Raw genomic sequence first — 57,671 nt, 5'->3', positions numbered from 1 at the left:
TTCGTAATTCTTACCAAGAGCCTGTTTGATCTTAGCTAAACCGGCGTCAGTTAAAGCAACCTTGTAGCTGTTAACATTCTTAGCCGGACCATTGACAATCTTGAAGTCATCTGAATCAAGGTGAACATTGGTCAAACTTGCTAAAGCACCAGCATTATTGCCAGCAGCCTTGGCGATTGAAACTGTGACGCTGTTATCACCATTAGCTTTGTAAACAACGTTATATGGTGAACCCTTATAAGTCTCAGTTTGTATGCCGCCAACACTAACGACATTCTTTGAAGCGGTAATTGTAAAGTTAGCCGTACCTGAAATGGCATTATCAGCGAACTTCACATTGCTTTGACTATTTTGACCAGTTCCAGCTAGTGACTTAATGTAGTTTTCAACATTAGTAACACCAGTAGTAGTTAAGGTAATCGTGTAGTCATCCGCATCAGTAGCGTTGCCACTAATGGTGTAGTCGTTTTGCTTCAAAGTGTAAGTTTGACCATTTACACCTGGGAAGTTCAAGCTAACCTTGATGTCGCCGTTGTTATTTAATTGTCCGGTTGTAATTGCACTACCGTCGTAAACCTTGCTGTTAGAACCACTTAAAGTTCCAGTAGCGTCAGCTTGTGTAATCGTGTAAACGCCTAAACCAGTATTACTCAACTTGAAGTTAGGATTCTCTGCTTGCAAGTGGGCAAAAGCAGTATCCGTTAACTTCACGTAGTAAGTACCGACGTTCTTTGGATTATCAGTTAAAGGATTACCTTCTTCATCAACCCATTGGTAGCTGCCACCAGTAATGCCATCCATGTTAAGGACAACAGGTTGACCATCAACATTCGCCGTAATTTGGAACTTGCCTGAATCAATCTGGTTAGTTACTTGAGCATCGTAAACCTTACTGTAATTACCTTCAGTAACGTTAACTAATTCAGCATTGGTTTCAAGTGGCGTAATGGTGTAGTTAGCTGTCCCAGTGATTGCACCGTTAGCGAACTTCACGTTGCTTACACCGTTTTGACCTTTACCAACTGCTTGTTCAATGATCTTTTGCACAGCATCAGCTTTAATTGTGATGGTGTAAGGTTGAGTATTAGCAGCGGTTGGAGCTTGACCGTTTAGCGTGTTCCAAGTAAAGTCATCAGCCGTTAAATTAACCGTAGTTGAGTAATTGCTATTGCCATCCTTTGGATAATGCAAAGTCAAAGTGATGTTATTGTGATCATCACTGACATTCAAATCATCGACTGTGACAGCTTGACCGTTGTATGGACGAGTACCACTACCGGCAAGCGTAGCCGAAGCATCAGCTTGATTAATGGTAAAGGTACCATTGCCCGTGTTCTTCAAAATGAAGTTTGAGTTGTTTGCTTGCAATTTAGTTAAACCAGCATCAGTCAACTTGATTTGGTAAGTACCAACATCCTTTGGTGCCTGGCCGTCAACCCAAGCAAAGTCAGCTGAGGTTAAGCCGGCTGCATCAAGGTTAACGGTTTGACCATTCACGGTTATCGTGAACTTGAACTTGCTTGCATCAATTGAACTAGGAGCCGCACCATTGTACGTCATCTCGTAGTTACCAGTTTCGGCATTTGCCATGACGGAATCGTCTTCTAGCTTCTTAATGATATAAGTAGCGTCACTAGTGATCGTTGACTTGCCGTCTTGCGTCCAAACAATACTATTGTTGCCAAACTGATCCTTAATGTTGTCTTCGCCTTGGGTACTTAGGCGTACTTGGTAGGTATCAGCATTAATTGGCATTTTCTTTGTCCAAGTATTACCGCCATCGCTTGAGAATTCAACATCCCCAGCTTGAAGCTTGTAAGTACCTGATGAAGCGGTTGGACCATTTACTACGACGTGAATGCCCTTAGTTAAATCAGCGTTAGTAATTGCGCTGCCGTTGTAAGTGCTGGAGCCATTACCAGTTAATTTGGCAGTGGCAACCGCACCGTAAGTAACTTTAACTATCGTATTCTTAGTTTTATTTGTTACGGTAACTTTACCTAAATCAGCAGCAGTCCCGGCAGTCCAGGTTTGACCACCGTCAGTACTTACTTCAATGCTCCGGCTATACCCAGGAATCTCGCCACCTTGATCAGTGGCAGTCCATGAACCAGTATTCCAGTCGCCAAAATCAAAACCATTCAACACACGTTTAGCCGTTCTCGTTAAAGTTGCACTTCCTGCAGGGTAAGTTTCTGTTTCAGTTTCACCTGGTTTAGTGACTTCAATCGTGCGCTTCTTTTCTTGTTGAACTTGATCATCTCTAAGATAGAAGATTGTTTGTGAACTTGCCTTTTGACCTTCACCTTGAGCAGTAAAGGCAGTATTAAGATCACCCACTAAATTAAAGACTGCAGTATCATATCCGCCATCAATAACATTGGTCTGGTTAGTTCCATTAGGCAAATCAGTTGAATGATATTCCTTACCATCCTTTGTAATGTTTACAGGAAAAGCATTTCTAATACTACTATTGCTTGACCAGTCCCAACTTCCGACTTGATTACTATATTCTTTTGGATCATTTATAGCATATGCTGTTGTCCAATTGTCAGCATACTTAATCGTAAAGTGAGTTGGATCAGTCGAGCCATTAGTAGCAAAACTAACTAAATCTTTCTTAAGGTGAACATCAATGTGAGATGGCGCTTGTAGTTCTTCACCAGGAGTACCATCATCATTAACTGCTCTATAGTACTCAGTAATTGTTCTACTCTCTGTCTTATTTTGGACGTAGTAGATGGTATGATCTTTCTTTTGACCGTAACTCGTTGCTGTGTCGGTTAAAGCGTCTTTACCATCAAAGTTGAATTCAGCAGCATTCTGATTATCAGTCCAGTCACCAGAATCTGTAGCAGTGTAGCCATCATTGGTTGGAACAGTTACTGTGGCAGTGCCGTTATTAATGGTCCATTGACCTTGATGGAAATCAGAAATTCCATTTTTGTAATTAGCATTATTGAACTTATTATCAAATTTCCAATCAGTGTAGGTATCTTTCTTAGTTACATCATCATGGGTCTTCTCACGAGTGTACATAAAAGTAGCTGTTGCATTAGGATTTGCACTTTGCCCAGCATAGTTACCATTAGCATAAATATAATGAACAGTCGCCGTTCTTTCCTGCTGCTCTTGCGTTACCGTAGTTTTATGCTTCAAGTTAATGGTCATCGTTGCATCACATAGCTTAGACTCAACTTCTAAAGTTTTATCCCATTTACAATTTGGAATCCACCAAGTAGCATTTTCTTTACTAAAAGGATCCCAATAACTGGCAGCTAAAGTTACACCTTCTGGCACACCAGAAGCCGAAACTGACTCATAATCGTTTACATTAACACCGGCCGGAAGATGAAGTTGTGATGTCACATCATGATATCCACCATTCCAATTGTCAGCTATCTCAACTGTACCTAAATCCTTCTTTGAATCTTCATCATGGAAAGTAATATAGAAGTGCATCTTCTGGTGAATTAGCACATTAACAGTGATTGGATTCTTAGTAAATTCAGCTAAAGTATATGACGTTGGAATTGAAGTACCAGATGCTAGTTCGTAGCCGTTCGGCACCTGCATCCTGAAATTAAGGTTAGCTTGGACTCCAGGAATAAACTCTTGTGAATAAGTTGGAATATTCTCAATTGGCGCATCATTGTGATATTGATCAACGAACTGGAATTTAACCTTCTGGGCAACATTAACCGTATCTTTTAATTCGTAATAACTGCCTTGATCGTCAGTCTTAGCACCGATTGTTCCCTTTGGTACATAGACCTTAATCGTTACATTCTGCTTGCCACTAGCTAAACTGCCATCAGTATTAGTCTGTAACCCTGACAAAGAATAAGTTGGCGTGTAACTAGCATCACCCTTAGTAATCGTAGAAACTTTCCCCGATTGACCACTTGCAGTATAAGCTTGATAGTTAATTGCATTGCCGTTAGCCTTAGTTAAAATGCCGCCTTGGTTTACACCATTAGCAATACTACCGGTTTGACCATCATAACGATTACCATTAGTGAAGAAGTCCTTCACATTAGAAAGGGATGTCCTAGGAATAACATTAACGTAAACCTTAATCGTCTGGTCCAAGCCACTTTCCGTGTAATGAACCTTGATTTCACCTTCGTTGGTTTGCGTGCTATTAGGTGTAGTTACCCATTCTGGCGTATCGTGTGCTGCCCAGTCCGTTGGCAAATTAAGGACAGATGAAGCGCTAGGAATATCAGTGGTCCCCTCAAGAACAGTAATCGTCCGCAGACCATTGACCGCTACATCACACTTTGCTGGATCGGTCGTAATAGTGGCATCCTTACCTGTAATTGGATTGCCATTTTCATCAACGGTTGGGTAAGTGGCGGTAATAGTAACTGTATTGTAAGAACCAGGGACTGTCCATTTAGGCTCATTAGCAATGTACTGGAAAGTCGTCCCTTCTGGAAAAACATCTAAGTTAGTAACCAAATCTTTGGCTGTTAACTTGGTACCGTAATCAACCGTCTCATTCTTTAACTTAACTTTTGCACGCGAAACAACCGTAATGTTTTTGACAGTATAAGTACTACCAGATGGTAGCGTGATTTTAACATCACCAGTTCTGGTTTCACCGGCTTTATCTAGTACCAACTTCTTGGCCCCATCTTTACCAGCCCATTCAAACTTGGTCCCTTCAGGCCATTGCCCTTCTGGAAGCTTATTTCCATTAGCATCGGTAAATTGGTTGGGCTTGGTAACACCATAGCCACGCTGTGGATCAGCTGGATTCTTAACGAGGGTCGACAAAACTTGGTTATCAGCTTCCATAATCGGGCCGTTACTAATATCAACTACATCTGGGGTACCTTGTGCTATTGATGGCTGAAGTGGTGTAATTGTTGCACTGGCGTTAGTCCATTGAGCATGCATGCCTTCTTGATAAGTGGCTTTATTAGTATTATTTAATTTAGCATACCATTTGTTAACTTGGTCATTAAAGCCTGGTAAAGCATTTATATTCCCTACACCAGTGAAAACATTTGGCTGACCAGCTTTATTCACGCCGTTATAGCCAACCGTAAAAGTAGCCTTAAAGATTCCTTGTCCTCTATTTGCTAGTTTAATCTGCAAATTAGACAAATCAGTAGCCTTTAACTTGGTGCCATCAGGCAAAACAATATGGACTTGCCCATTCATCTCACCATCCGCAATCAATTGTTTAATTAAAACACTATTTTGTCCAAGACCATTAGTATAAGTTGTTCCTTGATTATAAATATAAATGGGGGCAACTTGAATATCCGAGATATATTTAACCTGAACATTTTGCTCTGGTGCATTTGGCAATTGAGCTAGAGTCAAAGTAAAATGATTCTCTTTCGTATTCTTCAAATCTGTTGGCGCTGTCCAATTAGATACCTTAGTGACAATGCCCAAAGCCACTGCTAGCGCATAATCTTGATAAAAATATTCCCCCATTGCTACATTAGTATTAGTACCAGTACCGAGATTAAAAGCCAATTGGGCATCATTACCAAGACTAGTAGCTAATTGGGCGTTAATGGTCGGATCACCACTAGCCATTGGAATATCATCCTTAAGCTTTAAGGTTTTAACCACATATGGCAACTTAACAATATACGGTGTCCCAATAACTTGTTGGCTGACGGTTCCTTCTCCATTCCAAAAAACACTAGTATCAGTTACTTGAACTTCAGCCCAATGAATACCAATCGTACTGGTATCAAGGGGCGCTAAAAGTTTAGCAGTTGCTGAACCCGGATCATAAAGGTCTTGGGTATTTAAGACACTCTTACTACTATCGTCCTGGTCCCAAAGTTTCCGGCCATTAGCATCGGCTGCCGTTGCTGAATCAACTCGATCACCAACGTTGTTAACATAATAGAAAGTATTCGATGTGATGGTAGCATGAGGTTCAACCATAGCGCCAACCTCAACTTCTTTACTGGTGCCGTCAGCATATTGAACCCGAACTTTTCCGCTAATCGGTTGAAGGCTATCTATATCAGCTTGCGTTGGTTTAGGAACGTCACCGACCCAAGTAATTTTGGCCCCAGCGGCTTCAAGTTCAGCCCCATTTTGCAAGAATTTGCTTGCCAGATTAGTTAAATTAGTATCTACCACAACATATGCAACATCGTCGGTCCAAGCAACTGGTGCAGCATTTTCACTACTGTCAGCATGTGGCATTACTGGAACCGGTACTTTGACTGATGAAGCAGCGCTTTGGTCATTATGATTTGCTGATTTATCCGCAGTGGTTTGCTGTGAACTCTGCTGATTAATTTGATCACTAGTTGTTGCTGGCTGTACTAAGCCACTCTTTACAGTTGACGCAGAACTAGCCGTCGTTTGACCATTATCTTGGCTTTTAGCCGTGTCAGTTATTGTTTTAGTCAAAGGCGCGGCTTTAGCAGATGAAGTTACCGCATTAGTAGCAACACTTGTTTGAGCTGTCTCTGAAGTTTGTTGAGTAGCTAATTGGCCCTTGTTTGTGCTACTACTTGCGCTGCTGTTGCTTTTTGGACTTCTACTATTAAGAGCATCCTTAACCGAAGGAGCCTCAATTTCAGTCTCTGGATCTCTGTTCGTTGAATTTGTGTCCGCACTCGCACTAACATTCATCAATGCCGTTGTTCCAAAGGCTAACAGTGCCGTTGCACACGCAGTAATCCACTGTTTCTTAGCCTTATATAACTTGTAGTTCTTTCTTTCAGGGATCATTCTTCGTTGTTGATTGTTTTTACCCAAATTTAACACCCCTCTACGCTGAGATTAAATTCTTACTATTCAGCAATTCATCTTGCCTGACTTAACCAGATAAAGTGAATTACTATCGCGAAAATCACTGATACTAATAGCCAAATATTAATTTCATACTTAGTTTACATATCAATAATTTATTGAGAATCATTCTAGTTTGCCTAGTTTTACTTATACATAATAAATTATATCATTATTTTTACAATCAAAGAAGAAACTTCAATAATAAGGTTAATAGGGTTAACTAATTCTTAATTTTAACCCGTTTATATTTTTATGAAATTATTCACTTCTCGTTCGATAGGTAGCACTAATTAAAATCACCGTTGACCTTCAATGAAAAGGTTAGCGGTGATTTTGCTCTTTTATATTTGTATTTTGGTTAACACTTATTTAAAAATATCAAGATTTAACTCTCGACTTAGAACCTCAAGTAAGGCCAAACCTGCACTACTATTACCTGCTTGATCAAGCGCTGGACTAAAGATTCCGATTCCATAACGATTTGGTGCAGCGGATACTAAGCCACCACCAACGCCACTCTTCGTCGGCACCCCGATCTTAACTGAATAAGTTCCTGATTCGTTGTAAAGTCCCGTCGTCATCATGACTGACTTCGCATAAGTTGCGGCAGCGCTGGAAACTAGCCGCTGACCACTCCACGGTGCAACACCATCGTTCGCTAACGCTGCACCAAGGTTAGCCAAGTCTTCGCAGGTCACCATCATTGAGCACTGCTTAAAGTAAGTCTTCAACGTGGCTGGTACATCACCTTGAAGAATCTCCTTAGCCTTCAAATAGTAAGCTAACGACCGGTTCATGTCGCCTGTCCGTAGTTCCGAGTGATAAATCTCCTCATTCAGGGTGATTTGATTATCATTGCAAAGTTCCCGAGTAAATGCCAACAGTTGTTCAAATGGTGACTGCTGATCCTGCTCCTTAATCAGCGAAGTCATTAAGATTGCTCCACTGTTGACGAACGGGTTTAGTGGCTTTGTTTCCTTAGTAATTTCCATATTCAAAATCGTGTCAGAAGCAAAGCCGGTCTGTCGCGTTTCCACCTTACCTGCTACGGTTGTCATCCCCAACTGCTCAATCGCATACAGGAGAGTGATTACTTTCGAGATACTTTCAATTGCGAACCGGATCTTGGTTGATCCAGCACCAGTTTGATTATTTTGCTTCAGGTCATAAAGGCTAACTCCCAGCTGGTAAGGTTCAACCTTCGCTAATGCCGGAATATAAGTTGCAACGTGGCCATTATCAATCCGACTCCAGCAGGATTGAATTGCGTCTTCTAAGTCCATTCGATCATCTCCTTGTTCATATGATACTGCAATTGATAATATTAATAAAATTATTAAGCGGTAATGAAATTTGTTTTAGAAGTTTTTCCTAGTAATTTTAATTACCTTGCAAAACTACTTTTAACAAAAAACATCTCCCACATTTCTGCAGAAGATGTCAATATTTATACGAATATTATTTGAAGTTAAATCTTAACGTTGCTTACGTTGTTTGATTAAGCCAAACATGGTAGTAAAACTTACAAGTGCCAAGCCTAGAAGAGTACCTTCATGACCACGTTGATTACCAGTTTGTGGTAATTGCTTAGTCTGAGTTTGGGATTGCTGATGAGTTTGAATCTGTTGGCTATTTCCATAATTTAACTTTCCTGACATGTCACGAGCCATAGCTGTGGCACTTTCAGCAGTTAATGATGAAATAGCATTATTGTTTTGTACTTTAACACTACTGAAATTATTATGTTGAACAGTATTTTCTACTGTCCCTTCATCGTTAGCGTTTACTACACCAGATTGTGCGGGCGCTACTGAACTTACTGGAACATCTGATGGTGCGGCTGAACTAGTTGCTGAACTTGCTGGAACTTCTGATGGTGTGGTTGCTGAGCTTGTTGCTGGGCTCGCTGGAGTACTCGATGGCGTGGTTGCCGAGCTTGTTGCTGGGCTTGCCGAAGTACTCGATGGCGTAGTTGCCGAGCTTGTTGCTGGATTTGCCGGAGTACTCGATGGCGTAGTTGCTGAACTGCCACCTTGTTGAGTAGCAGAAGAACCAGAGGTACTCTTTGCCTTCACATGAACTTTTACCGTAGTTTGGTAAGCACTGTGATCTGGGAAGTTCAATGTAACATCTTCAGTATAATCACCAGAATGCTGTATATCATTTAACACCTTGGCTGGATCGGTCCAATTTGCAGTGGTTCCTGCAGGAATTCGTGCTGATGGATCATAGGCAAAGCTCATGAAAAGAGCTAAAGCAGGAGTTTCTTCAACTGTAAGTCGGCCATTCTTAATAACTAATCTTGGTAATTCACTTGTTGTAGTAATTTCTCCAACTGTAATCGTGACATCACTAATCGTTACTTTATCGCCATACTTTCGTGCGTCAGTCCAATAAGCATCATGAGCATTTTGGTATGCCGATTGTGCCCTACTCAAATCCTGTTGTGCTTTAGTAAGTGCCGTTTGATCAGAGTTTACTTGATCAGTAGCAGCTCGTAATTGTTCTTCCAGATCAGTAAGCTTATTCTTAGCTGATGTCAGATTTTCTGTAGCTGTTCGTAATTGATCTTCCTTAATGTTTAAATTATGTTGAAGTGCTGGAATATCACTGGAACCATGTTGCAAGGCTTGGAGATTGCTTTCCAATGTATGTAATTGGTCTTGAGCAGCATTTAGTGTTGTATTTGCGGCAGCGACAGCTTGACTAGCGGTATCATTAGCTGCAGATGCAGTTGCAAGAGCTGAACTCTTTGCCTGGAGATCAGTCTTTAAGGAAGTTAACCGTGCATTAGCTTGGTTATATGCGGTTTGTGCTTCGGTAACCCGTTGCTGCTTAGTTGCTCGATCGGCAGTAATATTATTAACCGCAGTTTGAGCATTTGACTCAGCTGTCTTAGCTTCATTAAGATGGTCACTTGCTTGATTTAACTCGTTTTGAGCTGATGAAACTGCTGAATTAGCAGAAGACAAAGCATTTTGTTTCTCTACTACAGCATTACTATCCGTATTAGCAGCTGTTTGCGCTAAAGCAGCCGACTGACTAGCGGTATTAAATGCACTTTGAGCACTAGTTACAGCACTATCAGCAGTTGACTTAGCTGCATTTGCCGAGCTATCAGCAGATTGAGCATCACTTAACGCATCACTAGCCGCTTTGATTGCTGATGATTCGGCACTCGATGTATTGCTACTTTCATATGGATTATTAATTGCTTGCTCCATATGTTGTTCTGCTTGTCGATTTACAGCAGCAGCATTTAAAGGATTTTGAACGATATTGTAGGTGTTATTACCTAGATCTTGAAGTGCCTCATCAGTGGACAATCGACTAGGAGTAATTTGTAGAATGTGAATTTGGCGAGCGTTCCAATCATTAATTACTGAATTTGATGAACTGGCCCCTAAATACTCATCTTCAACTTTAACTGGATTTGATTGGCTTCCAAGAGTGATAGAGTCAATACCAGTCATTGATATAGCATGCCCCATCTCCGAGCCATTATCATCATTGAACAGCATTCCGGCTATGGTTGATACTACCTGATTTTTGACTTTCGCCATTGTTGTGTCTTTCGTATCTTCAGAACTGAGCTCAGTTCCCAAACTTTCCCCATAACAATTTGTCGGAGCATAATCATCCGGATTAGTATTCTTCTGGTTTGCGAAGCCATGATCATAAGCAGCGTTCTGTAAACCGTAAATATAGTGACCATCTTGGGCACTCTGTGATGCAACATAATTATCCGCAACCTCTTTAGCATAGCTAATCATTCCAGAGGTAACGATATTTTTACCAACTTGACCACTAATCCCCAAATCAGACTGAAGTTTATTTAAGGTGGCAGCAACAAATTCAGACAAATCAGTAACTTGTGCCTTAGTCATATTTTTAAGATCAACCTGTGCTTGCTGATCAGCACTATTTTGATCTACCCAATTATTATACATTTGAGGGTTAACATTACCACTCACATCAGCAGCACCCGAAACGGTCATTGCTGCTCTCCATGCATCAAATTCTGTCAAATTTTGTATGTCGGCTGTACCAAAGCTTACACTTCCACCTTGAGCATATTCCTCCATCTTATTACTAATCAGTCTTTTGACAGCTTTTACAAGATTTTGTGTAGTTGTTTTCTGATCATCCGTCAACTTAAATTCTGGAATGGATGTCTCGGCTTGGACTCTTCCTTGTCTTGCTTCTTCTAATGCTTGACTCTTAGTCGCTACCTCATTGTTAGCACTAGTAGCAGCGCTAGCAGCAGCTGAAGCAGTAGACTTGGCTGAATCCAGAGCAGCACTGGCTGAATTCAAGGTAACATTAGCAGAAGACAATGCTGCACTTGCTACCGAGGCGGCAGATTGAGCAGCAGATAGTGCTGAAGATGCTGAACTCTGTGCTTGCTTTTTCTCTTTCAAGGCAGCACTAGCAGCATTAAAGGTGCTTTGAGCGGCACTCAAAGCCGTTCTTGCATCTGATAATTGTGTAGCTGCCACCGAAGAATTGATATTCGATAATGCATCTTGAGCTTGCTTTAATGCTTGAGAAGCACTTGAAACAGCTGAAGACTGAGCAACTACTGCAGAAGAAGCACTGTTATAAGCACTTTGAGCATTAGATAATGCTGAGGATGCACTAGTCGCGCTTTTGCGAGCATTACTTGACGCAACGGCTGCATCACTAACAACAGTAATTTGACTATTAACCTTATTTTGTGCACTTGTAATTTGTTCGGAAATTGCAGGACCAGCTTGGGCTGTATCAAGAGCACTTTGAGCTTGACTAACGGCTGTCGAAGCATGTTCCTTTGCACTTGATGCATTTGCCACTACTGTTGATTGTGAACTAACAGCATTAGAAGCGACACTTGCAGCACTCTGAGCACTCGTTAACTTCGTTGTAGCTGAAGTAACCGCTTTTTGAGCATTGCTTACAGCTGTTGAAGCATTATCGAGGTTGACTTTAGCAGAATCCTCGTTTCCTCCTCCGCGAACGGGCGTTAGGTTAGGTTTTACTGCAGCCTTGACATTTTGAGATGTTACAAAGCCAGCAGTAGTCATTATGGTTAATGCCATCGCAGCGCGAAGCAACTCTTTATTTAACTTCCTATTTAACACAAAAAGTCCTCCCTTAAAGACAAATAATTCGATTTCATTATAGTCTTTTCAGACGATAGATGATCATTCTTTTTATTAATATTTATTACAAAACTGCTAAAGTAATTTTCCTGCAGCTATCTTTTGACCTTTGGATGTACAATGTAAAATAAACCTAAAATTATCATAAATAAGGTAGATTTCAATATGCATAATTTAATTTTTCTTTCAAACTTAGACGGCGCCGATCTGGATCCGTATGTCCGGCTTAACGAAGCGCAACTTTTGCATGCTTGTGAGCCTAATTCTGGACTATTCATCGCAGAAAGTCCCAAAGTAATTGAGCGGGCTTTGCGTGCAGGTTATCGACCGGCTTCTCTTTTAATTGAAGAGAAAGTTCTAGAACGTGACCTGGCTGATATAGATCATGAAATGACGGTTAACCAAACAACAGGCCTTGGGCAGACGCCAATTTATGTCATTAATAGTGAACTGATTCGTCAGTTACGTGGCTATAACCTTTTACGTGGTGCCCTTGCTGCAATGTACCGTGTCAAGCGTCCAGACCTCACTAGCTTCTTGGCATCAATGCCAAGTGAACACCCGCGGATTGCGATTTTAGAAAACATCGTTAACCCGACTAATATTGGGGCGATTTTTCGGTCTGCGGCGGCGTTGGGAATAGATGGCGTAATCATCACGAGTGATTCTGCTGATCCGCTTTACCGCCGCGCTTCACGTGTTTCGATGGGGACCGTTTTTCAGGTACCATGGACTTATGTTGATGCCAAGATCTGGCAATCTGAAGGGATTAATCTTCTTCACCAAACAGGTTACCAAACCGCAGCAATGGCTCTCCGCCACAACACCGTCAGCATTGACGATCCCAAGCTAGATAAAGTCGATAAATTAGCAATTATTCTTGGCTCAGAAGGACCGGGACTAAAGGAAAAGACGATCGTGGATAGTGACTTTACGATCAAAATTCCAATGGCAGCGGGCGTCGACTCACTAAACGTCGCTGCTGCCTCGGCATTGGCTTTTTGGGAATTAGGAAATCGGTTGAAGAAATAGATAGCATACCTAATATCGTACTTTTGTACTATATTAGGTAAAATTAATTATAATTAGTAAATAAAGATTAATTGGAGATGATTAATCATGATGTTAATAGATGAAGTAATGACTAATTATAATACCAACCTTTCCGATATTGCTCACAAGTCAGGAATCAGTAAGACGACGCTAAGTAATGCCTTTAAACGACCGATTAACACTTGGACTATTCGAATTTTAAATGGTGTTGCTAAGGCGATTAATGAAACTCCCGAAAAATTATTGCATCTGCTTCAAGGTGATCAATATTCATTAGTAATTAATGACCACGAACAATCCATTCAGGGAGTTAAGATTCCCGATTTACCTACCTATCGAAACGTTAAATTTACGGTAAAAAGTAATGTTATGGAGGGATGGCGGCCTTCTCGTTCCGATATTGAAGAACTAAAAGTATTTACTGAAATCAGTCATCCAGAATTAGATCAAAAATTCAAAGATATTTTCGGTGAATAGTATGAAAGATGAAGAACTAAAAAAGAGATTCCTTTATCCAAACGGAACATTGAGAAATAAACTTAATCTACAGGATGCAAATGAACTAAGTACAGTTGAATACCGGACAGTAGCTCATAATGCTATTTGGCTACTTCATCATGGTTATGTAATTAAGAATATGGATGATTTTGCCAAAATTCACCGATTCCTATTCAGTGATATCTATACCTGGGCCGGACAATTTCGCAATTACTACCTTACCAAAGGTGGTACTGATTTTATGCCACCAACGGCATTCGATACAGCAACCACTAATATTAATCAGCAACTTGAAACAATTAAAGCAACAAAGAAGCCTACCGTTGAACAATATGCCAAATTACTTGATTCACTTAACTACCTTCATCCTTTCCGTGAAGGTAACGGACGAACAACTAGATTATTTATTCAGTTACTAGCTGCTAACCACGCACAATATATTGATTACAATCGTCAAGATAGTAAAGTTATTGAAGCCTTGAATCAATCCGATCTAATCAAGCTTCAAGATTTTATCAAAATAACTAATGTTAAGAGTGTCCAAGAATCATTTATCAATGCTGCTAAATAACAACTAATTAATACTGAAAGAGGAAAGCGGTAAGAGTGTTTATTGAAAATGACGAAACATAACCCCCTAGTTAGCCAAGAATCTAACTAGGGGGTATTTTCGTTATCGTGAAAGCTGTATTTTGTAATAGGCCGATCACTTTTTAACGCTTTTCATATCGTGTATTAACAGAACTACCTACTTTTCTCACCTTTTTTTCTTCAATAAGGTGAGATAGTAATCTCCTTACATGATAAGGGGTTGTTTGTAATACTTGCTGAATCTCTTTGCGTGTTTGACTTCCATTCTTACTTAAGATATATAAAACCGATTCCTCATTAAGTCCCAAACTATCATAGAATATTTTGTCTTTTCTACAACCAGCCTTTAATGAAAGTTATTCTTTAGGTGCTCCATATATGCTAATAAGTGAGTAATGACATCCGAGCGATTATTAAAAACTCTAATAATTACTACTAGCTGATTTTTATCATCGACTTGATAAAAAATCGTGTTTTTTGGTAAATGAAGGTACTGATAGTCTACTAAAGCTGAATATAATTCAGTGGCATTTCGCCCTAAATTAGGCATTGTCCCAAGCCCTAATACTGACTTTTTCAACGAGTCCAGTTTAGCTTTTGCTTTATCATTGCCAAAGTTCTGCTGTAAATACTGCTTTAGCTGTTTTAAGTCTCGTTCGGCTTGTGGTTTAACAACTACATGATAGTTTTTCACTCTTCTAACCCCTTAAATACTTCACCCGCGTCACGATAGCCCTTTTCGGCCGCAGCCGTATTTAACTCTTGAAGAAGTTTCATTCCATTAACAAAATGATCATAGTTTTCAATATCAACAATTGCGTACTTACCATAACCATTCTTAGTCAGAAAAACTGGATTATCGGTATCAACTTCTTTTAGTAATTTATTATAATCACGTAAAGCCGATACTGGTTGGATTTGCATTTTTTGCATTGTTATCACCTCTTCAATTTATTGTACAAAATTTTACGTATAATTTACAGCACCTTTTTCTAAATGATTGTCAATTTGCATAAAAATGCCACCCACATTTCTGTGAGTGGCATCAATACCAGTTAACAGATACACACAAAAGCAGCCCGTGCCAAATTCCCGACACGAGCTGCTTATCAATATCAGCTAGTAAAGAGTCTAATTTTGATGTCTAGTTAGTCTTGCTTACGGCGCTTACCCAAACCAAGGCCCATCATTGAAGATAAAGCTACGCCGAATACTGCCCAGCGATTACCCTTATTACCAGTTTGCGGCAATTGTTGATTATGCTGTTGTTCCGACTGATTATCAAGCGGTGTCTGCTGATAGTTCTCATCGCCATTATTTGGTTGATCTGGGCTAGCCGGTTGACCTGGTTGGTTCGGCTTACCTGGTTGATCCGGTTGATCTAGGTTGGCTGGTTGACCTGGTTGGTTCGGTTTACCTGGTTGATCCGGTTGATCTGGGTTACCTGGTTGACCCGGCTGGTTCGGCTTACCTGGTTGATCCGGTTGATCTGGGTTACCTGGTTGATCCGGCTGGTTCGGCTTACCTGGTCGATCTGATTGAGGAGTTTCGTGAGTCTGCGCGTAGGTAACTGTCTGTTCCACGTTGTCCTTCTCCGCGGTCATTTTCACAGCATCAACCCGACTAATATCAGGTGTATAACCATTGATTGTCGGACTAGTAACCGCCGCAAAAGTATCATTAGCAGTCGTCCACGGGTTCCAAGCAATCTCGTTCGTTACTAAGTCCTTAATCCCGGTCCGCGTGAAGGTAATTACTGGCGCATCATAATCCGGCAGTGCTTGCCGACCGTCAGTGTAAACATAGTGAATCGTTTCATGCTTAATCACCGTATCGCTAACCGATGCGGTCGCATGCGTCAAATGAACATTATAAACTTGATCCACCGTTGAATCATGGTCATAAACTAGCTCTTGACCCTTGGTATCATCGGCGACTAACTGGTAATGCTGACCCAGGTAGCCATCAATCGAGGACTTAGTGCGGTAACCACTCTTTTGGCCCGACTTGCCCATCAATTGGTCGGTCTTCAACGTCTTACCTGTCACGTCATCAATGTAGTTGACCGTGATCTGTTGCTGGTCAGCAGTGTACGTGACCGTCCGCGCAACATCAGCATCACCATAATGCACTTCAATCTGTGGCACTACCAATACATCAGCGGTATATCCCGCTAATGTCGGTGACTGGTGGCTAGCAAACGATTGCGGTGCTACTGGCTCCCACTTAATAGTGTCGGTAACCAGATCCTTCGTGCCAGTACGCTTAAAGTCCACACTAGTAGTGTAATCTTTAGCGGCCTTAGTTCCATCCGCGTAAACATAATGGATGATCTCAGTGACCTTATCGGTATCACTTGCCGACTGAGTGGCGTGCTTGAGATGGACTTCATAGTACTGATCAACGGACTTGTCCTTATCAAACTGGAGCGCTTGACCATTAGTCTCATCACTAACTAGCGTGTAGTGCTGACCTTCGTAAGTCTGAATATCGTCCTTGGTATTGTAACCAGCATCAGCACCACTCGTACCGCTCTTTGCTACAGTCTTGAGGACTTTTCCATGATCACTGTCATCAATGAATTTAACGGTCAGCTTCTGTTGTTCTGCCTTATAAGTGACCATTTCCGTGATGGCAGCATGGTCATGGGCAATCCCTTTGTTTGCTACCGCCGTCCGATCAGGCGTATAGCCTTGAATAGCCGGCGTCGTAATCGTCTTAAAGTCTTGTGCAGGCGTCCAATCATCAGAAATCGTGTGCCCATCAATGAGATCGACCACTTTCTTTTCGTAGAACGTTAATGAATCATCATAGTTTGGCTGAGCCTGCTGCCCGTCTTCATAGACGTACTTGATCGTCCGTAGAACTTCAACCTTTTGTTGGTCCTGACGAGTGTCATGCTTCAAGTGGACTTCATAGGACTGGTCAACAGCGTCATCATCGTCAAACTTCAGCGCCTCACCATCACTGCTGTCGCTAACTAAAACGTAGTGTTGACCTTCATAAGCCTGAATATCACCCTTGGTACTATAACCGGCGTCACCATTACTAGTCCCACTCTTAGTAACAGTCTTAAGGACCTTCCCGTTATCACTGTCATCAATGAATTTAACGGTCAGCTTCTGACCGTCGGCGTGATAGGTAACCGTCTGTACGACGTCATCCTTGTCCACGGTCATCTTGACGGCGTCCACTGAATCCTTATCCGGCGTGTAACCGTCAATCTTTGGACTAGTAACCGCCGTAAAGGTATCGTTATCAGTCGTCCACGGGTTCCAAGCAATGTCGTTCGTTACCAGATCCTTCACCCCAGTCCGGTTAAAGGTGATGTCCGGTGCCTGATAATCTGGTTTGGCCTGACTCCCGTCCTCGTAAACGTAATGGATCGTTTCATGCTTAACGACTGCGTGGTCATTGACCGACTTCTTCTGGTGCTTCAGGAAAATGTAGAATGCCCGTGACGTGGGGTCCGTTAACTGGAAGGAACCGTTCGTGGCTCCCGGAGCAATCTGGTCTTCGCTCGTTGCTAACACATACCCAGCGGCATTCCAGTCCCAGAGTTGATTCTGGTAATCACTCCCGGCGAGGCCAGAAACCGTCTGCATGTGTTCCAATTGGTCAGTCCCGTCGTTGACCGTATAGTTGCCAGTCTTAGAAGACCCGTCAACGTCAACGTAGTGAATTTGAACGGTCTTCGGCTGGGTGACGTAGATCGTGACCAACTGGTCCTTGGTAGCATCATTGTCAAAGGTCAACTGTGCTAGTGAGTCACTAACCTTAAGCTGACCATCAGCCGCGGTCACAGCTTGGAAGCCCCGGTCAGCTAACTGCTTGATGATTGACTGGTAGCGGTCGCCAAGAGTCGTTGAGTCAGAGCTCATTGCCCCGTGTAGCTTGGTGGTAGCCACTTGTTCATTAGAACCACCGACACCGAGTAGCGTTTCTGGCGTTAAGGTCTTGACCACGTGACCATCCTTATCTTCGACGAGGACTCGGTAATTAAGCTTTTGCTTCCGCTTCAGGTAAACGTAATAAACCTGCGGATGAGTTTGCCCAAACATCGACCAGTCATCACTCGCCTCCAGCATATATTTAGCTAAGGTCTTTTCGCCGGTCGGGTCGTCAGCACTGGCGTACCCCGCTGGGTTCAACATTTTCCACATGTGATCACCATTCTGCGCTTGCGGATCTTCCTGCACAATGACGTACTGGTCATCGTTAGCCACGTAGTTATTAACGGCGCTAATATCATAGTGCTTCCACTGATCGGTTTGATCTTTCTGGGGATCATTCATTCCTGACGGGTCGCCATCGTGAGCAAATTGAATTGACACTCCACCAATAGCAGCGCCACTATCGTTTTGCCCTACTTGGTAGTAATGTCCTGCTCCGGTAGAACCGTGTTGTTCATTAACCAGGTTGCTAATGTCCGGATCCTGATCAGCGGCATCCTTCAGCTTGTGGGCATCATAATTCGTCCCGTGACTAAAGTGGGCATTAGCATCGTAACCGCCACCGTAAACGTACTTCCCATCATGACTCGGTTGTAGGTCTGAAACGTCCTGGTAATGAATCTCAATATTACCGTGCTGAGTAAACAGGTCCGTTGCACCCAACTTCTTAAAGTGGACGTTCAAGACTTGCGGATGCGGGTCGGGTGTTCCGATCTCGTGGGCAGTTTGGTCAAACATCATACTTGGGTCGTAGTGTTGCCCATTCGGGTTAAAAATTCTCATTGACAGCAGGACCGGGATTGCCGGCTGGTTGTCAGAGTAAGACTGAGTATTATAAACGTCCAACACATAGTGGTGAGCATCGACCTCGCGAAAATCACTGTAGGATGGCACGTACGAAGCGAAGATATCATCACCTTGGTAGCCGTCTTCAGCATTCCCAGTCATATTTGTCTTATAGCTTAATTCGGTCCCACCTTCAGTCAGAACTACCTTCGCGTGCGGTTGCTCCTTAATGAGTGCCGACAACTCCTTAGTCGTGTGCATCTGAATACTGTAGGTATTGGTGACACCCGCATCGTTCGTGAACTGGTAATCAGCACGGTCAATGACATAGCCGGGACGCATATTATTATTGAAGCTTGCACTCAGGGTTTCCGCTGTCGCATAACCATGACTAATTAACCACTGCTTAAACTTAGAATACTGTGGCGAATTAAGGTCAATAATCCCACCCATGTAAGGGTCAGTTGGTAATGGCAACTGTGCGCTACCTGTACCATCAGCCTTTGGAAAGATGATTGTCCCGGCTTTACCCGTACTTTGGTAAATGTCAGACTTGACAGCATCTGCTTGCGCTTTGGGGATGGCAATGTGTTTCAAAAATTCAGATTTTGAATTAGCCAACGGATCGTTATCCGCCGTAATCAAAAACTGCTCCTGCAACTCTTGCTTGACCGGCGTGTAGAAAACAAAGAAAATCTGCGTCGGTGTCAACGTTACTCGTCCATCACTGTCATCCGAAATATCGATGTGGTCATCATATTGGCCTTGCGGCTTGCCATCAGTATCCCTAGCGCTCATTGCGGCCGTGAGTGAATCATAACCCGGGAAGGAATGATCAAAGCGTAAATAATTCTCTTGTTGCGGAGAAACCTCGGTACTCGAATTCTCATCAATTGCGTACGGGTAAATTAACGGATCGGTCTTCAGGTTAAAGCATGGGTAGCCCTTATGAACGTCGTCATTATAAACCGGCATCCCGTCAGTATTCTGGTAGTAAACGTGCATCTGATAACCAGCCAGTTTCAGGCTGTCATCGGTATCCGCAAATTTAATCTGGTGAGAACCGTCGTCATAGGCCAAAGTGACCTTCTTGGCCATATGGGTGTTAGGGTCAACAACGACTAACTGGGCAGCGGCGCTAACGTAATAGTCATCACCTTTAATGTGGGCAACATGGTGGGTCAGGTCCAGACTAATCCCATTCACCTCGGTATACTGGTGACGTGCCTGCCAAGCGCTAAACTCACCACGAAGGGCATGGTAGTTCTTAATCGACGGTGAGGTGACAGCTGGCAATTCTTGCTGCAATTCAATACCGTCAACCTGATTCGTAAACGGGTTGAGGTAGACGATGGCTGGTGCTGACTTCGTGTAGTCAGGAGCAGCCTGCTTGTTGGAACCGTAATAGTGATACTTAATGACCTGGTCAACCGTGATCTGTTCCTGCTTGTCAGGAACTAAATTCCAAACAATGCTGTCGCCATCGAAGTAGTACTGCGACACAGTGCCCAACTGAGCGATTTTGTTGGCTAACCCATCTGGATAGTGAGCATCCGCATCGTTTCCGATTGTCGGCGCCTGCTGGTCCCAGTGATAATATTGTGGAATAATCCCCTCGGCATCCGTTGGAAAACCGTTGATCGTCAGTTTATCGACGTTATCGGTCAGCTTAATGTCATGCTGACTGCCGAGGTCAATGTTGTGGTCATGTCCCGCTGCATCGACATAGTGGACCTTTTGATGAACTGTCGACACCCCTTGAATCTTAATTTGGGCACTACCAGTTCCCGCTGGTACTAGGCGGTAAGGCATGATGCCGTCACCAAAGACTGCTCCGGAGAGGTAAGCCACTTTGTTAACGTTATTAACTTGGTCAACGACCAACGCCGGCGCCTGAATCTGACAAATGTTGCCACCCGTCAACGGCTTCTTCAAGTCGACGCGGAAGCTCTTAATCTTAGACCAATCATGAACCTGATCAGCAGAGACAAATCCCGTGAGGTCCGCCTTTTGGACAGTATCCGGCTGGTAGTAGTTAGTGGAGTATGAAATAACCACATCACTATCCATCGATTGTCCGGTTAAGTAATCGACCACGTGAACTGGGCCCGTCAGGTGAACGTCGACCTGCGATTTACCATCCTGCTTTTGCGGCAAGTTGCCGACGAAGGTCAGCCCCGTTAAGTTGGTATTCGGGTTCCCGTTAACAAAGTCATAGTTGAGCGTCACGTGAGCAGTCTTCTTGTCATCGTTAGTTGCCTGATTAAGGTCGGAGGCGTCCATGTTCCCCCGCGCAGTCGTTAACAGGTAATCAGCAGTCGCGGCAATAAGCGACACGTTAAAGGTTTTCTGATCCTGCTGCTTACCATTCATGATGATGGTGGCATCCCCATCTTCCGACTTAAGGGCCGGGACATAGACAGCAATCGACTTCAAATTAACGACTGGTGTCCGATTAATACCCGCTACCTGTTCCTTAGTCAAATGCGGCTTGAGGACAAACGTCAGTTGCTGCTGACCGTTGGCGTTAGTGGTGTAGACCGGGTCCTGCCAGTAGTTGCTGTTCATCAAGATCGAGCCTACGAACGTGTTTTTGGGAATCGTCACGGTGAACTGTGCACTGGAGTTGTCAATCCGTTGCCAGCTAAAAATGTCCGCCCAGATGGAACCCGCCGTGGCATTAGTTCCGATGACGGATGAATAAATTTGGTCTTGAATGGTTGCAGAATCATATGATGGCTCCGGTTCCTTAACGTAATCCACCGTCGTCAGTACTCCCGGTAAGTAGGTAGTGTCCCCGTTTTTACCGATGCTGGCGATTAAGTTTTCTTCCTGATGGAATTGGTGGTCAGGGTCTAAGTGGCCAACAAAATCCACAGTGAGCTTATTGTTGCTTTAACAATTTGCAACCCTGAGGGTACCAGAGATCGCCGTCACGTGTTTATTAATATTGAGGGTCGTACTCGTGGAACCATCAGCATAATGATAGCTTACGTCAGTTAGATCACCAGAATTGTCAGCTGTCAGCTTGGTGAGCTGATAATGGTCGGGCATGTAAAAGGTCACCGCACCGGCCGGTGAATCGATTAAGGTTGAGTTGGTGAAGGAAGCTGAGAACCAGGCCTTGTCACTATGGTCGCGGTTGAGCCAATAAGCATTATCAACCGTGTCACCGTTGGCCAACTGAACACCTCGTTGATCGGGATTAACACGGAACCGTGGCGTTACCAAGTCACCAAAGCTATACCCCTTCAACGAGCTCTTGCCCATCAGCGGTGCTTGAATACCGACCCACTTAGCACTAACCTCGCCAGCGCCGTCGTTACCACTAACAGTGGAGCCGTTTGCAGGCGCCAAGATGGTTGCCTGGTCTGGTTGGGCCATGTGATAATGACCAATCAGCACAAAGCTAAATCGCGGGTGAACGGCATAGTGATTATCCAGCCCCTTGCGAAGAGTAATGTGGATACCACTAACATCCTGGGAAAAGGCAAAGTCCGTATTCTTTGTTAATTCTTCACTGTTATGCGTCCCATTGGCGCGCCGCCCAGTAACCCCGTCGACAACAAATTCATTGGGAACTCCGACGTTAACAATGACCCCCTGATGGTCAAAAGCGGCTGGTAAACCATCAACGGTCAGCGAATAGTCGTACTGGTGGTCATCGCCAGGGATTATCCAGTAGTCTTCACGACCTTCATGGTATTTAAATTTATCAACACCGGCTGGAATGGGGTTACCATGTTCATCGACGTCATCCCAGCGCGCAGCAACTTGTTGGCGTGGAATTTTCACGGCGAATTGGACCGTCTTAATTAGCTGGCCATTAAAGTACAGGTCCGCAGAATTGTGGTAAGTCCCCGGCGTGTTCAAGATGTCTTCACGATAGCCGTTATTTACAATAAATGGCTGATTAATCGTGGCAGACTTCAGGAACTCCCCGGAATACGTCTGTGTCCCATCTGCGTCAACCGTTTGCTTAGAGTCCACCACGCCCTGCTGGGTTAACGGACCGGGAGTGTAACTCAGGTTCAGGTGTGAATCAGTATGGAACACCACTTTATAGGTATCGCCGACATTTGCGTTGGCAATATCAACAGTGGCCGATTTGTCATCGCCGGTAAAGTGGGCCTGCGGTTGAACAGCAGCCGCCTTTTTCGCAGTTAGCTGATCATTAAACTGCGAGTTAGCCTGGGCCGGGGTGGCCGGCTGCTGGCCTGACTTGACTTGTTTTGTTTTCAACGGTACCACTGTGGCTTGCTGGTCAACGACGGAAGCTGGTGCACTAGTATCTGCTGCCGGTTTGTCCACCCCCCCTGCTTGGTTGACCGTATCAGCGTTAGCCACTGATTGACTAGCTCCTAAATACAATGATGTCCCCAGGAGAACGGAAACGACACCAACGCTTAATCGCCGCAACCCATAATGAGGAAGTTGCTGAGCCTCTTGTTGTCTCTTGTACTGAATATTATTTTTGGAAACCATTTTTAAATTGCTCCTTAGTAGTTTTAATCCCTAATAACCGCTATTGTTACAGAATAATAGAATTCACATAACTGACTAATCGCTAAACAGACCTATTATAACATTGATCATCTGGCAAATGTTTTGACAAACAAGCACCATATATAAAGTTAGGCCAAAGCTGCCAATACTAATATATTGCGACTCCAATCCTAAAAAGCAGCTCACATCAAACCTTTGACACAGACTGCTTAAAATTCTAATCATACAGAACAGACTGCTAAACATGTCACCTAATTATAACGGGACTCTTTATAGATTTTAATTCCATAATTTAGTACATATTTAACCAAAATGCGCTAAAAAGGGAATGTGACATAAGTTATATTACCTAGATGAAATACAAACGACGCAGTACACGAATGGGCTTCAGTACTCGGAAAATCCGAACGCTGAAGCCCTATTTGTGTTTGCGGGGGCGTGAAAACGAAATTATGAATGACTTCTGTCACGCGCCCCTTTTTAATTCAAAAACATTTACCTGATACAAGTTATCATTATATCATTCTATAGCATCACTCATATTCGATCGTCGAAGGCGGCTTGCTCGTGACATCATAAAGGATCCGGTTAACGTGATCGACTTCGTTTACGATGCGGACGGAAATTTTTTGGAGGACGTCCCATGGAATCTTGGCAAAGTCGGCGGTCATCCCATCAATTGAGGTCACCGCACGGATAGCAACCGCGTAGTCGTAAGTCCGGCCGTCACCCATGACACCAACTGAACGAATCCCTGGTAGTACAGTGAAGTATTGCCAAATCTTTTCGTCTAAGCCGGCTTTCTTGATTTCTTCACGAAGAATGGCGTCACTTTCACGAACAATTTCGAGTTTGTCTGGGGTAATTTCACCAATCACCCGGATACCTAAACCAGGGCCAGGGAATGGTTGCCGCCATACTAATTCATGCGGAATCCCTAACTTTTCACCCAATTCACGGGTTTCGTCCTTAAAGAGCTTCCGCAATGGTTCGATTAACTTAAAGCCGAGCTTCTTTGGCAACCCACCGACATTATGGTGAGACTTGATCGTTTGGGCGGTATCAGTCCCAGATTCGATCACATCGGTATACAGGGTTCCTTGAGCAAGGAAGTCAGCATCCGGAATCTTCTTGGCCTCTTCATTAAAGACTTCGATGAATTCCTTACCGATAATCTTCCGCTTTGTTTCGGGATCAGTAACACCCTTCAACTTACCAAGGAAGCGGTCAGCAGCATCAACTTTGATGATGTTTACCCCAAGATCACGGTTCAACGCGTTCATCACTTGATCGGCTTCGTTCTTCCGTAACAGACCGTGATCAACAAAGATACAAGTCAGTTGATCACCGATTGCCTTGTGGATCAAGACGGCTGTAACACTAGAGTCAACACCACCGGAAAGACCAAGGATAACCTTTTTATCACCAACTTCTTGACGGATGTGGTCAATTTGCAAGTCAATGAAGTCATCCATTGTCCAGTTATCCTTTGCGCCACAAACGTCAAAGGCAAACCGCCGTAAGATATCAAGGCCGTATTCAGAGTTCCGTACTTCGGCGTGGAATTGAATTCCGTAGAACTTCCGCTTATTATCAGCGATTGCGGAGATTGGACAGTTCTTACTGGTTGCAACGACTTCAAAGCCTTCTGGTGCCTTAGTTACAAGGTCACCGTGACTCATCCAAACGTATTGCTTCTTTGGTAATCCCTTAAACAATACAGCGTCGTCTTTTAGAACTTCAATGTCAGCACGACCATATTCGGAGTTATCAGCCTTTTCAACCTTACCCCCAAGATCGTATGACATTAATTGCATCCCATAACAAATCCCTAAAATTGGAATACCTAACTTAAAGATCTCTGGATCAACCTTAAAAGCATCCTTATCGTAGACACTGTTTGGTCCACCGGAGAAAATGATTCCCTTTGGGTTGATTTGCTTGATCTCATCAGCAGTAATCTTATGCGAAAGGAGTTCTGAGTAAACCCCAAAATCACGTAACCGCCGAGTAATCAACTGGTTGTACTGACTACCAAAATCAAGCACGATGATCTTATCAAAAGCATCCAAGTTTAATTTTGCCACGTTGCCACTTCCCTTTTCTGATTTTTCTTATCTTAACAACTAAGTTTACAAGCTAAACGATTAATGGTCAATGATCATTATAAGTTCGCCTTTATCCGCGTTTCAAATAAACTCGGTCAACTACATGATTAGTCGTTTTATGGAGAATGAAGTTTGCCCGATTACGTGTCGGCAAGATGTACTCTGTTAGGTTAGGCAGGTCGATCGTCTGCCAAACCTTCTTTGCCATCTTAAATGCTTCTTCGCGTGGTCCCTTGCTATAAGAGTAGTAGTAATTATCTGGATCCGTAAATGCAGTATCGAGTAGCATCCCGAACCGTTGCAAATACCATTCTTCAATCAATTTAGAATCAGCATCCACATAGATTGAAGTATCGAAATAGTCACTAACATAAATCCGCTGGTTTGATGGTAACTGGAGCGTATTAATTCCCTCGACAATCAAAATATCCGGGTGATCGATAATCAATGGTTTATCTGGCATCACATCATAAACCTGATGCGAGTAGGTTGGTGCCTTAACGACCGATTTGCCGGCCTTAACGTCATTCATAAATTGAAGAAGCTTCTCCATATCATACGATTCAGGGAAGCCCTTGCGATCCATAATCCCCTGTCGTTCTAGCTCGGCATTAGGAAACAGAAAACCGTCCGTAGTCATCAGTTCAACCCGTTTATCCGGCAAAAGTTTATTTAAGAGGATGCTTAATAGCCGGGCAATCGTGCTCTTCCCGACGGCAACCGAGCCGGCAATCCCAATGATATAGGGAACTCGTTCACTCTTTTGGTGGAGAAAATCAGCCTTTTGCATTTGCCACTCCAGGTGATTTTGGTACCGCAGCTGAAGCAATTTTATCAGGGGAAGGTAAATATCCTGCACGTCCTCAATTGAGATCCGGTCATTTAGTGACTTAATTTCGTCTAAGTTCTCCTGGCTTAGCCGCACTTTATCGGTGGGAAAAAAGTTATGCCATTCTTGACGATCAAATCGTTCATAGTTCATCCATTCATCCATAGTTACTGGTTCCTTCATTAATTAATGTAAGCGATTAATATCAATCATACCATACTTACCTTCAATATTTTAAATAGTAATAGTCGCCGATCCAACTTCTTCAGATCGACGACTATTATTTATGATTCTATTCATCCGGGAAGCTAGGATTTTGATCCTTTAATTCTGGAGCGTCGGTTGTGTAATCATCGTAGGTACTTTGATTATTGTTTTGTGCCTTAACGCTCGTCTTGTGTTGCTTTTGATCCTTCTTCAACTTCTTTAGACTCTTCTTCATGTTATAAGTGTAATCTTTCTTATTAACCTTCTTGAAGCCTGGAAGTTTGTAGAAGCGAATCAAATCACCATTCATTACCTTATCAGCAAGGCCAAGATCAGTTGTGACGTACTTTTGAATCTTATCAAACTGCTTCTTTTCCTTTACCGTTGGGTTCTTAATCTGTTTCCCTGTTCCCGTGTGGAAGTATTCACCATTGTACTTAGTGTACTTAGGCGTTACCCAGTCACCATTACGGAACGGTACGATTTGGTTGCGATCTTTTGAAAGAAGGTCCTGACCAAATTGAATGTACTTATCAGAACTAATCCCAAGAAGATCTTCGAGGGTTGGCAAAACATCAATTTCACCACCATAAGTATGGTCAATTCCACCCTTAAGTCCTGGAGCATTGATCATGAATGGCACCTTTTGGAACATTGCTAGATCATAGTTAGTAATCTTCTTTTTACCTAAGACTTGGGCGATTGCGGGCTTATGGTTATTTGAAATTCCGTAGTGGTCACCATAAAGAATCAGGACACTGTTTTGCCGCAAGCCAGATTTATCAAGGTAATCTAAGAATTCACCGATTGATTGATCAAGGTAACGAGCGGTTTGGACATAGTGGTCAACCGTGTCATCCCCGGTCTTCCATGCTTCAATTGAAGTGTTCTTCTTATCAATGATGTATGGGTAGTGGTTAGTAACCGTGATTAGCTTAGCATAGAACGGTTGTGGCAATTGTTCAATGTAGTGCATTGATTCCTTCATGAAGATCTTATCCTTCAAACCGTAACCCAGTTCTTGATCCTTAACCTTTGGATAGTAGTTCTTACTAAAGAAGTATTGGTAACCGAAGGACTTATAAGCATTGTCCCGGTTCCAGAAACTCGGCACATCCCCGTGGAATGAAGCAGTTGTATAACCAAGCTTTTGGTGGAGCAAGGCTGGTGCTGATTGGAACGTGTTCGTTGTCCCATCAGTAACCATTGCGGACCCTTCTGGCAACCCGTAAAGGGAGTTTTCCAACATCATTTCAGCATCGGCGGTCTTCCCCTGACCAACCTGGTGGAAGAAGTTATCGAAGGCCAACGTATTTGATGAGTGGTACAGCCTGTTCAGGTTTGGCATAACTTCTTGACCGTTCTGCTTATAGTCAATCATGAATTGTTGCAAACTTTCCAAGTGGATAACGAAGATGTTCTTTCCTCGTATCGTTCCCTCATATTCAATGTTTGGTTTAGCATAGTTCTTCTTCAAGAACTTTTGAACCGGCTTTAATTGTTCCTGGTTTGCCTTTGCCTTGATGACACTATTATGCGTTGTTTTAACCCCATCATAGATCGTATAGGCTTCTAGTCCTAGGTACTTAACGATGTAGTTGTTATCAAACGTCCGGGTCAGTAATTGCGAACGGTCCGATTCTGCCATTCCAAGGTTAACACCAAACAGAACAAAGCCTAGAGCAGTAATCGTTGCTGCATAACGGATCTTAAAGTAACGCATATCAACCCGAATAACGTGGAACAGCAATATCAGGATCAGAATAATTACGTCCGCATAAACCATAAAGTCTTCGGGACGGATAATTCCTAAGATACTCTTTCCTAAATTATTCGAAGCCGCTCCTGACCCTTTAATAACGTTAAATGTAATAAAATCAGAAAATTCACGGTAGTACAGGATGTTAGCGAATAACCAGGTGGAGAGCATCGCATTGATAATCATCATTAACCAATACGAAAGCCGGCCCCTGAAATACAACGCGATCCCAAGAAAAACCAAGGCACTAGGAATCGTGTTAAACGCCAATAGGAAGTGCTGAACGCTCCCCTTAACACCTAAATTAAATTCAGTACTGTACGCCCAGTAACTTTTAATTCCAAATAGGAGTACTACTAGCAGAAAAAAGCCAAGCTTGGTATTCAAGCCGTGCCATAGCTTCTGCAACGCTGTCTTCATAATCGTTCCTCCATTAAAAAATATCAATATCTACAATATTACAACACTTTTCAAGGAGCAACCTTTAAAAACTTATTTCAAAAAAAATTAAGGATATGAGAGAGCGCGCCGCGACGAACTAGCCACCGAGTACTAAGGAAGTCCAGACGATGATTGACTTGCAATCGAGTCTGGACTAATTAGACGGAGGTGGCGGTCGCGGTAAAGGAGTGAACCAGAAAACTTGTTTTCGTCTGTGAACCCTCGCAAGGCTGATTAGATTTCTCACTATCAACTTGTTGATGTGAGAAGTCAATCAGCTACTGCGTCATTCTAGGCTCAGTTGCAGTAGAAGTTATCGGAGGTAGCTAGCTCTAGCAAGTCCCTGGGGAGCCGTTCTCAACTCAGCTGCAGTAAGGCTTCTGAAGGTGGCGGTCGCGGTAAAGGAGTGAAAAACTCTTTGGAACGAACACGCTCTAATATACTATAATGAAACAATAATATTTGGGGAGGAATTCAGATGTCGAAACATAAAGCGAATTTACTGCTACTGACGGTAGCGATCCTTTGGGGAGCAAGTTATATTTTTGTGCGGATGGCGATTAATGCGGGAATGCATTCGGGAATGATCAATGCGGTTCGGGGAACGATGTGTGTCGTTGGCTGCCTGATTGTGTTTAGTAAGAGTATCCGCAAAATGAATTGGTTTGATTTTAAAGCCGGGATTTTAATGGGGATCACTAATTTTGTTGCCTACTATTTACAAACTGACGGGCTTCGCTTTACTACTCCAGCAAAGAATGCGTTTATCACGACGATGTACGTTGCAATTTCACCAATTCTACTCTGGATGTTCTGGCACGAGCGTCCTCGCCGCAAAACCTACTTTGTTATTCCGCTAGCACTAATCGGAATGGGGATCCTAACCAACGTCGCCCAAAGTGGTCTTGCCTTGAATTATGGTGATTTTCTAACCCTAATTTCTTCTATCTTCTGGGCACTTCAATTGATCTTCTTTGGTAAGATTGCCTCCAAAGCATCTAGTCCCTGGGTAATCATCTTTATGATTGGCCTAATTCAAGGTGCTGCTGGCTGGGTTGTTTCACTAACAACGGAGACACAAACTTTCGCCCACATTCACTGGATCCAAGCCTTGATTCCAGTGGCACTTCTTGCAATCCTCGTTACGTTTATCGCCCAGGGATTACAAATTACTGCGCAAAGGTACACCGATGCGACTTCGGCAGGACTTTTACTGATGCTTGAATCATTCTTTGCCAGTGTCCTTTCAGTAATTTTAGGCTACGATTCATTAACCCACTCATTAATTATCGGTGGCGCAATCCTCCTTCTCGCTAATGCAATCATGCAGACGGATCTCCACCGCCTGCCATTCCTCAAACGGTCAAATTAGTTGCTTTTGTTGAAAATGATTGGTAATCTGCAATCATCTCTAGACGAAAGGGCAAATTCATGAAACTTTCAAAATCGACGGCAAATCTTCTCCTGGTATTCGTAACAATCCTTTGGGGAAGTACATATATCTTTAATAAAATGGTTGTTGATGCTGGAATGCAATCAGGGACAATCAATGCCGTTCGGGGAGCAATGTGTGTCCTCGGTGGTCTCGTCCTGTTCCACCGTCAACTAAAACGAGCAACCCCGTTTGATATCAAAGTGGGCTTAATCGTGGGTCTAGTCAACTTTTGTGGCTATTATCTAAGAACGCTCGGCCTCCGTTCTACTACTCCTGCTAAAAGTTCCTTTATTACAGTAACCTACGTTGTTCTGACGCCCCTAGTTCTCTGGCTATTTTGGCATGAACGACCGAAGCTAAAAATCATTTTTGCCATCCCCCTCTCACTAATCGGAATGGCAATCTTAACGGGAGTTGCTGACAACGGCTGGTCACTTCAGTCAGGAGATTTCATTACCTTCCTCTCAGCTTTCTTCTGGGCATTCCAAATCATCATTTTCGGCAAATATGCTAGTCGTGCTTCAAGCCCCTGGATCATCATTACCCTAATCGGCTTCGTCCAGGTTATTTGCGGGACTCCACTAGCACTGACAATGGAACGAGCATCTCTCACCCATATCAACTGGCTACAGGCCCTCCTTCCATTAGCAATCGTCGCAATCGTGATTACCTTTGCTGCTCGAGGGATCCAGATCCGGGCACAGAAGTATACGGATGCCACTTCAGCGAGCCTAATCTTAATGAGTGAATCTTTCTTTGCAACTACCATCTCGGTTCTTCTCGGCTATGATCAACTTTCACCACGTTTAATTATTGGTGGTTTCCTAATCATTATCGCGAACGTGATCATGCAATTTGATCTGCGTAAACCAAAGCTAAGTACGCAAGAATAAGGATTTAAAACAACACGGCCTTCAGACTCAGTTAAACTGAGCTCTGAAGGTCGTTTTTAGTTAACCATTAATTAAGTAAATATAGGTCTTTAGGAATCCCATCAATCAATGGCGTCACCTGACCGACAGAAATCATCGTTAAAGCATGCATTGCCCGTGAAGCAATGGTGTATAACAATTGACGCTCACTATCATCTGGATATTCATTAGCATTAACGTTCCAAGCAATAACCGCATCAAATTCAAGTCCCTTTGCTAAGTAGGATGGGACGATGATGACACCATCAACTAACCGCTGATTTTCGGTCCGAACGAGCGTTGTCTTGACGTTCTGCCGTTTTAATTCGGTAAAAAGCTTCTCGCAGTCTTCTAAGGTCTTACCGATAATTGCTACCGCATCGTGAGCTTGCTGGTACTTCTTCAGCGTTTTAATAACGCTCGTCACACCCTGAGCATAGTCGCTATCCTCAATTACAGTTGGCAAGTCACCTTGACGTTCAAAGGCCTCAATTGCCTCACCATTCGTTAGTAAGTGCTTAGTAAAGTCAGTAATCTGTTTCGTTGACCGATACGACTTCGTTAATTGGACAATCTTCGTCTTTTCTGAATCGAACATCGTGCTTAATTGGCGCAACAATGAGCGACTGTTCTCGTGGGTAAAGATTGCCTGGTTCAAGTCACCGAGGAGAGTAAAGCGAGCATGTGGGAAGCGGAATTTCAAGTATGCTAATTGGTAAGCATCATAATCCTGAACTTCATCAATGAAGACGTAGCGAATATCCCGTTGTCCCTTCTTCCCCGTCATCAAGTCATACAGGTAAAGGTAGATCGTGATCCCACTAGCACTAATTTTTCCCTGCCGGAGTTGGTCCTTGGTTTGCTCAACATAATTTGTCCACTCAGCTTCCGTAATTCCGAACTGCCCCAGTTCTACCAGCTTAGGGGTTGCACGAAGAAGGTGGATGAACTGGGCGTTGATGTTTAACCATAAGTTATGGTCGATTGCGCGCTTTACCGGCGTTAATGCTTTCATCACAATTTGGCGAGCTAAGAACTTAAACTGCTGGTTATCATCCGCAAATTCACGTGGCTGGTTGCCCATCATGTCATCAATTTGTTCCTTACTCAGGTTTTGAACTGCTTCTTCAGCCCACTTACTCCGCATTTCAACGCTGACTCGGTGATTGAGGTACTTGATCAGCGCTTCCTTAGTACCATCAAGACGGTTACCAAGGTTATAATTACTATTGAAGGAGTAGTAGATTTCCTTGATCTTTTCCTTACTGATAAAGATCTTACCGTGAAACATTAAATTTCTAAACCGCATATTGGCTTTTCCCAAGTGCTTAGCATAACGGCCCGTTGCCTTAAAGTAAGCCAAACTGGTCGTTAACTGAACAGCCTTCTTGACGGCCGGATCCTGACTGCTTTCAAATCGCTGAGCCAAGGTTTCAACATGCAATCTTGGTACTCGGCGGTTAGCGAACTGGTAGTAGGTCATCTGAACCATATTATGCTCCCCAAGCTCGGGAAGTACTTGATCGATATAGTCGTTAAATAGCTGGTTCGGTGAGAACAGGACAACTTGGGATGAGCTTAGATTTCCCCGATAACGGTACAGAAGCCAAGCAACCCGTTGGAGAACAGCCGCAGTTTTTCCGGATCCGGCAGCCCCCTGAACGAAGAGGAGATCATCCTTAGTATCACGGATAATCTCGTTTTGGGTCCGTTGGATCGTCGTCACGATACTCTTCATCTTGGTGCTTGAGTGGGTACCTAACGCTTCCAACAACATCTGGTCGCCAACTTGCTCATCGGTATCAAAGATTGTCACAATCGTTCCATCTTCAATCTGGAACTGCCGCTTTAAGGTCATATTGACTTTCTGAGTACCGACAGGGGTCTCGTAACTCACCTCACCAAGTTTACCCTCGTAGTAAACTGAGGAAATTGGTGCTCGCCAGTCATAAACCAAGAAATGATCTGGACGGTCGCTAAAAGAAGCCAGGCCGATATAAACGGTTTCTGGCTTAGCAGCTCCCTTTTCCTGAAAATCAATTCGGGCAAAGTACGGTTTCTTCTCCAGTCGCTTTAAGGTAGAAAGCCGATCCGCTGCGTGCTGCCAACTATTCTGCCGTTCATCAAGCATTTGCTGCTGGGCACGGAAGGACATTGCAGTATCCATCATCCCCGAATAAGTTGTGGTGTTCAGATGGATATCATCAATCTGCTTATTAATCCCCCTAATATCATGTCGGGCGGTTTGAATCTTTTTCTCAGCCTTGTCCTTGGCCGTTTTAATCTCACTAATAACGTGATCTAAATGTTTTTGTTCAAATTCTCGTACTGACTGTTCGGTCACACTCGCTACCTCCATTCGGTAAAATCGTCTTACTATTATAGCATTGATAGCTCAACGACCGAAACAATATTCCTTTTGATCGCCGAATACTAAATTATCTTTAAATATTGACAGTAACCTGAACCTTCGGGACTAGAATGACGGTAAAATAGAGTAATCACTTACTATTTAGAAAGGAGCTTGCAGATTGGCTAACCTATTTTATATTTTGACTCACATTGCTGAAGTCATTATTCCAATGTTTGAATGGCTCGGTCCATGGAGCTACGTGCTGCTCTTTGCGATTATTTTTATGGAAACCGGCCTGGTTATCTTTCCCTGGCTCCCGGGAGAATCATTAATCTTTCTCACCGCATCATTCATCGCCTTCCACCCTGTCCTGAAGCTGGAAATTGTCATTCCGGTCTTCTTCTTTGCGGCCTTTATCGGTGACACCGTTAATTACTACATTGGCCGCTCCCTCTCTCGTTGGCAATGGCTTTCAAAGCGGGTTAACGGACCAGGAATGGAAAAAGCTCACAAGTTACTAGAAAAGCACGGGATCAAGACAGTCGCCTTTGGTCGCTTTGTCCCCCTGATCCGGACATTTATCCCGTTGATTGCTGGAACGATGCACTTTGATTTTCGCCGATTTATGGTCGGTAACCTCATTGGAGTAATTGTGTGGGTCCTTGCTGCTAGTCTTGTTGGCTACTACTTCGGAAGTATTCCGTTCGTAAAGGAACACTTCTCACTGATCATCCTGCTCTTTGTATTAGTAGCCATCTCAGTCATTGCATTACTGGCGATCATCCGTTACTTACGGCGCAAGATCATCAAGCGGAATAAGATGCTCTAACACTAATTAGTCACTGTTCACACTCCTCCGTAAAGCATGGTAAAATAGAAGGTAATTATTATCATACGTAAAAAGGAGCTGATCAAGTTGGCAATTACTGTCTACTTTGTTCGTCATGGTCAAACCTACCTCAACCGGTACAACCGAATGCAAGGATGGTCTGACGCCCCTCTAACCGAAAAGGGGATTGAAGATGCTAAACGAGTTGGGAAGGCCCTTGCTGATGTTAAATTTGACTATATTTTTAGTAGTGACCTTTCACGGGCAGTGAATACCGCTCGATTACTCCTCGCTGCCGATCCAAACACAGATATTAAGGAACCAATTCAGGAACCAGCTTTCCGTGAAATCTTCTTTGGTTTCTTTGAAGGCGCAAATGGTGGTGCAGTCGCTGATATTGTTGGTGGAAAGTACGGCTACCATAACTTCTCACAAATGGCTGCTGGCTGGGGAACCGATGAATTAAAGGATCGGATCGCTAAAGCAGATCAATATGGTGACGCTGAAGATGCACAACGTTTTTGGAAGCGGATGGATAAGGGCTTCGACCGGCTCCGTAATTTACCGGACGGTTCCGTTGCCGTGGTTGTTTCTCACGGTGCAGCAATTCGTTCAATCGCTGATCGCTACCTTGAAGGCGTTGACCAAAACGTTTCACCACGTAACGGCAGCATCATGAAAATGACTTTAACCGATACTGATACACATGTGGACTTTTATAACCAGCTCCACATTCCGGATAAATAAGATCACCTGATTAAAGGGGGAACATTATCTTTCAATGGATAACATACAAACCGAAGAGCCAGTATTAATCACTGGATTGAACACCGAACAAGAGGATTTTGATTATTCAATGACCGAGCTTGCTGAATTAGCTCAAGCCAACCACATGAAAGTCGTCGATCGAATTGATCAAGCAATTGACCGTCCTAATCCAGCTACCTATTTTGGCAGCGGTAAAGTTGAGGAAATCAAAGCCGCAGTTTTAGCTGAAAAGATTTCAACCGTTATCACTAACGATGAATTGACCCCAAGTCAATTACGGAACTTGGAAGATGAACTGGACTGCCGGGTTCTCGACCGGACTGCATTGATCCTCGAAATCTTTGCTGAACGAGCACAGTCAAAAGAGGCCAAACTTCAGGTACAAATTGCTGAATTACAGTACCGACTACCACGTCTCCAGACGAGTGCTAATCAACGACTTGACCAGCAAACTGGTGGTGGAAGTGGTTTTACCAACCGTGGTGCCGGTGAAACGAAACTGGAAATGAACCGGCGGACGGTCCAAAATTCAATCAGTCACCTCCGAAAAGAACTACGGGCAATTGATCGTTCTGAAGAAGTTAAGCGGAAGCAACGTGACAAAAGTGCTATTCCAACTGCAGCCCTTGTCGGTTATACTAACGCCGGTAAGTCGACCATCATGAATGGTCTTGTTGAAAAGTATGGCGTTGGCGAAGATAAAACCGTCTTCGAAAAGGACATGCTTTTTGCGACCCTTGATACGAGTGTCCGGCAATTAACGCTTCCCGATCAAAAACGGTTCTTGCTTAGTGATACTGTTGGTTTTGTCAGCAAGTTACCAACTCACCTTGTAGAATCATTCAAGTCAACCCTTGCGGAAGCTGCAAACGCTGACTTACTAATTCAGGTGATTGATGCTTCCGATCCCCATTACGAGGACATGATGAAGACGACCCAAAAGACACTTAAGCAAATTGGTATTGAAAACATTCCGATGCTGTACGTCTTTAACAAGGCTGATAAGACTGATATGGAATATCCAGTTCTTGAGGGAGATGATCAAATTGTTATCTCCGCTAAAGATGACGATTCACTTGAGCTTCTTACCAAGGCTATTCGAAAACACCTCTTCAAGGATTATGTTGAGGCCAAGATGCTAATTCCATTTGCGGATGGTCACGTTGTTTCATATCTCAATGAGAATACCAATATTCTTGATACTGAATACCAAAGCAGCGGAACTGTACTGACAGTTGAGCTATCCCAAAAGGATTACGATAAATATCAAAAGTACGTGATTCGCTAAAAAACGAGAGGTTAGTGAGAAAATATTCTAACTAACCTCTCGCTTTTTATTCTCTAAGCTGTCCGGCGATTAATTATTCCTAAAATCCAGGAAACAATGAGGACTAAGATTACCGCACCGATAATCGAAGGGACAATCGCCATCCCCGCAACTTGTGGTCCCCACGCGCCGAGAACTGCTTCACCTAATGATGAACCGACTAACCCGGCGATGATGTTGCTGATGACTCCCATCGAGCCACCGCGACGAGTAATCGCCCCGGCAATTAATCCGATTACACCACCAACAATTAATACCCAAATCCAGTGTAACATTGGTATTCCCTCCTTGTCATTCGGCTAATTCTGCCTTTTTCTTAACGGCTTTCTTCTTGATCTCTTCTACCTTTGCTTGCGCTTTACCATGCACTTCTTGTGCCTTGCCTTCAACCTGTTTCAGTTTACCGGCAACTTTATTTTTGATACTTTCTTTGCTTGTCATAGATATTCTCTCCTTTCTTTACTTGAGTAGGTTTATTTGATGACCTAATCATAACAAGAAGCGGTTTCACTAGCGATACTTTGATGATTCTCTTACAAAAGTGTTAATACTAATTAGTTTTTTCTTAAGTTAAAAAAAGCGGCAAGTTACTAGTAAAATAGTAGCTTACCGTTTTTTAGCAGTGTTTTCATTCACTAATTATGAATTAAAAACGAACTTCATTCTTAACGTTTTTGCCTTCAACAATCGCTGCAATATCGTTTAAACTAACTTGCACCATGTTACGAACGGCCGTGTCAGTCATGAAGGCCACGTGTGGTGTTACAACAACGTTTGGCATCTGAACAAGTTCCTTAAAGTCAGCGGGAACATCTTCTGGAGCAACCTTCTTGCTAAAGTAGGTTGTCTCATCGCCTAGAGTATCTAAGCCAGCACCACCAATTTCATGGTTCTTCAAGGCTGCGATCAGGTCAGCAGTGTTAACAACCTTTCCCCGCGCCATGTTAATTAAGATCGCATTCTTCTTCATTTGCTTAAATTGCGCTTCAGCAAACATGTTTTCTGTGCTGGAAGTCAATGGTACGTGAAGAGTGATAATGTCGGCTTCCTTTAGTGCAGTCTCCAAATCTACAAATTCATCTACATATGGAGCATAAACCACGCTAGTTGCCCGTGTTACAGCGATTACTCGAGCACCAAGCGCCTTATAAATCTGCGCCGTCGCACCACCAATGTGACCAAGGCCAACAATCGCAACTGTTTGGTTATAGATTTCGTCACTCACAAGATCTTTACTCCAGCGGAAGTCGGCATCATTTAACATCCGTTCCTTAAATTCGCCAATTCGCCGTAACAGGTACATTGCATGGGTTAACCCCATTTCAGCGATTGCCCGTGGTGAATAAATTGAAACATTAGTGATCTTAAGGCCGTTTTTCTTTGCCAAGCCTAGATCAAACATGTCATATCCAGCCGTCCGGGTTGATAACTGCTTAATTCCAAACTGCTTTAACTTAGTATAAATCTCAGGATCGGCAATCTTACTCGTTTGTAAAACCGAAACGCCATCGTATCCCTTAACCATATCAATTGTTGTCGAATTCAATTGATCTTCAACAATCTTAACCTCGTTGCCGGTCTTTTCAGCCCATTCCTTAGCGTACGGAACTTCCTTCGCGTCAACGCCAAACATGATTAGCTTCATCTGTAATCCCATCCTTTATCTCAGTTTTTGTGTGCGTTTACAATACTTATTATACTAGAAAACAGAGTGCGAATCCGCTAAAAAAGGCGAAGAGTCTGAGTTTATTCTCAGCCTCTTCGCTTTTCTTTTTATCTCTTAAATTAAGCTGCCTTCGTTTCCCGATGAGGAACAAAGTCGCGTTGAATCCAAACGGAAACAATCATTGCAAGAGCATCAATAATGACAAAAACAATTAAGGTGACGTAGTAGTTATGCAATACTTGGTGAGTGTATGAAAGCAGCAACGGACCAACCATTCCGGCAGCGGCCCAGGCAGTCAAAACATAACCGTGAATTGCTCCTAGCTCTTTAGTCCCGAAAACATCGCCCAGGTATGCTGGAATAACGGAGAAACCAGCCCCATAGCAGGACATTAATAGGCAAAGCGCCATTGCAAAGATAAATGGCATCTTGAAGAAGAGCAGGATAAACAGCATTACAATGTCTAGCACAAAGATCAAACTATAAGTCAGTGGTCGACCGATGAAGTCGGATAGAGTAGCCCAGACAAGACGACCAAAGCCATTAAAGAGACCAATAATTCCAACCATCACAGCGGCGGCACTTGCGGTCATTGTCGTCATGTTTTGTGCCATTGGTGAAGCTGCAGAAACAAGACCAATCCCCGTGGTGATGTTAATGAAGAACATAAACCAAAGGAATGCAAAGGTTCTTGTCTTTAGTGCTTGGTTAGCTGTTAATTCACGGTTAGTCAAGCTTACCCGTTGTGCATTTTGAGCAATTGCTTGTGGCAGTTCGTTTGGCCGTGGCTTTTTAATAAACTGAGCTGCAACGACCATAACCACAAAGTAGAAGGCCCCTAAAATATAGAAAGTATTAGCAATTCCAACCGCTGCCATTAACTTTTGGGCAACTGGACCAGTAAGCATTGCCGCAAAGCCAAAGCCCATAATTGCTAAACCAGTAGCGAGGCCTCGTTTATCTGGGAACCAGCGAACAATTGTCGATACCGGTGTAACGTAACCAGAACCTAATCCTAGTCCACCAATTACCCCGTATGCTAAGTAAAGTAACCATAAGTGGTGTGATTGAACAGCTAACCCAGTTAAAGCAATCCCACTACCGTAACAAATGCTTGAAATCGTTCCGGTAACTGTTGGACCAAATTTTTCAACCAACCGTCCCATAAATGCGGCTGACATTCCTAAGAAAAAGATTGCTAAACTAAATGCAAATGATACTGCGGTTTCCTTCCAGCCGGTATACGCGGAAATTGGCTTAGTAAATACACTCCAGGCATATACCCCACCAATCATTAGGTGAAGGATCACCCCTGCAAACGCCACTCCATACCGATTCCTTGTTTTCGTCATTCCCAATTCTCCCTTATATTTATTCCGAACATTATTTTTAAATAATATAAGTTTGTTCGGTGTTTAAAAAATAGCACAGAGATATTGAATAAACAATAGGGAAAACACGAACTTTACAAAAAAAGAGACTGGAAGTTAATCCAGCCTCTTTAGCATGATTGTTAAGAAATATTTACTGCGAACATGATCCCTATTATGGGTTCTAATGCAGCATAGTTTAAACGTGTTCCTCAGAAACTTGCTAGAGCTAGCAACCTCCTTCCTCAGTAGCCAACTGAATTCTGCCACCAACAAGTTGGTAGTCAGAATTCTAGTTAGCCTTGTGAAGGCTCACAGACGAAAACAAGTTTTCTGGTTCACTCTTTAGGCGCAAGTCGCCTTCGTCAGGAGAAATTGCTAGCTTTCCGCAAGTTTTCTGCTGAGTCACACTCTATTTTGAATTAAAGCCATCGCCCTCACCCATTGGGCCGTGTTCGTTTTCTTTCTCACTAGCAACACTTGGTGCATGGAACTCGTGGGATGCAATTCCCTTCATTGTTAATAGTAACAAGAGGTTAAAGACAACCGCGATTCCTAATAGGACAAGGTTGCAGAACATTGTGTAGTGGGTACCTAAACCACCACTAATTGAATCACGTAGACCAAGGATCGAGTAGGTCATTGGTAAGTACCAGTGAATGACATTGTAGAACTTCATGGTAACTTCCATTGGGAACGTCCCACCAGAACCACCAAGTTGTAACATCAGAAGAACCATGGCAACAAACCGACCAGGGTTATCAAAGGTCATTGATAAGAACATTACAACAGCCATCGAAGCCAACCCGAAGAGGATCGTTGTGGTAAAGAATGATGGAACGTGGTCGATTGTTAATCCACACATCATCATGATTCCACATTCAACAACAGCCATGGCAATTGCGGCGATTCCACCAACAACAACCTTACTGAACCACCAAGCGGTTGCAGAAGCATTTGGATCTGCGACCCGCCGAATTGGGTAAACAAAGTTGAAGACAAGCATACCAACATAAAGGGCAACTGACAGAACATAAGGTGCCAGTGCGTGACCGTAGTTTGGTACGTAACTGTAGTTAGAGTGCTTTTCAACTGAAGGTTCAGCAATCATCTTAGCTGTCCGGTTAGAGGTCTTAATACCATTAATGGTCTTTGCACCCTTACCCAGAGCATCAGCTAACTTACCAGCACCAACGTTTAATTTGGTAATTCCTTGAACAAGTGCTGGTGAATTATCAACTAATTGTTGGGTACCAGCAGCTAATTGATTAACACCAGCAGTCAATGCAGGAACCTGACCATTCAATTGACCAAGAGCGCCTGCAAGTTGACCAGCACCGGAGTTCAATTGACCAGAGTTGGCAGTTAATTGACCAACACCTGCTCCTGCTTGAGCAACACCGGCAGTGTATTGACCAATACCAGAAGTCAACGTTCCGGCACCAACGGCAGCGGAATCAACACCGTTAGTGTATTGGGTGACATAAGTATTAAGGGTATTAGCACCACCAGCAATTTGGCTAGTAGCAGATTGCAATGCCTTAATTTTATCTTTTGAACCAGACAAACTGGATAAAGTACCTTTGTAACCATTCAAAGTATTAAGCAATGTATTAGCTTGCTTGATTGTACCATCAGCATTATCAAGGATTGTTGACATCTGAGAAAGTTGACCAAGTTGTGATTGCATATCACTTAAAGAACTTCCTAAACTATTTAGGCTATTCAAAGTAGTTCCAACATCAGCAATAGTTTTAGCACTGTCTCCAGCAGTTTTAGCATTTGCTCCAGCCTGTGTAGCTAACGCGCCTAGTTGACTCTTAATATTATTATCACTAGTTGAACCTGCAAGAGCTTGTAATTTACCGGCTATTTCAGCATCACTTTTGGCAACACTACCGGCACCATTTGCAGCGCTGGTTAATTGTCCTTTAACCTGACTAACACCAGCCAATGCACCAGAAGCTTGTTGAAGTTTACCAGCACTTTCCTGGACACCAGCCAAAGCAGCTTTAGCAGTAGTCAAACCAGTTTGCAATTGAGCAAGACTCTTTTGTAGATCCTGAGCCTGGTTCATTGCTCCCATAATACCTTCAAAGTCCATATTACCTAACTGACTTAGCTGACTATCGTTACCGTTTACTTCTTTGTCTAACTCACCAGTATACTTTGCTAAATCACCAGTTCCACTTTGAATTGCAGAAGAATTATCTCTCAATTGACCCAGTCCACTTTGCAATTGACTTGCGCCTGAGTTCAGTGCACCCGAGTTAGCATTCAATTTACCTAATCCAGCGGCAAGCTGACCAACACCACCAGTGTATTGGCGGATTCCGTTAGCAAGTGTTTGGCTACCAGATGCTAATTGTTGAGCACCAGCGGCTAATGGAGCAACACTAACCCGTAACTTCTGAACACCATTGTTCACTTGGGAAACCCCGGCAACATACTGGTTCATCCCACTTTGAAGGGTTACCAGTCCATTGTCCAGTTGTTTGGCACCACTAGCAGCAGTACCCATCCCCTTACCAACCGTGTGGAGGGCTTTGAACATTGCTTGAGCGTATGCCCGGGTAACTTGTGCCCGAATCTTTTCGTTTAGCTTAGTCATCCCCAACTGACTGATAACTTCACCAATGTAGTTTAGTGAACCGTTCGTCTCATACTTCAGTTGCATTTGCTGAGGATGCTTGTTCAAAACAGTTGTTGCGTCCTTAGAGAAGTTCTTTGGAATCGTAACAACCGTGTAGTATTTCCGGTGGGTTAATCCATAGTGTGCCTTTTCAGGTGAGACGATTTCCCACTTTAATTGCTTGTTTTTCTTTAATTCTTTGACCATTCGATGACCGATATCCATCGTTTGTCCACGATATTCAACCGGAACATCCTTGTTAACAACCGCTACCGGCAAATTTTCCGTACTCCCATAAGGATCCCAAACAGACTTTAGGAAAAAGATACTGTAAAGGAACGGGATAATACAAATAACGGTAGTGGAAATTAATAATAGTCGATTGTGCAGAATATTTTTAAATTCCGCTTTAATCGCATTCCACATTTATTTTCTCCTCTTATCCCCTAAATATTTGTTAATTAATTTTGTTCCAATTGGCGACCAACCGATAATGATTGCATTGAACGCTTAGCAAACTCAATTACGTGATCAATTGAAACATCATAGTTCTTATCCTGCCACCAGTAAAAAGTGCCGATTAACGCACCACTAAGCACATACGCTAACATTTCCGGATCGGCGGTCTGCTGTAATAATTGAATAACAGGATCATTGCTCTTTTCTTGCCGCCGTTCCAGCATGATCTGACTCAGGATATGCATCATTTCAGCATACAATGAGCTGTGGGCACTTTCCGATGCTAAATGACGAAAAACATTCTTATGGTCATTAACATAGTAAATTAACTGCTTAATTAGATCATCTTCCGAATCACTACTATCAACTAAGCGGTTAATTTGCGTTCCCAATGTTTGCTCAAGGAGGTCATACTTATCGCGGAAGTAGCGGTAAAAACTACTCCGGTGTAGTAACGCTTCTTGGCAGATTTGATCAATTGTCAGGTGTTCAAAGGATCGCTCTTCAAGTAGTGTTAGCAATGCATTTTGAAAATCACGCACAGTTCTTGTGACTCGCACTAGTCTCCCCTCCTTTAACCAATTTTGCAATAAACATTGTAAACCGTGTCAAAAATAGACAACAGAGTTAATCTGGCACGTTTATATCATCATAAGACAAAAATAAACTATTGTCTCATTTAATGTGACAATAGTTTAAATTGATTGTTATTTTGTTGTTCGTTCACGATAGGCAACTTGGGCTTTTAGTCCATAGTCGGCGGTTGTCATAATCGTGGTTCCACTTCGTCCTGGAATCTTGTTTGGTCCATCAACGACCACAAGATTAGCCAAGTAAATCCGGTACTTTTCGTGAGCCTCGTGAACATCGGTTAAGCCAATCTTAGTGATGTGGCCAACCGGGTGGCGTTCCATTTGGTTCATCCCCATATAAATCTCAAGCCGATGACGGATTGGATCGTGGACTAGTTCAAAGTACGGTGGAATTGACTCCACATTTAATGCTTGAACAGGCTGGTGAGTCTCCTGGTACTGGTGGATAATCTCCCGTTCACTCATCCCATTAAAATCGTTGACGAAGATTTTTTCGGATAATAAACGATCAACTACTTTTTGAAGATTCTCTTGTTCGGAATGATCAATTGAAACGGTTGCTGGAATTGTATCAGCACCAGAGAAAAGACCGTTTGATTGGTTTGCCAATCCGGTTGAGTACCGACCAGCACCCCTTCTTAATTGTGGCTGGTTATTTTCAGCAAACTTTTGTCCCGTCACCTTGGCAATCCGTGGTGAAAGGAAATCAAATTGAGAAGTCTTCCCTAAGAAGTAGAAGACAAAGTTAACGTAAATGAAGTAAGTAATTGCGACCATCGCTAAGCAATACAAGAAGCCACGCATCCAGGCATGGTTAATAAATAAACGGAAGGTCACGTATACCAGATAAATATCGCCTAAAATGGCCAGAACAATATAGATCCGGTTCTTTAGTTTGACATCTAAATTAAAATAGCTCAGCGATGAGTTAATCATATCGAGAAAGCTAAACATCTGTGAGGTTCACCCCGCTTAATTATTAGTTGTATTTTGAGTAGTCGTTCCTTGACCACCATTGATCTGCCCGGTTTGAGTTTCGTTACCGGTCGACTTGTTACCAGTATTCTGGTTTCCCTGATTATGCGTTGTCGTGGTTGAGGACGAACGCTCTGTATCATTACCAGTATTATTTTGGTTTTCTTGAGTATTATCGTTATTACGACTCCGGGTACTGGAAGATTGTTGCTCGTCATTATCGTCCTGTTGTGAGGAAGAATGACTAAGAACACTACTACTGTCAGAATTAGTCCGTCGATCAACTGATGATGTTGAACTTACCCGTGCCCCTTCAGAGGTGTGTGTTGCATGGTTAACAACAACGTTCGTGGCCCCTAATGCTAAGACAATTGAAAATAACGCAAAGGGAGTCACAATAGGTGGGATTTTATTTGCCATAAATAAATGCTCCTTTTCTACAACCTATCATACTCGCTTTTCTCCCCGATAAATATTAAGGAATATTGAAATTATTTAGCCTTTTCTTTTGGCCTGACACTCGGCACAAATACCATGTAACTCGAAAACATGACCATTAATCTTTGCCCCTGGAAGTTGCTTAGCAAAGAAATCATAGTCAATTGGCGGCATCTTAATTTCCTGAACTCGTCCACAAACGTCACAAATAAAATGGTGATGATGACGTGAATCACAGCAAACCTTAGCCTGCATTTTTTCACCCTCTTGCCGGGTTTCGACAATCCCCAATTTCTCGAATTCCTTTAAATTACGGTAAATAGTCCCGTAGCTAAGGCCTGGATTGGTCTTTCGCAGACGCTGATCAACATCCGTAAAATCAAGATAACGATCGGGATGTTCGGCTAAAATTTCAATCATTTGCTGCCGTTGTTTGGTCCACCGGGATCCATTGTTTTTCAAGGTTTCTCGTGCTTGCATAATTAGCTCATTCATCGAATGCCACCTCCCTAATAAAAAAGTTATTCTACCATAGATTGATCTTTTTCTAAATCACTTTGTCTTACGATTTGCTCTACCTGAGCCACCGTTTGCTCCCAAGAATCATTAACGACCACGTTAGCAATCCCCTTCAGTTCATCGGGCAAGTGGAGGTCTCGGTGATATTCAGCGCTTTTCAATCGCGAATGCACCGCACGAATTCCGTCTCCCCGCTTAACCATCCGCTTGGCTAAGGAAGCAATATGGCTCACCGTTAGGAAAATAATTACTGCCCGCTGACCTAGCTGCTGGTGGTATGTCAAGGCACCCTTGGTATCGAGAACGATTACATCATCATGACCCTTTTGCCAACCAGCCTCAAGACTCTCCATTGAGGAACCATAACGATGATGATCATACTCAACCGATTCCAAAAGATGAAGCTTATTCATCGTAGCCGGCGTTTCAAAGTGGTAATCAACGCCATCACGTTCAGTTGGTCGTGGTGGACGGGTAGTATGTGTAATTACCCGTTCCATTTGATAATGTTCCTGAAGAAACTTAGCTACCGTTGTCTTTCCGGAGCCAGCCGCCCCGGCAATGACAAATACTTTTCCAGAACTCATCTTACTTTGTCAAATGAGCGTTAACCTGGTCTAGCAACTGCTTTAAATTATCATATGTCAGCCGTTCTCGAGCATCATGGTAATTAAACCAGCCACTATTCTTAATCTCTTCTGCTTGTAAATGAATATCTTCATTCTTAGTCAAATCAGCAGTATACAGCGTCATTTGTTTCCGGTTGCCGTTTGGTAAGTCATATTCAGTATAAACGTGAAAACTGGTATCGATTGGCAGGACCAATTGTGTTTCCTCTTTAATTTCTCGTTTAGCGGTTTCTTCAAGCGTTTCTTTGCCCTCAACATGGCCCTTAGGGAATCCCCAGAAGTGACCCTTATTTTGGCTTTCTAGTAAGAGGTATTCAATTTCTCTATTATTTTGCCGATAAACAACAGCACCACTAGTAATTTCAATTGCCATAATCGCTTGAATCTCCTTAAAAATAATCTAATTTTCTAATTGACTTTTAATATTAACTAAATGTATTATTGTTAGTATACGCGACAGGATTCACTACCTGCCGCTAAATTTATTATAGCAAAGGTGGGTTAAAGATGGGCTTAAACATTTTCCGAAAAGAAAGTCTCGATCGTTATCTTGGAGCTGATAAACTTTTCGCTAAAACAATGAACGCTCGTGACTTGATGGCTATCGGAATTGGAACCGTTATTGGTACCGGGATTTTTATTCTCCCGGGTACAATTGCGGCTAAGCAGGCTGGACCAGGGGTGTCCCTTTCTTTCCTGTTATCCGCGATTGTCTGTGCATTTGCCGCAATGTGCTACGCTGAATTTGCTTCAGCATTACCCGTTGCCGGCAGTGCCTATTCTTATGGTAACGTGGTGTTTGGCGAATTCTTCGGCTGGCTCCTTGGTTGGGCGCTTGTCCTAGAATATATGTTAGCCGTGGCATCAGTTTCAACGGGGTGGGCCGCCTACTTTAATTCATTTATCGAAAGTTTTGGGCTTAAAATCCCCCATGCTCTTTCTGGACCATTCGATCCCGCACACGGTACTTATATTAATATTGTTGCGGTTGTGATTGTCCTCTTAATTACCGTTATGTTATCCCGAGGGCTTCAATCATCAGTCCGGGTAAACAACATTGCGGTAGTAATTAAAGTTGCAATTATCCTTATCTTCATTGTCGCTGGTTTATTCTTCATCAAGCCGAAAAACTACCATCCATTTCTCCCTTACCACATGAGCGGGGTTATTCATGGAGCAACAACTGGGTTCTTCGCTTACCTTGGTTTCGACTGTGTTTCTAGTTCAGCCGCTGAGGTTAAGAATCCCAAGAAGAACATGCCACTTGGAATTATCGGAACGCTTGGGATCGTTGCGGTTCTCTACATGGGAGTGGCAATTGTCCTCACGGGGATGGTAAAGTACACCAAACTTGACGTCGCCAACCCCGTATCATATGCCCTTCAACTGGTTCACCAGAATTGGTTAGCAGAACTTCTCTCAATCGGTGCGCTAGTCGGGATGTTCACCATGATGGTAGCAATGATCTACTCCAGTTCACGGTTAATCTATGCGATCGGCCGTGACGGACTGTTGCCAGCATTTCTTGGTAAGTTAGATAAGAAGAGCCACTCTCCACAAGTAGCTCTTTGGGTCGTTGCAATCATTATTGCTGCGATGGGTGGCTTGGTTTCCCTTGATCAATTAACTAGTCTGGTTAACATCGGGACGCTGTTTGCCTTTACCCTCGTGTCATTTGGGATCATCCCACTTCGTCGACGGAAAGACATTGGTAATCGTGGTGGCTTCAAGGTTCCCCTTTACCCATTCATTCCAGTGCTTTCAGGCCTTCTATGTCTCGCAATGATGACTCAGCTTCAATTGGAAACTTATATTGGGGCCGGAATTTGGTTTGTAATTGGATTAATCATTTACTTCACATATGGGTACCGGCATAGCAAACTAAATCAAGTAAAATAAACTCTTCACTATATTGATATATTGGAAAACAGGGTTACGTGTTTAAACTTAATTTCGTAATTCTGCTTTCTTTTTATTTTAAATATTTCTAATTCCCATCATTATAAGTTTTGATAATGGATTAAAAAATTCAATTTTTGAGCTATGTATCCGTTTACTTTATCACTAGTGATTTGCATCACAGCTTTTTTGCGTGATATGGTATATTGTAATCTGTCTTTAAGAAATTGAATTTTTGTGTGAATAGACATTAGTTGTTTGGAACACAATTAAGAGATTTACTTCTGTCTAGCGTTATCCAACTAGGCACTATTTGCATAAGGATCACTAAAATATTTTTGAGGTGAAAATTTGCAAAAAAATTCTAAAAAGATTTCGTTACTTTCAGCAGTAATGCTCGCAATTAGTTCGTTAATTGGTTCTGGGTGGTTATTTGGGGCCAGCGAAGCAGCAGCTACTGCTGGACCTGCCGCTATTATCTCCTGGATTGTCGGTGCGATCGTGATGGGGTTAATTGCCTTTAACTACATCGAACTGGGAGTAATGCTTCCGGAAAGTGGCGGAATGAGTCGCTATGCTCAATACACCCACGGGCCTTTACTTGGCTTTATTTCTTCATGGGCTAATTGGGTTTCATTATTAGCAATCATTCCAATTGAAGCAGTAGCGGCTGTTCAATATATGAGTTCCTGGCCTTGGAGTTGGGCGAACTGGACTAACCGGTTCATGGCTAACGGCCACATTAGTAATAGCGGCCTTTGGGTAGTCTTCTTGTTCATGATTATCTTTACCCTTCTAAACTTTTGGTCAGTTGAACTGATGACACGGTTCACCAATCTTATTTCTATTTTTAAAGTTGGGATGCCGTTATTAACAATTATTATTTTAATGATTAGTAGTTTTCATCCTGGGAATTTCGGTAATTCCGTTCATAGTTTCTTTCCAAACGGAACTAGTGCTATTTTCCAGGCAACAACAATTTCCGGGATTCTCTTTTCCTATAATGCTTTCCAAACGGTTATTAATATTGGTGGAGAAATTAAGAATCCTGCCAAAAATATTTCCCGGGCAATTGTGATTTCACTTAGCGTTGCCGCATTGATTTATATTTTTCTCCAATTAGCTTTTATCGGTGCAATTAAGCCGACAAGCTTGGCTAAGGACGGCTGGCAAGGGTTGAACTTCAACTCGCCATTTGCTGATATTGCAATAATGCTTGGCATTAACTGGTTAGCTGTTCTTTTATATTTAGATGCCTTTGTCTCACCATTTGGGACCGGGGTTTCCTTTGTTGCCTCGTCAGGGCGAACGTTAGCGGCCATGACTCTCAACCGTCACGTTCCTCTTTGGTTAGGAAAGACTGACGGTATTTATGGGAACCCCCGTTTAGCATACTTAACTAACTTGGTAATTGGAGCAGGAATGGTAACTGTCTTCCGTGATTGGGACGTTCTTGCGAGTGTAATCTCAACTTCAACGTTGATTGCTTATCTTACCGGTCCTGTTACTGTTATGACCATGCGAAAGTTACGACCAAACTATACTCGACCAGTTAAGTCGAAACTTCTGCCGATTATAGCTCCATTATCATTTATCGCTGCTAGTTTAGCTATTTACTGGGCAATGTGGCCAACAACGATTGAGGTCATTTTTGTAATCATCTTAGGGTTGCCCCTATACATTTATTTTGATTACAAACGAGGTCGAACAACCATTAAGCAACAGCTAAAAAGTAGTGGCTGGCTAATTACCTACCTTATTTTTATTTCGATCATTTCGTATATCGGAAGTACTGGCTTTAACGGTAAAAATATTCTCCATTATCCCTGGGACTTTGTTGTAATTATTATCGCTAGTTACCTCTTCTACCGTTGGGGATTACTTAGTAAGATGAAGAATGCCCCTGATTTGAAGATGGCAGATAAAATTAATGCAAAGGTTAAACGCCAGGCTAAAGAGGATTAATTTTCTCAATCTATAGCATCAACTAAGGGGTGTTTTAATATAAGGTTTTCTTATATTTTTTATCATGGAATATACAAAAAAGAATTATAAAAAAGCACCATTAAAAGCTGTTCATTTTCGCGTCTTATTTGCAATTATCCTCGGCCAAATCGCCTGTGGATACGCCCTCGGTATTAGCGGAACTGGACTTACTAAAGCTCAAAATTATATTACCATTAATGATTTTTGGGTTGGTTTAATTGGTGCGGGTAGTTTACTTGGACTCATGGGAAGTGCCTTAATGGGGCGAATAGCCGATCAATTTGGTCGACGACGGATGTTAATGATTGACATGTACCTTTTTGCGGCCTTTTCACTCCTCCAGCTGGTGACTACTAACCTATTCTTATTGTTTATTCTTCGTTTCCTCATTGGTTTAATGATTGCCATTGATTATACGGTGGGAAACTCGTTGCTTGTTGAATGGCTGCCAGCCAATGAAAGTGGTAAACGCCAAAGTCAATTAATTATCTACTGGACAATCGGTTTTATTCTTTCCTACATTGCCGGAATTATGATTAGCGGTTTGGGGAGCCATACCTGGCAAGTAATCCTCGCTTCTTCCGTTGTTCCCGGATTAGTTGCCGGAATCTTTCGTTCGGTATCAAAACTTCCTGCTTCGCCTAGCTGGCTTGCTAGCCAAGGGGAAAACAAGAAGGCCCAAAAGTTAATTCAAAAGCATATCGGTAAACGCTGGGGCCTCCCACTTCGCCTTCTCAAGGCTAAACCCGCTGATAATATTTCATGGACGATCTTATTTAGCAAAAAATACCGACGGCGAACCCTTGTTGGTGGATTATTTTATGCCTGCCAAGTGTTTGCGTTCTTCGGTATCAGTATCTTCCTGCCGATCCTGTTAAAGAGTATGCATATGGGAGACAGTAATTTGTCAGGAATCATCTACAACGGTTGTATGCTGATTGGTGTGCTGGCCGGTGCCTGGGTTTTCAAGAGGATTAGTCGCCGGGCATTTCTAATCGGAACCTTTTTCTTTTCTGCGATCGGTTTAATTGCCATGATGATTGGTCCCCAGTCATCTTTGGGCTTTCAAATTGGGATCTTTGCCCTCTTTTCAATCATCCTTTCTTCAGGGTTAACCCTTGACTATCCTTACCCCACTGAACTCTTTGACATCAAGGTTCGGGCTACTGGGGTTGGAACTTGTATTACTATTAGCCGGATCGGTGCTGCAAGTGGAACATTCCTCTTACCGGTATTAACTAACATCGGCGGTGCTCATTTGGCAATGCTTGTCTGCACCATTGTTTTAATCGTTGGTGGAATTATCTGTCTTTTCTGGGCTCCTGAAACATCACCGCGGTTTATGAAGAAAGAAGAAAACAAATAAACATCAATAAGTCCAAGTTTATGCTACCTTGATGGCCAGACTTGGGCTTTATTAATTATGAAATTTTATTGAACTATCGTCTAAGAATCCTTTAATAGCAGCTTCTCCCTTTAATCAGAATGGTATAATATTCTTACGAAAAATAAGAAAAGGACTGATTAAAGTAATTTAACTCAAAGCATTTGTAATTTATTACCCACGGGGGACGGGAACCCGTGATGTTGCTTTAGGGAAAGTATTAAGAGGAGCAAAATGAAAGAAAAATATCAATTAACTACTAACGAGCTGAAGCAAGAGTTCAACTTAACGGACTTTACTCAAGGACTTAACGACGCAACAGTTAAGCAAAAGTTAGCCCAAGATGGTCGAAACGTTCTCGAGGCAAAGTCAACGTCAAAGTGGAAGATCTTCCTTCGCCAATTTAATAACATCGTGATTTATATCCTGCTAGTTGCAACATTGCTAACGGTAATCATTGGGCATTACACTGATGCCATCGTTATTGGTGCCGTAGTAATTTTGAACTCCCTGATCGGGTACTTCCAAGAGACAAGTGCTGCAAACGCACTAGCAAAGATTAAAGAAATGATGGCTAACCAGGCGACTGTTTACCGCAATGGGAAGCGACAAGATATTGATGCAGCTGACTTGGTTGTCGGTGATGTTGTGTTCCTTGAAGCTGGGGATAACGTTCCGGCAGACTTACGGATCGTTTCTGCCGATAACCTCCGGATTGAGGAATCGGCATTAACTGGTGAAACAAACTCGGTGATTAAGACTGATGAGCCATTAAGTGACGATAACATTCCGTTAGCTGAACGGGTTAACATGGCCTACGCTTCAACTTCCGTAACTAGCGGGAGTGGTTTGGGAGTGGTTATTGCAACTGCTGAACAGACTGAAATCGGGAAGATCTCTCAAGAGGTTGCCCACATCAAGCCAAAGAAGACTCCTTTAACAAGGGAAATCGACCACGTTGGGAAGGTGGTTTCATACATCACCATCACAACTTCGATCATCGTCTTCATCGTTGGCTTCATATTAAAGATTTACTCACTGCCTGCTCTAGCCCTTGCAGTTGTTGCTATGCTTGTGGGTGCCATTCCTGAAGGACTACCAGCAATTACTTCCGTGATTCTTGCCTTCGGGATCAGCAAAATGGCCAAATTATACAAGACAATCATTAAATCAATGCCAGCCGTCGAAACTCTCGGTTCGGTTGATGTGATTGCCACTGATAAAACAGGGACGTTGACTAAGAACGAAATGACAGCGACTGAACTCTGGGTTGGTGATCAACTCTATAAAGTTTCGGGGACTGGCTACGCACCAACTGGTGAAATTAAACTAGATGGTAAAAAAGCTGCCCTCACCGACCAGTTACAACTGTTCGTGGAAGCCGGCTACCAAGCTAACGATACTGTCTTGAGCGAAAATAACGGGGCATGGCACATTAATGGTGAACCGACTGATGGTGCCTTCCTGACACTTTATCACAAGGCTCACGGTCCCCAATATCAATCAAAGTACACTGATATTGACTTACTACCGTTTGATTCCGACTACCGCTACATCGCCAAGCTAACGGAAGATCAAGAAAGCCACCAACAAGTAATCTTTATCAAGGGTTCTCCTGACAAGTTATTTGAAATGGCACAAAGAGAAGATCCAAACTTCGATCTTAACAAGTGGCAACAACGGGTTAATGACTGGTCAAGTGTTGGTAAGCGGGTAATCGCTGTTGGTTACCAACCTGTACCAAAGGGTGAAAGCTTAACTGAGGTTGATCACGAACACCTCTATCAAGGAATTAAGTTTCTTGGCCTAGCTGCCCTTCTTGATGCACCGCGTGAAGAAGTAATCGCTGCATTGAAGAAGATGAACACAGCTGGGGTTCACGTTAAGATGATCACTGGTGATGACCCACAGACTGCCCGGGCGATCGGTAAAGAACTTGGTTTAACCAACGGTCCAATTAACGCCATTACCGGTGCTGAATGGGATAAGCTATCATCGAAGGAACGGGAAACCGTTGCCCTAAATACTCAGGTCTTTGCTCGAACAACTCCACAAAACAAGCTTGAAATTGTGGAAGCTCTCCAAAACCAGCAACAGGTGACTGCAATGGTTGGGGATGGGGTCAACGATGCTCCTGCTCTAAAGAAAGCCGATATTGGGGTTGCAATGGGAATCAAGGGAACCGATGTTGCAAAAGACGCAGCTGACATGATCCTTGGTGATGACAACTTTGCAACAATGGCCGCCGTAATTAAGGAAGGTCGACGGATCTACGACAACATTAAGAAGAGTATTCTTTTCCTCTTACCAACTTCCTTTGCTGAAGGACTAGTCGTTGCTTTCTCAATCCTGACTGGCCAACAGGTTCCACTACAACCTGCTCAGTTGCTCTGGATCAACCTAATTGCCGCCATCACAATCCAATTTGCCTTCGTCTTTGAAAAGGCTGAAGATGGCATAATGGAACGGTCACCACGACCAATCACCCAACGGCTGATGAACCGACATGACCTCTTCCAAATGGGCTACGTTTCCGCTTTGATGGCAATCTTTGCCTTAATTGGTTACGAATGGTTTATTCGCGCCGGTGCAGGTGAGCTTAGCGCTACAACAATGATGGTTAACACAATTGTTATCAGCAAGATTTTCTACTTCTTCAGTATTCGAACTGAACAATATGGCTTAACCCAAATTAACGACATCAACAAGAAAGCTTGGGGCGTAATTGGCTTAATGATTATCTTCCAGCTAATCTTAACCTACGTTCCGTTCATGCAAACAGCATTCCACGTCACCGGAATCAGCCTCATTGAATGGGGTGCCGTAATTCTCTTCTCCTGCTTGATTATGATTTTCACTGAAGGAGATAAGTGGATTCGGTTTAGGATGAAGAAGGCTTAATCTTAAATAAATAAGGTATCGAAACTATATGGATTCGATGCCTTATTTTGGGTTTATATTTGATTATTTTTAACACATTATAGTAAAATATACTCATAATAAATTATGAGGTGAACAGATATGAGTACAATGCTAAAAAGTAAAAAATCACAATCACGTGTACAAGCAAATGTTGACCCTGAAATTAAAGATATGGCAGAAAAAGTTATTAAAGAAGTCGGTTTAACTCCAACTGCAGTTATTAATGGCCTTTATCGTAAAATTGCTTCTACTGGAAGTATCCCCCTAGACTTTTCTTTAACATCAGAGCAGATGGCTGATCTAGAACTACAAAATGCTTTAAAAAAATTGCCTGTAAAAAAATTAAGAACTAAAAAAGAACTAGAGGAATTTTTTAACGATGAAGATTAATGAAATATATACCGCATTCGTTACCTGGCAAAACGGTGGTAAAAGGCGGCCAATCCTCATTATAGAAACAGAAAATAATGAATTTTATTTTTTAAAAGTAACAAGTAAATACAGTAATAAATCTGAACGAATCAAAAAGATCTATTACCCACTGCAAGATTGGCAAAATGAAGGATTAAAGAAACAATCTTATATTGACGTAGGAACCGTCCTTAATCTTTCAAAAAAAGATGTATCATTAAAATATGTCGGTAAGCTAACGATAAAAGACAGAAAAGGACTTGCTAAATTTATTGAAAATATAGAAAGCTAATTTTAGTAATTGTATTTCTTATTTAGTACTTGCCAAATTAATTTTCTAATGGTATTCTAAGAAACATCAAGTACACGAAAGGAGAAAGATCAATGTTAGTATTCAATAATCAATTACAACAATCTTCCTCCTCAGCCTCTAGCTCTATCCGAGGCTGAGTGATTTTAGTGTACCTATAGAACGGTTTAATGTAATGCCGGGTTCACTTAATCATTTGGCGATTTCCAGATGATTAAGGTTGGACCCGGCTTTTATTATGCCGATTTTGAATTGGAGGAATGGCGATGAATAATCAACCAAAAGAAGAATTGAAACGGTCGTTAGGATTTTGGTCGGCAATCTCGATTGTCGTGGGGACAATTATTGGTTCAGGGATCTTCTTCAAGCAAGGTTCCGTTCTTGATAGTGCCGGCACATCATCCCTTGCAATTGCTGCCTGGGTATTTGGGGGAATCATTACCCTAACTGGTGGTTTAACGGTTGCCGAAATTGGTGCCCAGATGCCTTACACTGGGGGGCTTTACGTCTACATTGAAAATCTTTATGGACGAATCCTTGGTTTTCTTGCCGGCTGGATGCAAGTCATCGTTTACGGCCCTGCAATCATTGCTTCGGTTGCCGGCTTCATGAGTATCTTGATGGCCAACTTCTTTGGTCTTAGTGCTGCATGGCGAATTCCGTTAGCCGTGATTACCGTCCTCGCAATCGGAATCATGAACCTGTTTGAAAACAAGGTTGGGGCAATTTTCGCTATCATTACAACAGCCGGAAAAATGATTCCAATCGCTGCCATTATTATTTTCGGTTTGTTCTTTGGTAACCAACACGCCTTTGGTCAAACCGTTACCGAAGTTCAACACGCTACTGGTGGCTTTGGTGTTGCCGTTTTAGCAACCCTCTTCGGTTATGATGGCTGGATCTTGATCGCTAACCTTGGTGGTGAAATGAAGAACCCACAAAAATTACTACCAAAGGCAATCATCCTTGGGATCACCGCCGTTCTTGTAATCTATACTTTAATCACAGTTGGAATTCTTAAGTTCTTACCTGCTAACCTGATCCACCGCCTTGGTGAAAACGCCACTGCTTACCTTGCCACTAAGGCTTTCGGTGCAATCGGTGGCAAACTCCTCTCGGCCGGAATTATCATTTCGATGATGGGTACCCTAAACGGAAAAATGATTACCTTCCCCCGGATTGTTTACGCAATGGCGCGTCGTGGTGACCTGCCATTCTCGCGCTTCCTTTCGTTCGTTACACCAAAAGGTAAGTCGCCTGTTGTTGCAACATTATTTATCGTTGCCCTTGCTACCATAATGATGTTCTTCTTCGATCCTGATCACCTCTCGGACCTTTGTGTCTTTACCGTTTACTGCTTCTACCTTTTAGCTTTCTTTGGTATTTTCATTCTCAGAAAGAAAAATAAGGGACCACGGCCTTTCAGCACTCCACTCTACCCACTCGTACCAATCATTGCAATCGCCGGTGGAATCTTCGTCCTCGTCAGTGAAATCTTCAACGACCCTGCCGGTGTCCTTCTCTTCGTCGGCATCGTCATCGTCGGCCTCCCCATCTTCTACGCCGTTAAAAGGATGGATGAAAAGAGGATGTAAGAATAGAGTGTGAACAGGTAAAAAAGGCCCGTAAGACAACAATTTCTCCCGACTGGATGCTGAAAGCATCTGGGAGGGAGTTTGTTGTCTATAGGGGCTTTCCTGTGAACCGATTTCGACTCAGTCCCAGTAGAAACCGACCCTGGCGACCTCATTTCGACTCTGTTCAGTAGAAGCCACAATCAAGTCACGCTTTAACCACACCTACCAACATTCAAAAAAGATCACAGCACACTTCTTTGTAAATGCTGTGATCTTTTTGTATTACCTTCTAAACATCTTAAACTCCAAAAACAGATCATTATACTCACCCAAAACTCGGCGTGGTAGATCCTTGTAGGTTTGTAGATGTTTCATTGTCGATTCTGGCGGATAGAATTGTTGGTCAGCTGTTACTGATTTAGGCAGCAACTTCTTGGCGGCCTTATTTGGTGTTGCATAGCCAACGTATTCCGCATTTTTGGCTGCATTTTCTGGCTGAAGCATGAAGTTAATGAATTGGTAAGCGGCTTGCTTATTCTTCGCCGACTTAGGAATCACCATATTATCAAACCAGATATTGCTCCCTTCGCTAGGGACTACATAATGCAAGTGATGATTAACACTCATCATTTCTCTGGCATCCCCCGAATAGGTCACCCCAACAGCCGCTTCATCCTGCTCCATGTACATCTTCATTTCATCCGCAATGATCGCCTTAACGTTCGGTGTCAGTGCCTGAAGATGATGTTGAGCCTGCTTTAATTTTGAATAATTAGTTGTATTAACTGAGTCCCCTTGCGTAATCAACGCCATCGCAAAGACATCACGGGCACTATCAATTAATAACAAATTATTCTTGAACTGTGGATTCCAAAGTTGGGACCAATGTTGTACATCTTGACCAGCAACCTTTTGATCATTATAAATAATGCCTAACGTTCCCCAGAAATACGGTACCGAATACTTATTTCCCGGATCAAAGTCCTTGTTCAAAAAACGTTGATCGATATAGTGAAAATTAGTTAATTTCCGGTGATCTAGCGGTGCAAGCAAGTGCTCCTTCTTCATCCGCTGCACAGTGTATTCACTCGGCACCACAACATCGTAGTTGGTTCCACCCTGACGAATCTTCGTTAACATTGATTCATTACTATCAAAAGTTTCATAGTCAACGTGGTAGCCAGTTTGCCGTTCAAACTTTTTAATCAATGCTGGGTCAATATAATCGCCCCAGTTATAAACGGTCAAAGTTCGTCCACCGGTTCCATTACTCTGACGGTTCATTAGGTAATCACCAAGAGCTAGCAAACAGCACAGCGCAATAATCCCCAGAAGGGCGCCCCAAAGTTTTTTCATTGAGCATCACCCTCCTTAACCGCGACAACTCGCTGACGTCGACCTGCGTGCTTACTGACAAAGTAATAACCAATTACTAATGCCAAAGAAACAAGGAACATCAATGTTGATAAAGCGTTAATTTCAAGGTTAACTCCTTGGCGTGCCCGCGAATAAATCTCCACCGATAAAGTGGAAAAGCCGTTTCCCGTGACGAAAAAAGTTACCGCAAAGTCATCCAAAGAATACGTTAATGCCATAAAGTAACCGGCTATGATTCCCGGTGAA

Annotated in this window: 39 protein-coding genes (2 of these 39 cut by a window edge); 15 read left to right on the top strand and 24 right to left on the bottom strand. The window is 42.8% G+C overall.

What is annotated here, in order from left to right; translation table 11 throughout:
- The 3 genes from LKJ51_RS00725 to LKJ51_RS00715 all read right to left on the bottom strand — a co-directional run.
- Positions 1-6,747, bottom strand: partial view of an MBG domain-containing protein gene (locus tag LKJ51_RS00725; RefSeq protein WP_291980031.1) — the 5' portion only. Its footprint begins 6,948 nt before the window's first position; only the first 6,747 of its 13,695 coding nucleotides appear in the window; the start codon lies at positions 6,745-6,747; the stop codon falls past the left edge of the window.
- Between the two features lie 401 nt (positions 6,748-7,148).
- The gene (glsA, locus tag LKJ51_RS00720) at positions 7,149-8,066 is read right to left on the bottom strand and encodes a glutaminase A (protein ID WP_291980030.1); all 918 of its coding nucleotides are present in this window, start codon (positions 8,064-8,066) and stop codon (positions 7,149-7,151) included.
- A gap of 192 nt (positions 8,067-8,258) precedes the next feature.
- A complete protein-coding gene (locus tag LKJ51_RS00715) occupies positions 8,259-11,903 on the bottom strand; it encodes an SEC10/PgrA surface exclusion domain-containing protein (RefSeq protein WP_291980029.1) in 3,645 nt (1,214 codons plus the stop codon).
- 186 nt (positions 11,904-12,089) lie between these two features.
- Here LKJ51_RS00715 and LKJ51_RS00710 point away from each other — a divergent pair, with 186 nt between their 5' ends.
- From LKJ51_RS00710 to LKJ51_RS00700, 3 genes are all read left to right on the top strand, one after another.
- A complete protein-coding gene (locus LKJ51_RS00710; protein WP_291980028.1) occupies positions 12,090-12,956 on the top strand; it encodes a TrmH family RNA methyltransferase in 867 nt (288 codons plus the stop codon).
- Between the two features lie 87 nt (positions 12,957-13,043).
- Positions 13,044-13,454 carry a helix-turn-helix domain-containing protein gene (locus LKJ51_RS00705; RefSeq protein WP_291980027.1) on the top strand — a complete coding sequence of 137 codons (411 nt, stop codon included), beginning with the start codon at positions 13,044-13,046 and terminating at the stop codon, positions 13,452-13,454.
- A gap of 1 nt (position 13,455) precedes the next feature.
- Positions 13,456-14,046 (top strand): Fic/DOC family protein, encoded by a 591-nt coding sequence (locus tag LKJ51_RS00700; RefSeq protein WP_291980040.1) that lies wholly within the window; start codon positions 13,456-13,458, stop codon positions 14,044-14,046.
- 366 nt (positions 14,047-14,412) lie between these two features.
- On the opposite strand, the gene LKJ51_RS00695 is transcribed toward LKJ51_RS00700, so the two are convergent.
- From LKJ51_RS00695 to LKJ51_RS00665, 7 genes are all read right to left on the bottom strand, one after another.
- On the bottom strand, positions 14,413-14,760 hold the full coding sequence (locus LKJ51_RS00695) for a type II toxin-antitoxin system RelE/ParE family toxin (RefSeq protein ID WP_291980026.1): 348 nt from the start codon (positions 14,758-14,760) through the stop codon (positions 14,413-14,415).
- Positions 14,757-14,999 (bottom strand): type II toxin-antitoxin system prevent-host-death family antitoxin, encoded by a 243-nt coding sequence (locus LKJ51_RS00690; RefSeq protein ID WP_291980025.1) that lies wholly within the window; start codon positions 14,997-14,999, stop codon positions 14,757-14,759. The genes LKJ51_RS00695 and LKJ51_RS00690 overlap by 4 nt, the downstream gene beginning before the upstream one ends.
- 215 nt (positions 15,000-15,214) lie before the next feature.
- Positions 15,215-21,682, bottom strand: a complete 6,468-nt coding sequence (locus tag LKJ51_RS00685) for a mucin-binding protein (protein ID WP_291980024.1) — start codon at positions 21,680-21,682, stop codon at positions 15,215-15,217.
- A gap of 18 nt (positions 21,683-21,700) precedes the next feature.
- On the bottom strand, positions 21,701-23,290 hold the full coding sequence (locus LKJ51_RS00680) for a YSIRK-type signal peptide-containing protein (protein WP_291980022.1): 1,590 nt from the start codon (positions 23,288-23,290) through the stop codon (positions 21,701-21,703).
- 554 nt (positions 23,291-23,844) lie between these two features.
- Positions 23,845-25,398 (bottom strand): glutamine-hydrolyzing GMP synthase, encoded by a 1,554-nt coding sequence (guaA, locus tag LKJ51_RS00675; protein ID WP_291980021.1) that lies wholly within the window; start codon positions 25,396-25,398, stop codon positions 23,845-23,847.
- Positions 25,399-25,489: 91 nt separating this feature from the next.
- Complete coding sequence (coaA, locus tag LKJ51_RS00670; protein WP_291980039.1) at positions 25,490-26,413, bottom strand: type I pantothenate kinase; 924 nt, start codon at positions 26,411-26,413, stop codon at positions 25,490-25,492.
- Positions 26,414-26,540: 127 nt separating this feature from the next.
- Complete coding sequence (locus tag LKJ51_RS00665) at positions 26,541-28,634, bottom strand: LTA synthase family protein (RefSeq protein WP_291978626.1); 2,094 nt, start codon at positions 28,632-28,634, stop codon at positions 26,541-26,543.
- A 523-nt stretch (positions 28,635-29,157) separates the two neighbouring features.
- Here LKJ51_RS00665 and LKJ51_RS00660 point away from each other — a divergent pair.
- Both LKJ51_RS00660 and LKJ51_RS00655 read left to right on the top strand, forming a co-directional pair.
- Positions 29,158-30,027: a DMT family transporter gene (locus tag LKJ51_RS00660; protein WP_291978628.1), complete on the top strand. Its 870-nt coding sequence runs from the start codon at positions 29,158-29,160 to the stop codon at positions 30,025-30,027.
- Between the two features lie 59 nt (positions 30,028-30,086).
- Complete coding sequence (locus tag LKJ51_RS00655; RefSeq protein WP_291978625.1) at positions 30,087-30,983, top strand: DMT family transporter; 897 nt, start codon at positions 30,087-30,089, stop codon at positions 30,981-30,983.
- A 67-nt stretch (positions 30,984-31,050) separates the two neighbouring features.
- Here LKJ51_RS00655 and helD read toward each other — a convergent pair whose 3' ends face one another.
- Positions 31,051-33,360 (bottom strand): RNA polymerase recycling motor HelD, encoded by a 2,310-nt coding sequence (helD, locus tag LKJ51_RS00650; protein WP_434737659.1) that lies wholly within the window; start codon positions 33,358-33,360, stop codon positions 31,051-31,053.
- A 223-nt stretch (positions 33,361-33,583) separates the two neighbouring features.
- On the opposite strand from helD, the gene LKJ51_RS00645 reads away from it, so the two are divergent.
- From LKJ51_RS00645 to hflX, 3 genes are all read left to right on the top strand, one after another.
- Complete coding sequence (locus tag LKJ51_RS00645) at positions 33,584-34,183, top strand: DedA family protein (RefSeq protein ID WP_434737662.1); 600 nt, start codon at positions 33,584-33,586, stop codon at positions 34,181-34,183.
- Between the two features lie 87 nt (positions 34,184-34,270).
- Positions 34,271-34,930, top strand: coding sequence for a histidine phosphatase family protein (locus LKJ51_RS00640; protein WP_291978622.1), 660 nt, complete (start codon positions 34,271-34,273; stop codon positions 34,928-34,930).
- A gap of 34 nt (positions 34,931-34,964) precedes the next feature.
- Positions 34,965-36,239, top strand: coding sequence for a GTPase HflX (hflX, locus tag LKJ51_RS00635; protein ID WP_291978621.1), 1,275 nt, complete (start codon positions 34,965-34,967; stop codon positions 36,237-36,239).
- Between the two features lie 53 nt (positions 36,240-36,292).
- Here hflX and LKJ51_RS00630 read toward each other — a convergent pair whose 3' ends face one another.
- From LKJ51_RS00630 to LKJ51_RS00580, 11 genes are all read right to left on the bottom strand, one after another.
- Positions 36,293-36,553, bottom strand: a complete 261-nt coding sequence (locus LKJ51_RS00630) for a GlsB/YeaQ/YmgE family stress response membrane protein (protein WP_291978619.1) — start codon at positions 36,551-36,553, stop codon at positions 36,293-36,295.
- 16 nt (positions 36,554-36,569) lie between these two features.
- A complete protein-coding gene (locus tag LKJ51_RS00625) occupies positions 36,570-36,719 on the bottom strand; it encodes a CsbD family protein (protein ID WP_291978618.1) in 150 nt (49 codons plus the stop codon).
- Positions 36,720-36,924: 205 nt separating this feature from the next.
- Entirely contained in the window at positions 36,925-37,923 is a 999-nt protein-coding gene (locus LKJ51_RS00620; RefSeq protein WP_291978617.1) for a D-2-hydroxyacid dehydrogenase, read from the bottom strand.
- Between the two features lie 140 nt (positions 37,924-38,063).
- Positions 38,064-39,296, bottom strand: coding sequence for an L-lactate MFS transporter (locus LKJ51_RS00615; RefSeq protein WP_291978616.1), 1,233 nt, complete (start codon positions 39,294-39,296; stop codon positions 38,064-38,066).
- A gap of 430 nt (positions 39,297-39,726) precedes the next feature.
- On the bottom strand, positions 39,727-42,372 hold the full coding sequence (locus LKJ51_RS00610) for a YhgE/Pip domain-containing protein (RefSeq protein ID WP_291978615.1): 2,646 nt from the start codon (positions 42,370-42,372) through the stop codon (positions 39,727-39,729).
- Between the two features lie 35 nt (positions 42,373-42,407).
- Positions 42,408-42,965: a TetR/AcrR family transcriptional regulator gene (locus tag LKJ51_RS00605; protein WP_291978614.1), complete on the bottom strand. Its 558-nt coding sequence runs from the start codon at positions 42,963-42,965 to the stop codon at positions 42,408-42,410.
- Positions 42,966-43,112: 147 nt separating this feature from the next.
- The gene (locus LKJ51_RS00600; protein ID WP_291978613.1) at positions 43,113-43,952 is read right to left on the bottom strand and encodes a DUF6681 family protein; all 840 of its coding nucleotides are present in this window, start codon (positions 43,950-43,952) and stop codon (positions 43,113-43,115) included.
- Between the two features lie 18 nt (positions 43,953-43,970).
- Positions 43,971-44,393: a hypothetical protein gene (locus LKJ51_RS00595; protein ID WP_291978612.1), complete on the bottom strand. Its 423-nt coding sequence runs from the start codon at positions 44,391-44,393 to the stop codon at positions 43,971-43,973.
- A gap of 75 nt (positions 44,394-44,468) precedes the next feature.
- Positions 44,469-44,906 (bottom strand): Fur family transcriptional regulator, encoded by a 438-nt coding sequence (locus LKJ51_RS00590; protein WP_291978611.1) that lies wholly within the window; start codon positions 44,904-44,906, stop codon positions 44,469-44,471.
- A 26-nt stretch (positions 44,907-44,932) separates the two neighbouring features.
- The gene (locus LKJ51_RS00585; protein ID WP_291978610.1) at positions 44,933-45,517 is read right to left on the bottom strand and encodes a guanylate kinase; all 585 of its coding nucleotides are present in this window, start codon (positions 45,515-45,517) and stop codon (positions 44,933-44,935) included.
- Position 45,518: 1 nt separating this feature from the next.
- Positions 45,519-45,932, bottom strand: coding sequence for a bis(5'-nucleosyl)-tetraphosphatase (locus LKJ51_RS00580; RefSeq protein WP_291978609.1), 414 nt, complete (start codon positions 45,930-45,932; stop codon positions 45,519-45,521).
- A gap of 134 nt (positions 45,933-46,066) precedes the next feature.
- Here LKJ51_RS00580 and LKJ51_RS00575 point away from each other — a divergent pair, with 134 nt between their 5' ends.
- The 7 genes from LKJ51_RS00575 (at position 46,067) to LKJ51_RS00545 (ending at position 56,066) form a co-directional block, all read left to right on the top strand.
- The gene (locus tag LKJ51_RS00575; RefSeq protein ID WP_291978608.1) at positions 46,067-47,458 is read left to right on the top strand and encodes an APC family permease; all 1,392 of its coding nucleotides are present in this window, start codon (positions 46,067-46,069) and stop codon (positions 47,456-47,458) included.
- Positions 47,459-47,809: 351 nt separating this feature from the next.
- Positions 47,810-49,423 (top strand): APC family permease, encoded by a 1,614-nt coding sequence (locus LKJ51_RS00570; protein WP_291978607.1) that lies wholly within the window; start codon positions 47,810-47,812, stop codon positions 49,421-49,423.
- A gap of 64 nt (positions 49,424-49,487) precedes the next feature.
- Positions 49,488-50,810, top strand: coding sequence for an MFS transporter (locus tag LKJ51_RS00565; RefSeq protein WP_291978606.1), 1,323 nt, complete (start codon positions 49,488-49,490; stop codon positions 50,808-50,810).
- Between the two features lie 252 nt (positions 50,811-51,062).
- A complete protein-coding gene (locus LKJ51_RS00560; RefSeq protein WP_291978605.1) occupies positions 51,063-53,729 on the top strand; it encodes an HAD-IC family P-type ATPase in 2,667 nt (888 codons plus the stop codon).
- 120 nt (positions 53,730-53,849) lie between these two features.
- Positions 53,850-54,140 carry a type II toxin-antitoxin system RelB/DinJ family antitoxin gene (locus LKJ51_RS00555; protein ID WP_291978604.1) on the top strand — a complete coding sequence of 97 codons (291 nt, stop codon included), beginning with the start codon at positions 53,850-53,852 and terminating at the stop codon, positions 54,138-54,140.
- On the top strand, positions 54,130-54,453 hold the full coding sequence (locus LKJ51_RS00550) for a MazF family toxin-antitoxin system (RefSeq protein WP_291978603.1): 324 nt from the start codon (positions 54,130-54,132) through the stop codon (positions 54,451-54,453). Before LKJ51_RS00555 ends, LKJ51_RS00550 begins: the two co-directional genes overlap by 11 nt.
- Positions 54,454-54,737: 284 nt before the next feature.
- Complete coding sequence (locus LKJ51_RS00545; protein WP_291978601.1) at positions 54,738-56,066, top strand: APC family permease; 1,329 nt, start codon at positions 54,738-54,740, stop codon at positions 56,064-56,066.
- Between the two features lie 264 nt (positions 56,067-56,330).
- Here LKJ51_RS00545 and LKJ51_RS00540 read toward each other — a convergent pair whose 3' ends face one another.
- The gene (locus tag LKJ51_RS00540) at positions 56,331-57,404 is read right to left on the bottom strand and encodes an ABC transporter substrate-binding protein (protein ID WP_291978600.1); all 1,074 of its coding nucleotides are present in this window, start codon (positions 57,402-57,404) and stop codon (positions 56,331-56,333) included.
- Positions 57,401-57,671 carry the 3' portion of an ABC transporter permease gene (locus LKJ51_RS00535; protein WP_291978599.1) on the bottom strand. Its footprint extends 545 nt past the window's final position, so the window shows 271 of its 816 coding nt (coding positions 546-816); its start codon lies off the right edge, out of view; its stop codon occupies positions 57,401-57,403. The genes LKJ51_RS00540 and LKJ51_RS00535 overlap by 4 nt, the downstream gene beginning before the upstream one ends.

The sequence above is a fragment of the Limosilactobacillus sp. genome, from assembly GCF_022651205.1.
GTDB lineage: Bacteria > Bacillota > Bacilli > Lactobacillales > Lactobacillaceae > Limosilactobacillus.
This window is presented reverse-complemented; position numbering and strand designations above follow the sequence as displayed.

Coding starts and splice junctions, on each gene's coding strand:
- glsA (WP_291980030.1), bottom strand. CDS start 8,066: ATGGACTTAGAAGACGCAATTCAATCCTGCTGGAGTCGGATTGATAAT.
- LKJ51_RS00710 (WP_291980028.1), top strand. CDS start 12,090: ATGCATAATTTAATTTTTCTTTCAAACTTAGACGGCGCCGATCTGGAT.
- LKJ51_RS00705 (WP_291980027.1), top strand. CDS start 13,044: ATGATGTTAATAGATGAAGTAATGACTAATTATAATACCAACCTTTCC.
- LKJ51_RS00700 (WP_291980040.1), top strand. CDS start 13,456: ATGAAAGATGAAGAACTAAAAAAGAGATTCCTTTATCCAAACGGAACA.
- LKJ51_RS00690 (WP_291980025.1), bottom strand. CDS start 14,999: ATGCAAAAAATGCAAATCCAACCAGTATCGGCTTTACGTGATTATAAT.
- LKJ51_RS00680 (WP_291980022.1), bottom strand. CDS start 23,290: ATGGTTTCCAAAAATAATATTCAGTACAAGAGACAACAAGAGGCTCAG.
- coaA (WP_291980039.1), bottom strand. CDS start 26,413: ATGGATGAATGGATGAACTATGAACGATTTGATCGTCAAGAATGGCAT.
- LKJ51_RS00665 (WP_291978626.1), bottom strand. CDS start 28,634: ATGAAGACAGCGTTGCAGAAGCTATGGCACGGCTTGAATACCAAGCTT.
- LKJ51_RS00655 (WP_291978625.1), top strand. CDS start 30,087: ATGAAACTTTCAAAATCGACGGCAAATCTTCTCCTGGTATTCGTAACA.
- helD (WP_434737659.1), bottom strand. CDS start 33,360: ATGGAGGTAGCGAGTGTGACCGAACAGTCAGTACGAGAATTTGAACAA.
- LKJ51_RS00645 (WP_434737662.1), top strand. CDS start 33,584: ATGTTTGAATGGCTCGGTCCATGGAGCTACGTGCTGCTCTTTGCGATT.
- hflX (WP_291978621.1), top strand. CDS start 34,965: ATGGATAACATACAAACCGAAGAGCCAGTATTAATCACTGGATTGAAC.
- LKJ51_RS00630 (WP_291978619.1), bottom strand. CDS start 36,553: ATGTTACACTGGATTTGGGTATTAATTGTTGGTGGTGTAATCGGATTA.
- LKJ51_RS00625 (WP_291978618.1), bottom strand. CDS start 36,719: ATGACAAGCAAAGAAAGTATCAAAAATAAAGTTGCCGGTAAACTGAAA.
- LKJ51_RS00620 (WP_291978617.1), bottom strand. CDS start 37,923: ATGAAGCTAATCATGTTTGGCGTTGACGCGAAGGAAGTTCCGTACGCT.
- LKJ51_RS00615 (WP_291978616.1), bottom strand. CDS start 39,296: ATGACGAAAACAAGGAATCGGTATGGAGTGGCGTTTGCAGGGGTGATC.
- LKJ51_RS00610 (WP_291978615.1), bottom strand. CDS start 42,372: ATGTGGAATGCGATTAAAGCGGAATTTAAAAATATTCTGCACAATCGA.
- LKJ51_RS00600 (WP_291978613.1), bottom strand. CDS start 43,952: ATGTTTAGCTTTCTCGATATGATTAACTCATCGCTGAGCTATTTTAAT.
- LKJ51_RS00595 (WP_291978612.1), bottom strand. CDS start 44,393: ATGGCAAATAAAATCCCACCTATTGTGACTCCCTTTGCGTTATTTTCA.
- LKJ51_RS00590 (WP_291978611.1), bottom strand. CDS start 44,906: ATGAATGAGCTAATTATGCAAGCACGAGAAACCTTGAAAAACAATGGA.
- LKJ51_RS00585 (WP_291978610.1), bottom strand. CDS start 45,517: ATGAGTTCTGGAAAAGTATTTGTCATTGCCGGGGCGGCTGGCTCCGGA.
- LKJ51_RS00580 (WP_291978609.1), bottom strand. CDS start 45,932: ATGGCAATTGAAATTACTAGTGGTGCTGTTGTTTATCGGCAAAATAAT.
- LKJ51_RS00575 (WP_291978608.1), top strand. CDS start 46,067: ATGGGCTTAAACATTTTCCGAAAAGAAAGTCTCGATCGTTATCTTGGA.
- LKJ51_RS00565 (WP_291978606.1), top strand. CDS start 49,488: ATGGAATATACAAAAAAGAATTATAAAAAAGCACCATTAAAAGCTGTT.
- LKJ51_RS00560 (WP_291978605.1), top strand. CDS start 51,063: ATGAAAGAAAAATATCAATTAACTACTAACGAGCTGAAGCAAGAGTTC.
- LKJ51_RS00555 (WP_291978604.1), top strand. CDS start 53,850: ATGAGTACAATGCTAAAAAGTAAAAAATCACAATCACGTGTACAAGCA.
- LKJ51_RS00550 (WP_291978603.1), top strand. CDS start 54,130: ATGAAGATTAATGAAATATATACCGCATTCGTTACCTGGCAAAACGGT.
- LKJ51_RS00545 (WP_291978601.1), top strand. CDS start 54,738: ATGAATAATCAACCAAAAGAAGAATTGAAACGGTCGTTAGGATTTTGG.
- LKJ51_RS00540 (WP_291978600.1), bottom strand. CDS start 57,404: ATGAAAAAACTTTGGGGCGCCCTTCTGGGGATTATTGCGCTGTGCTGT.